The 57,671-nt window shown below is 45.9% G+C and carries 55 protein-coding genes, 2 pseudogenes and 3 other annotated features (1 of these 60 running past the window's edge); of the genes and pseudogenes, 36 read left to right on the top strand and 21 right to left on the bottom strand.

From position 1 onward, the window contains the following. On the bottom strand, positions 1-564 hold the 5' portion of the coding sequence (bacG, locus tag bslm_RS18535) for an NADPH-dependent reductase BacG (RefSeq protein ID WP_042975433.1). The gene continues 216 nt to the left of window position 1, outside the view; only the first 564 of its 780 coding nucleotides appear in the window; it begins with the start codon at positions 562-564; the stop codon falls past the left edge of the window. Positions 565-696: 132 nt separating this feature from the next. Beyond that, positions 697-1,461 (bottom strand): hydrogen peroxide-dependent heme synthase, encoded by a 765-nt coding sequence (gene hemQ, locus bslm_RS18530; protein ID WP_003242896.1) that lies wholly within the window; start codon positions 1,459-1,461, stop codon positions 697-699. 269 nt (positions 1,462-1,730) lie between these two features. Here hemQ and pta point away from each other — a divergent pair, with 269 nt between their 5' ends. From pta to bslm_RS18510, 4 genes are all read left to right on the top strand, one after another. Then, the gene (gene pta, locus bslm_RS18525; RefSeq protein WP_003235941.1) at positions 1,731-2,702 is read left to right on the top strand and encodes a phosphate acetyltransferase; all 972 of its coding nucleotides are present in this window, start codon (positions 1,731-1,733) and stop codon (positions 2,700-2,702) included. Between the two features lie 145 nt (positions 2,703-2,847). Beyond that, entirely contained in the window at positions 2,848-3,747 is a 900-nt protein-coding gene (gene cysL / locus bslm_RS18520; protein WP_014481233.1) for a cysJI operon transcriptional regulator CysL, read from the top strand. A gap of 48 nt (positions 3,748-3,795) precedes the next feature. Further along, a complete protein-coding gene (ywfL, locus tag bslm_RS18515) occupies positions 3,796-4,641 on the top strand; it encodes an octanoyl-[GcvH]:protein N-octanoyltransferase (RefSeq protein WP_024571618.1) in 846 nt (281 codons plus the stop codon). A 167-nt stretch (positions 4,642-4,808) separates the two neighbouring features. After that, entirely contained in the window at positions 4,809-5,699 is an 891-nt protein-coding gene (locus bslm_RS18510) for a carboxylate/amino acid/amine transporter (RefSeq protein WP_042975435.1), read from the top strand. A 143-nt stretch (positions 5,700-5,842) separates the two neighbouring features. Here bslm_RS18510 and rsfA read toward each other — a convergent pair whose 3' ends face one another. Further along, complete coding sequence (rsfA, locus tag bslm_RS18505; RefSeq protein ID WP_003243464.1) at positions 5,843-6,619, bottom strand: prespore-specific transcription regulator RsfA; 777 nt, start codon at positions 6,617-6,619, stop codon at positions 5,843-5,845. Between the two features lie 214 nt (positions 6,620-6,833). Between rsfA and bslm_RS18500 the strand changes: the two genes are divergently transcribed. The 7 genes from bslm_RS18500 (at position 6,834) to bslm_RS18470 (ending at position 14,337) form a co-directional block, all read left to right on the top strand. Further along, positions 6,834-7,058 (top strand): YuzB family protein, encoded by a 225-nt coding sequence (locus tag bslm_RS18500; RefSeq protein WP_003222050.1) that lies wholly within the window; start codon positions 6,834-6,836, stop codon positions 7,056-7,058. Positions 7,059-7,219: 161 nt separating this feature from the next. Then, the gene (locus bslm_RS18495; protein ID WP_024571616.1) at positions 7,220-8,521 is read left to right on the top strand and encodes an HD domain-containing protein; all 1,302 of its coding nucleotides are present in this window, start codon (positions 7,220-7,222) and stop codon (positions 8,519-8,521) included. A gap of 35 nt (positions 8,522-8,556) precedes the next feature. Continuing rightward, complete coding sequence (locus bslm_RS18490) at positions 8,557-9,057, top strand: YwgA family protein (RefSeq protein ID WP_003227524.1); 501 nt, start codon at positions 8,557-8,559, stop codon at positions 9,055-9,057. Positions 9,058-9,168: 111 nt separating this feature from the next. Further along, entirely contained in the window at positions 9,169-9,639 is a 471-nt protein-coding gene (locus bslm_RS18485) for an Rrf2 family transcriptional regulator (protein ID WP_017696247.1), read from the top strand. After that, positions 9,639-11,048 (top strand): MFS transporter, encoded by a 1,410-nt coding sequence (locus bslm_RS18480; protein WP_046381405.1) that lies wholly within the window; start codon positions 9,639-9,641, stop codon positions 11,046-11,048. The genes bslm_RS18485 and bslm_RS18480 overlap by 1 nt, the downstream gene beginning before the upstream one ends. Before the next feature lie 46 nt (positions 11,049-11,094). Then, positions 11,095-11,323: a binding site (T-box leader), on the top strand. A 30-nt stretch (positions 11,324-11,353) separates the two neighbouring features. Next, positions 11,354-11,575 (top strand) — a binding site (T-box leader). 31 nt (positions 11,576-11,606) lie between these two features. Beyond that, positions 11,607-11,828 (top strand) — a binding site (T-box leader). Positions 11,829-11,881: 53 nt separating this feature from the next. After that, complete coding sequence (gene thrS / locus bslm_RS18475) at positions 11,882-13,798, top strand: threonine--tRNA ligase (protein ID WP_046381404.1); 1,917 nt, start codon at positions 11,882-11,884, stop codon at positions 13,796-13,798. 119 nt (positions 13,799-13,917) lie between these two features. Further along, complete coding sequence (locus tag bslm_RS18470; RefSeq protein ID WP_003227535.1) at positions 13,918-14,337, top strand: MarR family transcriptional regulator; 420 nt, start codon at positions 13,918-13,920, stop codon at positions 14,335-14,337. 42 nt (positions 14,338-14,379) lie between these two features. On the opposite strand, the gene bslm_RS18465 is transcribed toward bslm_RS18470, so the two are convergent. After that, on the bottom strand, positions 14,380-14,568 hold the full coding sequence (locus bslm_RS18465; RefSeq protein ID WP_003222038.1) for a 2-hydroxymuconate tautomerase: 189 nt from the start codon (positions 14,566-14,568) through the stop codon (positions 14,380-14,382). A 108-nt stretch (positions 14,569-14,676) separates the two neighbouring features. Here bslm_RS18465 and bslm_RS18460 point away from each other — a divergent pair, with 108 nt between their 5' ends. The 3 genes from bslm_RS18460 (at position 14,677) to bslm_RS18450 (ending at position 16,441) form a co-directional block, all read left to right on the top strand. After that, positions 14,677-15,336: a site-2 protease family protein gene (locus tag bslm_RS18460; protein ID WP_003243167.1), complete on the top strand. Its 660-nt coding sequence runs from the start codon at positions 14,677-14,679 to the stop codon at positions 15,334-15,336. 13 nt (positions 15,337-15,349) lie between these two features. Beyond that, entirely contained in the window at positions 15,350-15,868 is a 519-nt protein-coding gene (locus bslm_RS18455) for a YwhD family protein (protein ID WP_003244446.1), read from the top strand. A 138-nt stretch (positions 15,869-16,006) separates the two neighbouring features. Then, positions 16,007-16,441 (top strand): hypothetical protein, encoded by a 435-nt coding sequence (locus bslm_RS18450; protein ID WP_014478299.1) that lies wholly within the window; start codon positions 16,007-16,009, stop codon positions 16,439-16,441. Between the two features lie 27 nt (positions 16,442-16,468). Here bslm_RS18450 and bslm_RS18445 read toward each other — a convergent pair whose 3' ends face one another. Beyond that, a complete protein-coding gene (locus bslm_RS18445) occupies positions 16,469-18,544 on the bottom strand; it encodes a transglycosylase domain-containing protein (protein WP_029726084.1) in 2,076 nt (691 codons plus the stop codon). A gap of 202 nt (positions 18,545-18,746) precedes the next feature. On the opposite strand from bslm_RS18445, the gene speE reads away from it, so the two are divergent. Together speE and speB are read left to right on the top strand one after the other, a co-directional pair. Next, positions 18,747-19,577, top strand: a complete 831-nt coding sequence (gene speE / locus bslm_RS18440; RefSeq protein WP_003227543.1) for a spermidine synthase — start codon at positions 18,747-18,749, stop codon at positions 19,575-19,577. Between the two features lie 60 nt (positions 19,578-19,637). Beyond that, positions 19,638-20,510, top strand: coding sequence for an agmatinase (gene speB, locus bslm_RS18435; RefSeq protein ID WP_003227545.1), 873 nt, complete (start codon positions 19,638-19,640; stop codon positions 20,508-20,510). A 31-nt stretch (positions 20,511-20,541) separates the two neighbouring features. On the opposite strand, the pseudogene bslm_RS18430 reads toward speB, so the two are convergent. From bslm_RS18430 to rapF, 3 genes and pseudogenes are all read right to left on the bottom strand, one after another. Next, positions 20,542-21,004: pseudogene (locus bslm_RS18430) on the bottom strand (YbaK/EbsC family protein). A 97-nt stretch (positions 21,005-21,101) separates the two neighbouring features. After that, positions 21,102-21,221, bottom strand: a complete 120-nt coding sequence (gene phrF / locus bslm_RS18425) for a phosphatase RapF inhibitor PhrF (protein ID WP_041334633.1) — start codon at positions 21,219-21,221, stop codon at positions 21,102-21,104. After that, positions 21,205-22,350, bottom strand: coding sequence for a response regulator aspartate phosphatase RapF (gene rapF / locus bslm_RS18420; protein WP_046381403.1), 1,146 nt, complete (start codon positions 22,348-22,350; stop codon positions 21,205-21,207). Before rapF ends, phrF begins: the two co-directional genes overlap by 17 nt. Before the next feature lie 2 nt (positions 22,351-22,352). Here rapF and bslm_RS21820 point away from each other — a divergent pair, with 2 nt between their 5' ends. From bslm_RS21820 to bslm_RS18405, 3 genes are read left to right on the top strand one after another with little or no spacing between them, the layout of a single operon-like run. Then, positions 22,353-22,583, top strand: coding sequence for a hypothetical protein (locus bslm_RS21820; protein ID WP_024572000.1), 231 nt, complete (start codon positions 22,353-22,355; stop codon positions 22,581-22,583). Continuing rightward, a complete protein-coding gene (locus bslm_RS18410; RefSeq protein ID WP_046381402.1) occupies positions 22,580-23,935 on the top strand; it encodes a YncE family protein in 1,356 nt (451 codons plus the stop codon). The genes bslm_RS21820 and bslm_RS18410 overlap by 4 nt, the downstream gene beginning before the upstream one ends. A gap of 39 nt (positions 23,936-23,974) precedes the next feature. After that, positions 23,975-25,351 carry a YncE family protein gene (locus bslm_RS18405; RefSeq protein ID WP_046381401.1) on the top strand — a complete coding sequence of 459 codons (1,377 nt, stop codon included), beginning with the start codon at positions 23,975-23,977 and terminating at the stop codon, positions 25,349-25,351. 5 nt (positions 25,352-25,356) lie between these two features. Here the strand turns inward: bslm_RS18405 and albG are convergent, their stop codons facing one another. From albG to sboA, 9 genes are read right to left on the bottom strand one after another with little or no spacing between them, the layout of a single operon-like run. Next, a complete protein-coding gene (gene albG, locus bslm_RS18400; RefSeq protein ID WP_029726080.1) occupies positions 25,357-26,058 on the bottom strand; it encodes an antilisterial bacteriocin subtilosin biosynthesis protein AlbG in 702 nt (233 codons plus the stop codon). Next, positions 26,055-27,335, bottom strand: a complete 1,281-nt coding sequence (locus bslm_RS18395; RefSeq protein WP_046381400.1) for a M16 family metallopeptidase — start codon at positions 27,333-27,335, stop codon at positions 26,055-26,057. The genes albG and bslm_RS18395 overlap by 4 nt, the downstream gene beginning before the upstream one ends. A gap of 4 nt (positions 27,336-27,339) precedes the next feature. Beyond that, positions 27,340-28,500 (bottom strand): antilisterial bacteriocin subtilosin biosynthesis protein AlbE, encoded by a 1,161-nt coding sequence (gene albE, locus bslm_RS18390; protein ID WP_080481011.1) that lies wholly within the window; start codon positions 28,498-28,500, stop codon positions 27,340-27,342. Continuing rightward, a complete protein-coding gene (gene albD / locus bslm_RS18385; RefSeq protein ID WP_046381398.1) occupies positions 28,490-29,800 on the bottom strand; it encodes an antilisterial bacteriocin subtilosin biosynthesis protein AlbD in 1,311 nt (436 codons plus the stop codon). The genes albE and albD overlap by 11 nt, the downstream gene beginning before the upstream one ends. Beyond that, positions 29,793-30,512 carry an ABC transporter ATP-binding protein gene (locus tag bslm_RS18380; RefSeq protein ID WP_003227564.1) on the bottom strand — a complete coding sequence of 240 codons (720 nt, stop codon included), beginning with the start codon at positions 30,510-30,512 and terminating at the stop codon, positions 29,793-29,795. Before bslm_RS18380 ends, albD begins: the two co-directional genes overlap by 8 nt. Further along, positions 30,509-30,670, bottom strand: a complete 162-nt coding sequence (gene albB, locus bslm_RS18375) for an antilisterial bacteriocin subtilosin biosynthesis protein AlbB (RefSeq protein ID WP_003222006.1) — start codon at positions 30,668-30,670, stop codon at positions 30,509-30,511. Before albB ends, bslm_RS18380 begins: the two co-directional genes overlap by 4 nt. Before the next feature lie 12 nt (positions 30,671-30,682). Next, positions 30,683-32,029: a subtilosin maturase AlbA gene (gene albA, locus bslm_RS18370; RefSeq protein ID WP_015714887.1), complete on the bottom strand. Its 1,347-nt coding sequence runs from the start codon at positions 32,027-32,029 to the stop codon at positions 30,683-30,685. Positions 32,030-32,053: 24 nt separating this feature from the next. After that, entirely contained in the window at positions 32,054-32,206 is a 153-nt protein-coding gene (gene sboX, locus bslm_RS21145; RefSeq protein ID WP_010886632.1) for a bacteriocin-like protein SboX, read from the bottom strand. Beyond that, a complete protein-coding gene (gene sboA / locus bslm_RS18365; RefSeq protein ID WP_003222002.1) occupies positions 32,163-32,294 on the bottom strand; it encodes a subtilosin A in 132 nt (43 codons plus the stop codon). The genes sboX and sboA overlap by 44 nt, the downstream gene beginning before the upstream one ends. 312 nt (positions 32,295-32,606) lie before the next feature. Between sboA and bslm_RS18360 the strand changes: the two genes are divergently transcribed. The 4 genes from bslm_RS18360 (at position 32,607) to fnr (ending at position 36,840) form a co-directional block, all read left to right on the top strand. After that, a complete protein-coding gene (locus bslm_RS18360) occupies positions 32,607-33,035 on the top strand; it encodes a YwiB family protein (RefSeq protein ID WP_003243604.1) in 429 nt (142 codons plus the stop codon). Next, positions 33,032-34,702 (top strand): arginine--tRNA ligase, encoded by a 1,671-nt coding sequence (gene argS / locus bslm_RS18355; protein WP_003227570.1) that lies wholly within the window; start codon positions 33,032-33,034, stop codon positions 34,700-34,702. Before bslm_RS18360 ends, argS begins: the two co-directional genes overlap by 4 nt. 135 nt (positions 34,703-34,837) lie before the next feature. Continuing rightward, positions 34,838-36,025 (top strand): nitrate transporter NarK, encoded by a 1,188-nt coding sequence (narK, locus tag bslm_RS18350; protein WP_046381397.1) that lies wholly within the window; start codon positions 34,838-34,840, stop codon positions 36,023-36,025. A 98-nt stretch (positions 36,026-36,123) separates the two neighbouring features. Then, positions 36,124-36,840: a fumarate/nitrate reduction transcriptional regulator Fnr gene (fnr, locus tag bslm_RS18345; protein ID WP_046381396.1), complete on the top strand. Its 717-nt coding sequence runs from the start codon at positions 36,124-36,126 to the stop codon at positions 36,838-36,840. 31 nt (positions 36,841-36,871) lie between these two features. Here the strand turns inward: fnr and bslm_RS18340 are convergent, their stop codons facing one another. Beyond that, positions 36,872-37,591, bottom strand: coding sequence for a YwiC-like family protein (locus tag bslm_RS18340; protein WP_014481214.1), 720 nt, complete (start codon positions 37,589-37,591; stop codon positions 36,872-36,874). Between the two features lie 143 nt (positions 37,592-37,734). Here bslm_RS18340 and arfM point away from each other — a divergent pair, with 143 nt between their 5' ends. The 9 genes and pseudogenes from arfM (at position 37,735) to bslm_RS18300 (ending at position 49,133) form a co-directional block, all read left to right on the top strand. Next, positions 37,735-38,211 carry a Crp/Fnr family transcriptional regulator ArfM gene (gene arfM, locus bslm_RS18335; RefSeq protein ID WP_003243032.1) on the top strand — a complete coding sequence of 159 codons (477 nt, stop codon included), beginning with the start codon at positions 37,735-37,737 and terminating at the stop codon, positions 38,209-38,211. Positions 38,212-38,401: 190 nt separating this feature from the next. Beyond that, positions 38,402-42,088 carry a nitrate reductase subunit alpha gene (locus tag bslm_RS18330; protein ID WP_046381395.1) on the top strand — a complete coding sequence of 1,229 codons (3,687 nt, stop codon included), beginning with the start codon at positions 38,402-38,404 and terminating at the stop codon, positions 42,086-42,088. Continuing rightward, a complete protein-coding gene (gene narH, locus bslm_RS18325) occupies positions 42,078-43,541 on the top strand; it encodes a nitrate reductase subunit beta (RefSeq protein ID WP_014481212.1) in 1,464 nt (487 codons plus the stop codon). Before bslm_RS18330 ends, narH begins: the two co-directional genes overlap by 11 nt. Positions 43,542-43,566: 25 nt before the next feature. Beyond that, positions 43,567-44,121, top strand: coding sequence for a nitrate reductase molybdenum cofactor assembly chaperone (gene narJ / locus bslm_RS18320; RefSeq protein WP_017696266.1), 555 nt, complete (start codon positions 43,567-43,569; stop codon positions 44,119-44,121). Further along, a complete protein-coding gene (gene narI / locus bslm_RS18315; RefSeq protein ID WP_003227587.1) occupies positions 44,118-44,789 on the top strand; it encodes a respiratory nitrate reductase subunit gamma in 672 nt (223 codons plus the stop codon). Before narJ ends, narI begins: the two co-directional genes overlap by 4 nt. A gap of 143 nt (positions 44,790-44,932) precedes the next feature. Beyond that, positions 44,933-45,150: pseudogene (locus bslm_RS21745) on the top strand (YitT family protein); the annotation flags it as partial. Positions 45,151-45,280: 130 nt separating this feature from the next. After that, complete coding sequence (cls, locus tag bslm_RS18310; RefSeq protein WP_041351299.1) at positions 45,281-46,783, top strand: cardiolipin synthase; 1,503 nt, start codon at positions 45,281-45,283, stop codon at positions 46,781-46,783. 88 nt (positions 46,784-46,871) lie between these two features. Further along, positions 46,872-48,599 (top strand): ABC transporter ATP-binding protein, encoded by a 1,728-nt coding sequence (locus tag bslm_RS18305; protein ID WP_044052434.1) that lies wholly within the window; start codon positions 46,872-46,874, stop codon positions 48,597-48,599. A 9-nt stretch (positions 48,600-48,608) separates the two neighbouring features. Next, complete coding sequence (locus bslm_RS18300) at positions 48,609-49,133, top strand: dihydrofolate reductase family protein (protein WP_003227595.1); 525 nt, start codon at positions 48,609-48,611, stop codon at positions 49,131-49,133. A 41-nt stretch (positions 49,134-49,174) separates the two neighbouring features. Here bslm_RS18300 and bslm_RS18295 read toward each other — a convergent pair whose 3' ends face one another. The 3 genes from bslm_RS18295 to cls (bslm_RS18285) form a co-directional block, all read right to left on the bottom strand. After that, positions 49,175-49,447 carry a hypothetical protein gene (locus bslm_RS18295; protein WP_003227597.1) on the bottom strand — a complete coding sequence of 91 codons (273 nt, stop codon included), beginning with the start codon at positions 49,445-49,447 and terminating at the stop codon, positions 49,175-49,177. Between the two features lie 80 nt (positions 49,448-49,527). Then, the gene (gene uvsE, locus bslm_RS18290; protein WP_046381394.1) at positions 49,528-50,490 is read right to left on the bottom strand and encodes a UV DNA damage repair endonuclease UvsE; all 963 of its coding nucleotides are present in this window, start codon (positions 50,488-50,490) and stop codon (positions 49,528-49,530) included. A 12-nt stretch (positions 50,491-50,502) separates the two neighbouring features. After that, positions 50,503-51,699, bottom strand: coding sequence for a cardiolipin synthase (gene cls, locus bslm_RS18285; protein ID WP_041850420.1), 1,197 nt, complete (start codon positions 51,697-51,699; stop codon positions 50,503-50,505). A gap of 154 nt (positions 51,700-51,853) precedes the next feature. On the opposite strand from cls (bslm_RS18285), the gene bslm_RS18280 reads away from it, so the two are divergent. The 4 genes from bslm_RS18280 to pyrG all read left to right on the top strand — a co-directional run bounded on the left by bslm_RS18280 (position 51,854) and on the right by pyrG (position 57,660). Beyond that, positions 51,854-53,971: a heterodisulfide reductase-related iron-sulfur binding cluster gene (locus bslm_RS18280; protein WP_046381393.1), complete on the top strand. Its 2,118-nt coding sequence runs from the start codon at positions 51,854-51,856 to the stop codon at positions 53,969-53,971. Beyond that, positions 53,968-55,107, top strand: coding sequence for an acyl-CoA dehydrogenase AcdA (gene acdA, locus bslm_RS18275; RefSeq protein ID WP_046160953.1), 1,140 nt, complete (start codon positions 53,968-53,970; stop codon positions 55,105-55,107). Before bslm_RS18280 ends, acdA begins: the two co-directional genes overlap by 4 nt. A 182-nt stretch (positions 55,108-55,289) precedes the next feature. Then, entirely contained in the window at positions 55,290-55,811 is a 522-nt protein-coding gene (gene rpoE, locus bslm_RS18270; RefSeq protein WP_014665742.1) for a DNA-directed RNA polymerase subunit delta, read from the top strand. A 241-nt stretch (positions 55,812-56,052) separates the two neighbouring features. After that, the gene (pyrG, locus tag bslm_RS18265; protein ID WP_003227612.1) at positions 56,053-57,660 is read left to right on the top strand and encodes a glutamine hydrolyzing CTP synthase; all 1,608 of its coding nucleotides are present in this window, start codon (positions 56,053-56,055) and stop codon (positions 57,658-57,660) included. Positions 57,661-57,671 lie beyond the last annotated feature (11 nt).

The following is a 57,671-nucleotide window of genomic DNA, read 5'->3' as shown; positions in this document are numbered from 1 at the left end:
AGCGATAAAACCAGGATTCAGACAGTTGACAGTAATGTTGTGAGGAGCAAGCTGGATGGAAATATTTTTACTGGCGTTTATTAAAGCGGCATTCATCATACTGTTTGTGAACATGTTGGCGCCGGGTTCTTTCCACAGATTTCCGACAATGTTGATGATTCTGCCAAACTCGTTTTGTTTCATCAGTGAGGAAGCACGCTTGATAGCGTCAATATAGGCAACGGTCTTTTGAGTGAACGTGGCCGTCATATCGTCTATATTGCAGTTATCAAATGTATCAGGCGCGCCGCCCGGGATATTATTAATCAGAACATCAAGCCGTCCGCATTGAGATTCGATTTCCTGAAAAATGGCCGCTCTCGTATGCTGGTCAGACATATCGCCCGCAAGGACAATGACGCTCGCCTCAGGATGCTTGGCCAAAATGTCTTCTTTGACAGATTCAATATTATCCAAACTTCGCGAATTAATGACGAGGGAAAAGTGCTGGTCTGCTAATTTCAGAGCGATTGCTTTCCCAATCCCTTGACTGGCTCCCATAACAAATGCGGTTCGTTTTGACAAATAACTGCACCCCTTTGAAAAAATTGGATTATTATCTACATCGTAAGAAAAAACGAAGAAAATAGCAAATTTTATTTAAATTCTGATAAAGGAGGATTGAAAAACTCCCGCCGGATAGGGCGGGAGGGGATATTATACATATAGGAATTGAGGAAGTGTATCAAGCGAAAGGTGATTGCCGACAAAGAATGAACCAAATTCGCCATAGCGAGCGCTGACTTCGTCAAAACGCATTTCGTACACTAGCTTCTTGAATTGAAGGACATCATCGCTGAATAATGTAACGCCCCACTCGTAATCGTCAAAGCCGACAGAGCCGGTGATGATCTGTTTGACTTTGCCCGCATAGCTGCGGCCGATTAAACCGTGGCTTCTCATCAAGTTTCTGCGTTCCTCCATTGAAAGCATATACCAGTTGTCGTTGCCGGATCTTCTTTTATCCATTGGATAGAAGCATACATATTTTGATTCCGGCAGTTCAGGGTAAAGGCGCGCACGCACATGGGGATTTTCATAAGGATCGCCATCACCGCTTGCCAAGTAGTTGCTCAGCTCTACCACTGATACGTAGGAGTATGCCGGAATGGTGAACTCAGCAAGTCTTGATTTGTTGAATTCAAGCTCAATTTGATTTAATTCTTCCATTGTAGGACGAAGGATCATCAGCATAAAATCAGCTTTTTGGCCGACGATGCTGTAAAGAGTTTGCGATCCTTTTCCTTCTTTTTGGGCTACGCCCCATTTTTCAAGCAACCCAGTGAATTCATGTATGATAGATTGGCGCTCATCACTGGACAGAAGCTTCCAGGAAGCCCAATCCATTGTGCGGAAATCATGAAGCGCATACCAGCCGTCAAGCGTTTTTGCAGCTTCATTCGTCATTTGCTGTTCACTCATTTATCTTCACTCCCATTATCTTTTCATGATTGCCTTCACTATACCATAGTTTATCCGATTCTACTGTGGAGAAACCTTGAACATCCCTTCCGTATAACTCCATCAAAATAGAAGAAACTATAAGGGAAGATTGAGTCACTTAAATTAGTTAGAAAAATAAGATTTTTTTATGAAAGCGCTATAATGGAAGTTGGCTGTTTGAATTTGATTGGAAGAAGAGTATGCTAGTAAAAGAAAGCGTTTTTGTAACTTTTTGAGGAGGTTTTATTGTGGCAGATTTATTTTCAACAGTGCAAGAAAAAGTAGCTGGAAAAGACGTTAAAATTGTATTTCCTGAAGGCTTAGACGAGCGTATTTTAGAAGCGGTCAGCAAGCTTGCAGGAAACAAAGTGCTGAATCCGATTGTGATCGGCAATGAAAATGAGATCCAAGCAAAAGCAAAAGAATTGAACCTTACGCTGGACGGCGTTAAGATTTATGATCCTCATACATATGAAGGCATGGAAGACCTTGTACAAGCATTCGTAGAACGCCGCAAAGGCAAAGCGACAGAAGAACAGGCTCGCAAAGCGTTATTAGACGAGAACTACTTCGGTACAATGCTGGTGTACAAAGGCCTTGCAGACGGACTCGTAAGCGGAGCTGCTCACTCGACAGCTGACACTGTCCGCCCGGCTCTTCAAATCATCAAAACAAAAGAAGGCGTGAAAAAGACTTCAGGCGTGTTCATCATGGCTCGCGGAGAAGAGCAATACGTATTCGCAGATTGCGCGATCAACATTGCGCCTGACAGCCAAGATCTTGCCGAGATTGCGATCGAAAGTGCCAATACGGCAAAAATGTTCGACATTGAGCCTCGCGTGGCAATGCTCAGCTTCTCTACAAAAGGCTCAGCAAAATCTGATGAAACAGAAAAAGTAGCGGATGCAGTGAAAATCGCGAAAGAAAAAGCGCCTGAACTGACACTTGACGGCGAATTCCAATTTGATGCTGCATTTGTTCCATCTGTAGCTGAGAAAAAAGCGCCGGATTCCGAGATCAAAGGGGACGCTAACGTATTCGTATTCCCAAGCCTTGAAGCAGGAAACATCGGCTATAAAATCGCTCAGCGTTTGGGCAACTTTGAAGCGGTAGGACCAATCCTGCAAGGTTTAAATATGCCTGTAAACGACCTTTCAAGAGGATGTAACGCTGAAGATGTTTACAATCTCGCATTAATTACAGCGGCGCAAGCACTGTAATAAAAATGAAGACGATGGCAGCTCTCGACCGAGGGCTGCCTTTTTTGCGCTTCCGTATAGCCTTCTTTACCAAGACGGATGATATGAGTACAATAAAGAAAACTAATCATAACCATATATTTCATTAATGACAGGGGTGGGGTTTTTGTATTACGACGTGCTGAAAACGTTTATAGCGGTGGTAGAAGAAAAAAACTTCACAAAAGCGGCGGAAAAGCTGATGATCTCCCAGCCCAGCGTCAGTCTGCATATCAAAAATCTTGAGAAAGAATTTCAAACGGCTCTTCTGAACAGGTCGCCAAAACACTTTACGACAACGCCGACAGGAGACATTTTATATCAAAGAGCAAAGCAAATGGTGTTTCTCTACGAACAAGCCAAGGCTGAAATCTATGCGCATCATCACTATGTGAAGGGCGAATTGAAAATAGCTGCAAGCTTTACAATTGGTGAGTATATTCTTCCGCCGCTATTGGCCCAGCTGCAAAAGCTGTATCCAGAGCTGAACCTCGATGTCATGATTGGCAATACAGAGGAGGTCAGCGAGCGTGTGCGTATGCTTCAGGCTGATATCGGGCTGATTGAAGGACATACAAACGAGAATGAGCTGGAAATTGAACCGTTCATGGAGGATGAAATGTGCATTGCCGCTCCAAATCAGCATCCGCTCGCCGGGCGGAAAGAGATTTCGATCAGCGATTTGCAGAACGAAGCGTGGGTGACAAGAGAGAAAGGCTCCGGGACGAGAGAATATCTTGATCATGTACTCAGTTCAAATGGACTTCGGCCGAAATCAATGTTCACCATCAGCAGCAATCAAGGTGTAAAGGAAGCGGTGATCAACGGCATGGGACTTTCGGTTCTATCCAGAAGCGTACTGCATAAGGATTTGATCCACCGCGAAATCTCAATTCTGCATATTAAAGATTTCTCGTTAAAACGCAAGCTGTCTTACATTCATTCTCCTCTCATGGAGAATACAAAAAATAAAGAAATTTTTATTACGATGCTGAAAAGCAATTATCAATCACAGCTGCTGAAATGATATAATAGTTTTCGTTCAATAAGCCTAACATGAAAGGGTTTTACATAGATGGCAAACCAACCGATTGATTTACTGATGCAGCCGAAATGGAGAGTCATTGACCAATCCAGTCTCGGCCCTTTATTTGATGCGAAGCAATCCTTCGCAATGGATGATACGCTGTGCATGTCCGTCGGAAAAGGCGTGTCGCCGGCGACAGCGCGCTCATGGGTGCACCACGATACAATTGTCCTTGGAATACAGGATACACGCCTCCCGTTTTTGCAGGATGGTATCTCCTTGCTGGAGAGCGAAGGATACCGTGTGATCGTACGCAATTCCGGCGGTCTTGCCGTCGTATTGGATGACGGTGTTTTAAATATCTCTCTCATATTCGAGGACGAAAAGAAAGGCATCGATATAGACAAAGGATATGAAGCGATGGTCGAGCTGATGAGACGAATGCTGAGACCGTACAACGCAAAGATCGAAGCCTATGAAATTGAAGGGTCTTATTGTCCCGGCAGCTATGACCTCAGTATAAATGGCAAAAAGTTCGCCGGCATCTCTCAGAGACGCGTTCGCGGGGGAGTCGCTGTTCAAATTTATCTCTGTGCGGATAAAAGCGGCAGTGAAAGGGCCGACTTGATCAGACGATTCTATCAAGCGGCGCTGAAAGACAAACAAAACGATAAAAAAGGCGTCTATCCGGAAATACGTCCGGAAACGATGGCGTCCTTAAGTGAGCTTCTGCAAAAAGACATCTCCGTACAAGACTTAATGTTCGCTTTATTGACGGAATTAAAAGCGTTAAGCACCCATCTTTATTCAGCTGGACTGTCCATTGATGAGGAAATGGAATTTGAGAAAAACCTTATCCGGATGGCTGAGCGGAATGCAAAGGTATTTGGGTGAACGTTCTTCGCATGCCGGCTGTATATGCCGGCATGCATTTTTTATCACAAGCGGCATTTTACCCCAATAATCTTATTTTCTGATAAATCCTTCTTACATACAGATAACCACAGCAAAAAGAAAAACGATAAAATGACATCAGCATCCATATTAAAGGGGAGAGGCAGATGAAAGGGAATATTTACAGCCTTTTTGTATTGATTGCGGCTTTTTTCTGGGGGACCACGGGAACCGTTCAGGCATTGGCTCCAGAAAGCGCCACACCGCTGGCATTTGGGACGTTCAGGTTATTAATAGGAGGGAGCGCCATGCTGCTTGCGGTTTGGATCAGCCGAGAGCTTCACGTGAAAAATTGGTCATGGCCGCTCGTATTTTTAGCCGCTGTTTGTATGGCGTGTTACCAGCCGCTGTTTTTCACAGCGGTTAAAGAAACGGGAATTGCAGTGGGAACTGTGATTGCCATCGGCAGTGCGCCTATCATTGCCGGGACCCTCGAATGGGCTGTATTGAAGAAACGCCCGCGAAACTCCTGGTGGATTGCGACTGTGCTGGCTTTAGCGGGTTGCTGGCTTCTGTTTTCCGACAGTTCCAATGTTCGGATTGATGTGGCTGGTGTTCTTATGGCGCTTGGAGCGGGTGCTTCTTTTGCAGGCTATACGCTCATCAGTAAAGCGATGATGAAAACCCAGCCTCCGCGAGCGACCTCCGCCGTTGTATTTATGATCAGCGCCATCTTGCTGACGCCGCTATTATGGCAGTCAGATATCTCGTGGATATGGACCCCTAGAGGACTGGGAACAAGCCTTTACATCGGGTTAATTGCAACATGTGCCGCATACTTTTTGTTTGCGAAAGGGCTTACCGGGGTTCCGGCCTCGGCGGCGGTCACGCTGTCTTTAGCTGAACCGCTGACGGCTTCATTGCTTGGTGTGTTTTTCATAGGGGAAATGCTTTCGCCTTCCTCGTGGCTGGGCATTGCGCTTATGATGCTGGGGCTTTTGGTCATTTCTGCTGCGCCTCGGAAACAAAAAACGGCCGAGGCAGCTCACATGTCTTAATAGATTCACATAAGCTTGGCCTCATTTTACAAGAATAGCTGATCCGGCTGCAAAATGAGGAAATTCTCTTTTCTCAATAGAAAAGAGGATTTTGTACATGGCGAAAATCCCAAAACAGCTGCCCGTTTTGGGATTTTTCTATGTCATTCCGCTAATTTTTCTAAATTGCCGTTCCGGTCCATTTTGAAGGACGGAGAGGCATGTTCATCTTCTTCAAATAAAACTAGCTTTCTGGCTCTGTTCATAATTTTCACCAAGGTTTCATAATCTTCTTGGATTGTTTTTTGGTCTTTTTCAAGCTTTTGAACTTCTGCCTCTAGCTGCTCTGTTTTGTTTTGCAATTCCTGATTTTCTTTCTTTAAACGCTCGTTTTCCATTTTTAATGCTGATGATTGCTCGTGATTGCCTTCGTAATTCTGCAGGAAGCGGATCACATCATTCATCGTCATCTCAGGCGCAGCTGCAGGCGTTTGAGGAGACAATAAGTGTGATAGACTAGCTAACTCTTCCTTAAAGCTTTCATCAACAAAAGGCATATGTTCGCCAGACATTAAAGGTTGCTCATTTTCGACAGATGGTGTTTCCGTTTTAACCGGCTCTTCTGCAGCGGTTTCTTGAATGATTTCAGGATCAACGGCAGGAGGCTGATATAATAATCTTTTTTTCGCGGGCTGCCCGTTTCCGAGCGCTCTCATCCGCTGTTTTCGTTGTTTCTTCGCAAGCTGAAGCGCTTTTTCATATTGATGGCGGACCACTGCGTTCCATCTGAATCCGCAGGCTGCGGATGTCCGGTTTAATTTATCGCCGACTTCTTCAAAGGCGTTCAGCTGAGTGCTGCCCTCCCTCACATGCCGAAGCACTGTTTCGGCTAAAAGCAGATCGTTTTCCTCTGACCAAGCGTCTTGTCGCTGTTTTGTCATTTATCTCAACTCCCATTTTTCTTTTCATGGTATTAGAATGTCCAGGTTGGAAAATATTTATACAAATTGGCTGAAAGAATAGGAGATACGAAGGATGGAGCGGCTTGCAGGAACAGTCGAATCCTTGTAAAATGAAGAGTGATGTGATTTTTTTTGAAACGTGATTTTAGGTTATTCACATAGATGAACATAGAAATGAAGGGAAGCGTACGTCATGGCTAATGAATTTCGAGTGTGTGATGATTGCCAAGCCACTAATATCAAAACATTGCTGCCGCGTTTGAAAGAAGTGGACCCGGACGCAAAGGTTGAGGTAGGATGCCAATCTTATTGCGGGCCCGGACGGAAAAAATCATTTGCTTTTGTGAACAATCGCCCGCTGTCAGCTCCGACAGAGGATGAGCTGATTGACAAAGTAAAAAAGAAAATAAAAAAGTAAAAACATATTTTTTCTTAGCCTCGGCCCTCAGGTCAGGCTTTTTTGCTTCACAAGATGTGTTTTTCATGAAGATGGAACAAATCGCCGGGCAAATTCAAGGATGTTTTCAAAGAATAGAGTCGATATAATAGAAACACGGCTAAAAAAAAGAGGGAATGACGATGGCGTATCCAAATGGAAAATTATCAGAAGAAAAAGTGTTTAAAGATCCGGTGCACCGCTATGTTCATGTTCGGGACAAGCTGATATGGGATTTAATCGGAACCCGTGAATTTCAGCGTCTCCGCAGAATTAAGCAGCTCGGCACGACCTATTTGACGTTCCATGGGGCTGAGCACAGCCGGTTCAACCATTCTCTCGGTGTCTATGAAATTGTCAGAAGAATGGTTGATGACGTCTTTAAAGGCCGCCCTGAATGGGATGACAGTGAGCGTGAACTCTGTTTGGCCGCGGCGCTGCTTCATGACCTCGGGCACGGGCCGTTCTCGCATTCATTTGAAAAGGTCTTTCACCTTGACCACGAGGATTTTACAAGAGGTATCATTTTGGGAGACACGGAGGTTAATCAGGTGCTCAGAAAGGTGAGCCCGGGTTTCCCTCAGGATGTTGCTGAAGTCATTGCCAAAACATATAAAAACAAGCAAGTGGTCAGCCTGATTTCGAGTCAGATTGACGCAGACCGCATGGATTACCTCCAGCGCGACGCATATTATACGGGCGTCAGCTACGGCCATTTTGATATGGAGCGGATTCTTCGGGTGATGCGGCCGCGCGAGGATCAGATCGTCATTAAAGAAAGCGGAATGCACGCTGTCGAAGACTATATCATGAGCCGTTACCAAATGTACTGGCAGGTCTACTTCCATCCTGTGACCAGAAGTGCAGAGGTCATTTTAACGAAGATTCTTCACAGGGCGAAGCAGCTGCACGATGAAGGCTATGTCTTCACTCACGCTCCGGTTCATTTCTATTCTATTTTTGAAGGGAAATTGACACTGGAGGATTATGTAAAGCTGGATGAATCTATTATTTTGTATTATTTCCAGGCCTGGGAGGATGAAGAAGACGCGATTTTATCCGACTTGTGCCGCAGATTCATTAACCGCCAGCTTTTCCAATACGTTGAATTCAATCCGAATGAAGAAATGTCGGCTTATTTTGAGCTGACTTCATTGTTCAAAGAGGCGGGAATCGATCCGAGCTATTATTTGGTCGTTGATTCTTCATCAGATCTGCCATACGATTTTTACCGACCAGGAGAGGAAGAGGAGCGTCTGCCGATCCATCTCTTGACGCAAAACGGCCAAATTAAAGAGCTGTCCAGGCAGTCGGCTATTGTGGAATCCATCTCAGGTAAACGGCGGACGGACCACAAGCTGTACTATCCAAAGGACTTGATTTGTGACGGCTCTGAACATCCGGAAGCGAAAATGAAAATCCGGCAGCTGCTGGGACTGACATAGAAATTGGAAAGAAGGAAAAAGGAGATGTCGGGAATTTGTTGAAAGAACATGCAAAACTGATGAAGGTGTTCTCGGATTCTGGAGAAATCATCGGGCGAAAGAAGCTGCAGAAAATGATTTATATCGCCAAGAAAATGCAGTTTCCTTTCTATGAGAAATATGATTTTCACTTTTATGGACCGTATTCGGAGGAACTGACGCTCCAGATTGAAGAGCTGTGCAACCTTGGATTTCTGCATGAGGTGAAGGAAAAAAAGGGCGGCTACTTTCAATACCGGTATTCGCTGACTGAGACAGGCTCCGCATTTTTAGACCATGCTGATCTGGACATGCCGGATATGAAAGGCTATATCGATAGTGTAAACAGCCGTTCATCACGGTTTTTAGAGCTGGTTTCCACGATCCTTTACTTTGACGGGCTTGAGGATGAGGAAAAGAAAGAAAAAGTCTTTACCATCAAAAGCAAGCAAAAATATACAAATGAAGAATATGACGAAGCGCTTCAATACATAGAGGAACTGAAGCAGATTTGTTAACCATACCAAGCAAAAGAAATGAATCGTTTCTTTTGCTTTTTTTATTGACAAAAGCTGCTAAGAGATTCATTATGGATAATAGTTATCCATAATGAATCAGGAGTGAATAGGATGAAAATGAAATCAGGAATGGAGCAGGCGGTTTCTGTGCTGCTTTTACTGTCACGGCTGCCTGTACAGGCTTCTTTGACGTCAGAGGCAATAAGCCAGCGATTGCGCGTGTCTCCGTCTTATTTGAAGAAGCTGATGAGAACATTGGTTCAAGCAGGTTTGGCAGAATCCTTGCCAGGGACGAAGGGCGGTTTTACCCTGACGAAGCCTTTGGCTGACATTACGCTTTATGATGTTTATCAAGCGGTCGAAGGCAGAGGTTCGATGTATCAGGGGAAAGGCCTGCTGCAATCTGTATTTGAGGGTGAAAGTCACTGTGTGCTGGAGACAGTCATGGGGGAAATCGAGGATAAATGGTCCAATCTTATGAGAGAAGAATCCTTGCAGCATGTCATGGACAGAGTCGGGGAATTGTATGATCTTGAAAAAATAGATGATTGGGTAATCAAGCAAGTGAAAGGGCAATTGTAATGAAAAATAGCGGGTCTATACAAGAATCAACATCATCAACAGGCATATCCGTGCTGATCGTGCTCGCACTTGGTTTCCTCATGGCAACTCTTGATGTGACCGTTGTGAATGTGGCGATGGCTGATATGAAAAACACTCTTTCAATGTCACTTTCAGGTGTAACGTGGGTTGTGGACGGGTACATTCTTACTTTTGCGTCGCTTCTGCTGGCGGGCGGAGCCTTGGCTGACCGTTTCGGCTCGAAGACGATCTATATCTTGGGTCTAGCCGTTTTTGTTCTGGCCTCCTGTCTATGCGCTGCATCTATAAATGGGCAGATACTGATTGCCGGACGTCTCATACAGGGAATTGGGGCAGCATTGTTTATGCCAAGCTCACTCAGCCTTTTGGCTGCCTCTTACCCTGATGAGCGGGCGCGGGCGAGAATGTTTGGACTGTGGGCCGCGCTTGTTTCCGCCGCTTCAGGCCTTGGGCCCTTTATCGGGGGAGTGCTGGTACAGTTGGCGGGCTGGCAGAGTATTTTTCTGATCAATGTGCCAATAGGGGCTGCTGCGCTCATTTCAGCTTACCGAATCCTAAGCCGCGTCCCGGGAAAAAACGGCCGCGTGAACATCACCGGGCATCTGCTTGGCATGATGGCTCTCGGGTTTCTTTCCTATGCTTTGATACAGGGGCCTTCAGCGGGCTGGCGCTCGCCAGTGATTCTTGCAGCATTTACTGCAGCGATTTTGGCATTTGTGCTGTTTTTGCTGCGGGAAATTTCTGCAAAAGCACCCATCCTGCCGGCGTCCTTATACAAAAACGGCCGCTTCTCAGCTGCCCAATTTATCGGGTTTTTGCTGAATTTCGCCCTTTTTGGCGGCATGTTTATGCTCAGCCTTTTTTTGCAGGAAGCAGGAGGGGCAAGTTCCTTTATGGCTGGAGTGGAGCTGCTGCCGATGATGGCGGTCTTCGTGATCGGCAATCTGCTGTTTGCCCGTCTGGCGAATCGGTTTGAAGCCGGTCAGCTTATGTTTGTATCAATGGCGGTCAGCTGTATCATTGCATTGCTGTTGTTTGTGCTGATTTCTCCGGATTTTCCTTATTGGCAGCTGGCGGTGTTGATGTCTGTTATGAACCTCTGTACCGGTATTACAGTTCCTGCCATGACAACTGTGATCATGCAGGCTGCCGGGCAAAGACATGCGAATATCGCCGGTGCGGCGTTAAATGCAAACCGGCAAATCGGAGCCTTGGTCGGCGTAGCGATAACCGGGGTGATCATTCATCTGTCCGCCACTTGGTATGCCGGTGCCGGGTTTACATTTTTGATGATGGGGGCGGCATACAGCCTCGCTGCATTGCTTGTATGGCTGTTTCTGGCTGCCCATAACGGAACTGCTGCGTCAGAAAAAAATGTAAATCACTGATTGCGCTTTGTGGGAATATATAGTAAGATATAAAAAATTATTGAAACAACAGGCACTGATAAGGACACGAGATGCTTTTTACGGTTTCCAGAGAGGGAAGGACAGCTGAGATCTTCCTAACGCAGGGAAAGCAGCTTACCGCCTTTGAGCCGTATCGGGGAAAACAAGTATCTGATACCGTCATGCTGCGTTACAGCATCTTTAAGCCGATCACCATGTGTAATTGATCGGGAATTTGGGTGGAACCACGGATGATCAACACATTCGTCCCTTTTAGAGGGAGGGGTGTTTTTTTTATGAACTACATAAATGCGTTGAAAAGGACACGAATGATAGTTACGGTTTTCAGAGAGGGAAGGAAAGGTGAGAGCTTCCCAGCTTAGGAATATCATTTACCGCCTTGGAGCAGCATTGGGGAACTGAAGTAACCAATGCCGTCTATGCTGCGTTACAGCACCGAGCCGACAACATAGTATTTGTCGGGAACTTGGGTGGAACCACGGGTTAATCACACACTCGTCCCTATCTGTGGGACGGGTGTGTTTTTTTATGAATTGAATACATGCGATGAAAAGGACATGAATGATAGTTACGGTTTTCAGAGAGGGAAGGAAAGGTGAGAGCTTCCCAGCTTAGGAATATCATTTACCGCCTTGGAGCAGCATTGGGGAACTGAAGTAACCAATGCCGTCTATGCTGCGTTACAGCACCGAGCCGACAACATAGTATTTGTCGGGAACTTGGGTGGAACCACGGGTTAATCACACACTCGTCCCTATCTGCGGGACGGGTGTGTTTTTTTATATACAACAATGAATAAGGAGTGTTCTAAAATGAGCAAACATGTACACATTCAGCTTCCGGACGGACAGATCCAGGAATATCCGAAAGGCATCACAATCAAAGAAGCGGCTGGTTCTATCAGTTCCAGTCTGCAAAAGAAGGCGGCCGCAGGTCAGGTCAACGGCAAGCTTGTTGATCTCAGTTTCAAGCTGGAGGAGGATGCTGAGCTTTCGATTGTCACACTCGATTCACAAGAAGGCTTGCAGGTGCTTCGCCACACAACAGCGCACGTGCTGGCCCAAGCAGTAAAACGGCTGTACGGCGAAGTGTCATTGGGGGTAGGGCCTGTGATTTTAGACGGCTTCTACTATGACATGAAGCTGGGGAAAAGCTTGGCATCAGGAGACTTAGAGGCCATCGAAAAAGAAATGAAAAACATAATAAATGAGAACCTTGAAATCAAACGTATAGAGGTTTCTTACGAAGAAGCTGAAGAGCTGTTTGCACAAAAAGACGAGCGGCTCAAGCTTGAGATTTTAAAGGATATTCCGCGCGGGGAGGATATCACACTGTACCAGCAAGGGGAATTCGTTGACCTGTGCCGAGGGCCGCATCTTCCTTCTACAGGGATGATCAAGGCGTTCAAACTGACAAGAGTATCAGGCGCTTATTGGCGCGGAGACAGCAAAAATGAAGTCCTGCAGCGGGTGTACGGGGTTGCGTTTCAAAAGAAAAAAGATTTGGATGCGCACCTGCATATGCTGGAAGAAGCGGCAAAACGAGACCATCGCAAGCTCGGCAAACAGTTAGGGCTGTTTATGTTTTCTGAAGAAGCGCCGGGGATGCCGTTTTATTTGCCGAAAGGGCAGATTGTCCGCAATGAGCTGGAGCGCTTCTCGCGTGAGCTGCAAACAAATGCCGGCTACGATGAGGTGCGTACGCCGTTTATGATGAATCAGCGGTTATGGGAGCAGTCAGGCCATTGGGACCATTATCGCGACAATATGTACTTTTCAGAAGTGGATGATACAAGATTCGCAATGAAGCCGATGAATTGCCCCGGCCACATGCTCATCTTTAAAAACAGCCTGTATTCTTATCGGGATCTGCCGATTCGCATGGCGGAATTCGGACAGGTGCACCGCCATGAATACAGCGGCGCTTTAAACGGAATGCTTCGCGTTCGGACGTTCTGTCAGGATGACGCCCATATTTTCGTTCGGGAGGATCAGATTGAGAGTGAGATCAAAGAAGCGATTCGGCTGATTGATGAGGTATATCGGACATTTGGTTTCGAGTATTCTGTTGAGCTTTCGACTCGCCCGGAGGATTCATTAGGCGATGACAGCCTTTGGGAAGCGTCGGAACGTGCCTTAGCACGCGTCCTTGAGGAGCTTGGCCTCTCTTATGAGATCAATGAAGGCGATGGGGCGTTTTACGGGCCGAAAATTGATTTCCATATAAAAGATGCCCTGAAACGGAGCCACCAATGCGCGACAATTCAGCTTGATTTTCAAATGCCGGAAAAATTTGATTTAACATATATCAACGAACTCAATGAGAAGGTTCGTCCCGTTGTCATCCACAGAGCGGTTTTCGGCTCAATCGACCGTTTCTTCGGCATTTTGATCGAGCATTACGGCGGGGCTTTTCCAGTCTGGCTCGCACCGATCCAGGTTCAAATCATACCGGTTTCGCACGTTCACTTAGACTATTGCAGAAAAGTGCAGGCGGAGCTGAAGCAGGCGGGGATAAGAGCCGGCATTGATGAGCGCAATGAGAAGCTGGGCTATAAAATCAGAGAATCGCAGGTGCAAAAAATTCCGTACGTGCTGGTGCTTGGAGATCATGAGGAGCAGGAGAATGCGGTAAACGTCCGCCGATTCGGACATCAGCAGAATGAACACGTTTCTTTTCAGACATTCAAAGATAAGCTTGTGAAACAGGTGGAAAATCGAGGCATGTAGGATAAAAGCTGTGAATTCACATTTTGCTTTTTTGACTTTCCCTATTCGGAATCAGTAAAATAATAAGTAAATCATATCGTTCGTATGTTATGAATGCATCTCGAAATGGGGAAATTTACATGGACCATGACAAACTGGAAGCAAATTTGCTGGATCACGCACTTACAAAATATTTGAAAAGCACGAAGCAATTAGATGAAGCCACCGTTCCGAAACACGTGAATAATGTAAGAGGATTTATTCTGCGGATCATATACAGACATGGGAGCTGCACCATAAAGGATATTTTGAAGGAGGTCACACTGTCTCCCTCTGCCACGACCACAGCTCTGAATCATTTAGAGCAGGAAGGGTTTATTGAGAGATCCAGAAATAATAATGACCGCCGCACTGTATGGATTACGCTTTCTGAATCGGGCCGGGGAGCGGCTGAACAAATGATTGAAAACCGCCAGCAGCTGATTGACGGCATGTTTGAACGTTTAACAGCCGAAGAGAAAGAGACGTTCTTGGCGATTATTGCGAAGCTGGCTCAATAGGGATAATAAAAGCCGGTGCGCGAAGCGCCGGCTTTATAGAGATTATTCCATATCGCTCAGGCGTTTGCCTGCGACGGCATAATGGTCTTTTCTCATTTCTTCTATAAAGACAACAATTTTTTCTTCAGAAGCACCGGTTGTTTCCTTTACGGCTTCTGTTACTTTCTCGACAAGATTGCGTTTTTGCTCGTCTGTACGGCCTTCGAGCATTTTGACAGTTACGTATGGCATGGGTGCTGAATCCTCCTTTATCTCGTTTCCTCTCTTTAGAAAAAGAGGCTTCTTATAGTATACTGAATAAAGTAAATTCTTGCATTTTGAGAAAGAGGGATATCTCACTTGGACCGTTTTTTATATTATCCGTTATCTTTAATGCCATACCTCGTCATCACGCTAATTGTGTCGTTTACGATGCACGAGCTTGCCCACGCTTATGTCGCATACAAATTCGGTGACGATACGGCGAAAAAACAAGGAAGACTGACGCTGAATCCCATTAAACACCTTGATCCGTTCGGAACCATTTTGATTTTGGTGGCCGGCTTCGGGTGGGCGCGCCCCATTCCCGTGAATCGACGCTTCTTTAAGAAGCCTCGGCTTGCCGGTGTGCTCGTATCTATAGCCGGGCCCGTCAGTAACCTGATTCTTGCGTTTATTGGTTTCTTTTTGTTAGTGTTGATGCATGCGTACGGAATGGAAATGCTTGCGGCGTTCAGCACGGGGCTGGATCAGTTTTTTTCTATTTGGATACAGCTGAATCTTGTCTTGTTTTTATTTAATCTGCTGCCGCTTCCTCCGCTCGATGGCTATCGAATTATAGAAGATCTCGTTCCGCCGGGCGTGCGTGCCAAAATGACGCAGGCGGAGAGCTACGGCTTTATCGTATTTTTGGTGCTGTTTGTGACACCGCTAGGATCTTACGTGCTGTGGCCGATGCTCAATGCAGGAAGAGATTCGATTTTAAAGCTGTTTTCAGCGATATTTCAACCGCTTTTGTAGGAGGTAGAACTTCATGGAAGAAAAAAAGAAAAAATCAATCGGGTTTAATATTATCAAAAGTGATCCGACAGACGGACACGGCGGTTTTGGCGTAGGGGCACTCAGCCTTGATAACATTTCTCCCGTATTCGTTGATGTAGAAGAAAAAGAAGCGTTCGTAGACATCGGCGCCATGCATGCCCGCAGCACCGTTGAAAAAGGAATTAAATTTCTCCCGAATAAAGAAGAAGTGCCGAACGGAAAACCATACTGGCTTGTGTGGGTAACGATTGACAGAAAAGAAGAGGGGCCTTATTACGCTGGTGTGACAGCCTGTGAAATGACGGTCGACAGAAGCATCAGAAGAGGCTACAAGTCGCTGCCTGAGCATGTGAATTTGATGGATAAATCCATGAAACGGAAAATCATCGTTGATAAAATGGACGACAGCTCGAAGCGTGTACTAGGCGAATTTCTGAAAAAGCATGATCAGGGCCTATGGGACCGTTCCTCAGATGAGTTAAAAACGAGCCTGCTTCCGGAAAACAATTAATTTATGAATTTTCTGTGAACTTTTAAAGTATTTGAGATATTTTTCGTAAACATTGAGTAAACTGGTGATACAGAAATAGGACATGGAAAATCCCGAGCCGAAACAAGACTCGGGGTTTTTCATTTTTAGGGGGATATGATGTACGAAACCATTCGAGTCGGCGATTGGTTGATAAAAGCCGACGTGGAAGAAACGAGAAAGCAATATGAGAAAGATATAGAGGATATGTGTGAATGCGGTAACTGTCTTAACTATTACGAGGCAGTGAATGAACTGCCAGTCCAAAAAGCACAAGTATTAGAAAGTTTCGGCCTCATTCCGTCCAAATGCACAGATATAAATTATCATGGGGTAAAAGATCATCTGCACTTTTATATAGCGAGTTATTTTATAGTAGGCCGTATTGTTGAAGGAAAACAAGAATGGAATCCGAAAAAGATTGATTTCTCGTGGCATATTTCATTTTCAGTGCCGCAACACCAAATTTACATTCCTAAGGGTTTTCCAAAACCAATTATTCAGCTCGATTGTGTTACGCTTCTTCCATGGGTCATTGACCAACCATACGAATAACCCGGCCTCCGAGGAGCCGGGTTATTTTCAATGATGTCGCCCCAGCCATTTGTCCCACCATTTTTTCTCGGAAGCGGGCTTTTCTTTGGATGGAAGCCGGTCTTTTGTTTGTTTTGCGGGTTCTGCCCCGTAGCACACGTTTGCGGGTTCTGTGCCTTTCACAAAATATGTGTAATGCTTAGCGGCGCAGCCGGGACCTGATGAGTAGCCTGTTTCCGGATCAATGTACACACCGGTTACGCCTTTTGGCGGCTTGAACGCGGTTTCTGGTTCGCCTTTGAGCGCGTCCTCCATGAAGTCCGCCCAAATGGTTTTAGCATAGCCTTTTTCTTCGACCGAGTCGATGGTGCTGTTTTTGTCATAGCCAGTCCAAACACCTGCGGCCAGCTTCGGATTGAAGCCGATCATCCAGCTGTCTGCGCTGGTGGTTCCTGATTTTCCGGCATACGTTCTTGTCAGGCGGTTGGCTATCGTTCGCCCCGTAACCGACGTATATCCATTTAAATCGGTATCAAACATGCCTGTCATCATACTCGCTGTGACAAAAGCGGCTTTTTCATCAAGCACCTGTTTATGCTGATTCGGGTTTTCGTACAGCACGTGGCCGGCTGCGTCCGTTACCCTTGAAATAAAAGTCGGTTCGATTTTCTTTCCGCCATTTGCGAGCATGGCATAGGCGTTGACCATCTCAATCGGACGCACGGGTTCGGTGCCGAGTGCCAGAGACGGCAGTGCTTGAAGATGGGCGGTAATGCCGAATTCCTTTGCCGTCTTTACAAGTTTGTTCGTGCCGAGAAAAAGATGCGTTTTCACAGCGTAAATATTGTCTGAAAGCGCCAGCGCCTGCAGAAGCGTAATCGGCTTGTTGGCATAGTATCCGTTATAGTTGCTTGGAGAATAGGTTTCTCCCTTTGCATCAATTTGAAACTCGGTTTCTTCGCTTTTCATCAAAGTGACTGGCGTAAATCCGCTCTGAATCGCTTTATAGTACAGCAACGGCTTGATCGTCGAAGCAGGCTGGCGCTTCGCCTGTGTCGTCCGGTCAAACGGGCTTTTTTGATAATTCCTGCCGCCGACAAGGGCGAGAACGTTTCCGGTGCGGGGATCAATGGCTGAAAACCCGACTTGAATGTCAGAGCCCGCGTTAACCGTTTCGGTAATGGTCTCCTCGGCGATGCGCTGCATCCGTTTATCTACCGTTGTATAGACGTTTAACCCGCTCGTTTCAATTTGCTCCCGTGTCATGCCGAGCTTTTTCTCCAGCTCTCTCATCGCATTGTCATAGAAATAAGGGGCCTTTCTCTTGGAAACTTGTTTATTCAAAGGCTGATAGGAAAGAGGTTCCTTGATCAATTCATCCGCTTTCTTTTGGCTGATCATCTGCTGCTTTTCCATCATCCGCACAATCGTTTTCTGGCGTTCCTTGGCCTTCGTCTCATTGACATACGGTGAATAGCCGGAAGGGCCTTTCGGGATACCTGCCAAAAGCGCCGCCTCCGCATCCGTCAGGTTTTTGGCATGCTTGCCGAAATACAGGCGGGAAGCTGCTTCAATGCCGTAGGCGCCGTGTCCGTAGTAAATCGTATTTAAATAGCCTTCTAATATCTCGTCCTTAGAATAGTTTTGTTCCAGACGGATCGTGTAGAACGCCTCATTCCATTTCCGTTTCCACGTTTTGTCGTGTTCAAGGTATAAGTTTCTCGCATATTGCTGGGTGATGGTGCTTGCACCCTGAACTTTGGCAAATGCTTTCAGGTCAGCAAGCGCCGCGCCGGCCATGCGTTTATAATCAAAGCCGTGATGATCGTAGAAATTCTGGTCTTCAATCGCCACTGTCGCTTTTACGATCGTCGGATTCATGTCCTTTAAGGGAACCCAATAGCGCTTTTCGCCGTAGTTCGTTTCCCCGAGCTTTGAGCCGTCACTCGCATACAAAATCGTGGATTGCGGCACTTGCACCGAGGGAGCGCCCTGGTATTTGGCTATCAAAATGACAGTCATAAACACGGCAGCTGCCGCCAAGGCCGCAAAAGCCCCTAAAAAGATAAAGGCGCGAACGGTTTTCAGCGTCAGTCTCAGCCGTTTATTTGTCATTGCATCCACAACGGGTTTCCCCCTTTTTTTATGTTTCTACTATTATGAGAAAAAAAGATCGTTTTTAAACATCGCAGAACAGGACGCATCTTTACTTTTTCCCCGCCATCCTCTATACTTTTTCCTTAGGTGAAAATGAGATTTCAACCGAGAATAAAAGCTGATTAGACGCTTACAATAAATGAATACAGCCTCGAAAGGGAGATGACAATTGAGCGAACTTTGGTACACAGAGAAGCAGACGAAAAACTTTGGCATTACGATGAAGGTTAACAAAACGTTACATACAGAACAAACGGAGTTTCAGCATTTAGAAATGGTGGAAACAGAAGAGTTCGGCAACATGCTGTTTTTGGACGGCATGGTGATGACATCTGAAAAAGACGAATTCGTTTATCACGAAATGGTGGCGCATGTGCCATTATTTACGCACCCAAATCCGGAGCACGTTCTCGTAGTCGGCGGCGGTGACGGCGGCGTTATCAGAGAAATCCTGAAGCACCCAAGCGTGAAAAAAGCGACACTTGTAGATATTGACGGCAAGGTTATCGAATACTCTAAAAAGTTCCTTCCTTCTATCGCAGGCAAACTGGATGATCCGCGCGTTGACGTGCAGGTAGATGACGGATTTATGCACATTGCAAAATCTGAAAATCAATATGACGTCATCATGGTAGATTCGACTGAACCAGTCGGACCGGCTGTAAACCTGTTTACAAAAGGATTCTACGCAGGAATCGCTAAAGCGCTGAAAGAAGACGGCATTTTTGTCGCACAGACGGACAACCCATGGTTTACACCGGAATTAATCACAAATGTACAGCGCGACGTGAAGGAAATCTTCCCGATTACGAAGCTGTATACGGCGAACATTCCGACATATCCAAGCGGTTTGTGGACATTTACAATTGGCTCGAAAAAATATGATCCGCTTGCAGTGGAAGACAGCCGTTTCTTCGATATTGAGACGAAATATTACACAAAAGATATTCATAAAGCGGCGTTTGTTCTGCCGAAATTTGTGAGTGACCTGATTAAATAATGAAGGTATGGCGCAGGAGCGAATCTTGCGCTTTTTTACAGGAAAGCGAGGGTATTATAGATGAGATTTGATGAAGCTTATTCAGGAAAAGTATTTATCGCGAGCCGTCCCGAGTGGGAAGAGGCGGACGCCATTCTTTACGGCATGCCGATGGACTGGACAGTCAGCTATCGCCCGGGCTCACGCTTTGGTCCAAGCAGAATCCGTGAGGTGTCAATCGGCCTTGAGGAATACAGCCCATATTTAGACCGCGATCTGGCTGACTTGAACTTCTTTGACGCTGGCGACATTCCGCTGCCGTTCGGAAATCCGCAGCGAAGCCTGGATATGATTGAAGAGTACGTGGACAGCATTTTAGAAAAAGGGAAGTTCCCAATGGGTATGGGCGGGGAGCACCTCGTGTCATGGCCTGTCATTAAAGCGATGTACAAGAAATACCCAGACCTTGCGATTATCCATTTTGACGCACATACAGATCTTCGTGTTGATTATGAGGGAGAACCGCTTTCTCACTCCACGCCGATCCGTAAGGCGGCAGAATTGATCGGACCGCACAATGTGTATTCATTCGGAATCCGTTCCGGCATGAAAGAAGAGTTTGAATGGGCGAAGGAAAACGGCATGCACATCTCAAAATTTGAAGTGCTTGAACCGCTGAAAGAGGTGCTTCCGAAGCTGGCGGGCCGTCCGGTTTATGTCACAATTGACATTGACGTATTAGACCCTGCACACGCACCGGGTACAGGAACGGTTGACGCCGGCGGCATCACGTCTAAAGAACTGCTTGCATCCGTCCATGAAATCGCGCGTTCAGAGGTAAACGTAAAGGGCGCTGATTTAGTGGAAGTCGCACCGGTGTATGACCACTCAGAGCAAACGGCAAACACAGCCAGTAAAATCATCCGTGAAATGCTGCTTGGTTTTGTGAAATAAGTAAACATCCAGACGATGTCTGGATGTTTTTTTATTCCCAGTCTTTACAAACATCAATCCATGCTTTTAAGAAAGAAAATTCGGATAATTCTCCTCAATAGCGAAGTTTCTGCTGCCGCATGCGGGGAAAACAGTCTCAAACCGTTTCAGCGATACATCAAGATAAACCTCAGGATCATGAGCCGATCCAAATGGGCAAACTCCTCCAATTTCATGGCCTGTCTGCTCCAGTACCTCATTAGGAGAGAGCATTCTTGCTTTAAAGCCAAATGTTGCCTGAACGTTTTGTTGTCGATCTTGGCATCGCCGGCTGTCACAATCAGAATCACCTGATCTCCTTCCCCTCTGAAGGACAGGGTCTTGGCGATTCTAGCCGGGCTCACGCCGGTCGTCTCAGCTGCCTGTTCAACTGTCGCGCTCGACGTTTCGAACTCCGTCACATCATTTTCTCGATTCCACTGTTTAAAGTGGGTTCTCACACTTTCCAGAGACATGCTGCATTTCCACTATTTTTAAGATTATTGAAAAAATCATAGCATGGATTGGGAGACTGGGTAAAGAGGGGACAAAAAAACCGCCGATGGACGGCGGTTAAATCATTCCTCGTTGTGCAACTTCAATTTGGTGTGTAGGTGCATTTGCAATAGTTGTTGCCACGAACACAGTGCATAGAGCCAGACAAGAGAGTAATAGTTTAGACTTCAATTTCATACAAACTCACTCCTCCTTGAATAAGTTGCCTTACTTGTTCCACCTTCAAAAAATAAGCAGAAGCTTTTTGAAAATTTTTACGTTCATGATAATATTTTGCCACATCAATAGCGAAATCTTCAAGATCAGCATACAACATTTTACTTTCGAGAAAATCAAAAAATCCTTGAATTGCTTCTTCATCCGGGCCTGATAAGTATAAAGATTTCAAAAATTCAAACTCTGATAAATATATTACATCTCCGGCCTTTTGTGAATAAGCCATTCCCTTACTATGATATTCATGAGCTTTATCCATTTTTCCTAATTTATAATGGATCTGTGTAATTAAAAAATACGCTTGAGGTAAGGAAGGAAGAATATTTGATTCTTCAAAAACAGCTATTGCTCTTTTGAAATAAGTTATGGCATCCTCATATTGGCTTTGGCTGTTTTTACAAAGCCCGATATTGTACAAAGTTCTCCCCATTAATTGGGGCTGCTTTTCAGCTTCTGCCATAGAATAAGCTTTTTGAAAATGTGAGATGGCATCCTCATACTGTTTTAAATCTAAAAAATTGGTGGCAAATAAAGAATGACACTGCAGCAATCTTATATTATAAGCTTCCTGTTCTTTGTATATTTCATATGCTTGCCGTGCATAGTCCATTGAAAAATACGTTTGTTTCATATAGTAATAAGATTCAGACATCTTAAAGAAAAACTCAGCTTTCTCTATCCGATCCTTAACGAATATCAGCTTGCTTTCGGCTTTTTTGAAAAATTTAATAGCCGACAGATATTCCCGCTGGTCCAGCTCATACATGCCTCTGAAGAAATTAAAATAGTACTCAAGCAGACCAGTTAAACGAGCCTGTTTTTTATCAATCTCAAGCAGCAGATCAGACAGTCTCGGCTGTTCCTCAATCCTCATTTTTTCTAACGGTTCAAGGTACTCAAGCATCAGGTTGTGCCGAAACTCCATCAGTGAATAGTACAAATGAAGGTCTTGATCTTCTTCCATTTGATCCAGCTCTTGCTTGATTTCTCGTCGCAAATATTCTGCATCGGGTATGCTGAATCGGCGTATGTACATATACCATTCGTTAATCTTTTCTCCGATGGAAGAAGAAGATATGACACCTGTCACGTTTGCAAATCCCTCCCTTCATAATTCTATATATGTCATATTTTATCATCAACATTCTTGTGAGAAGCGCAAAAAAACCGCAATTTTTTCTTTCGTTACACCGCATGTTTGGAGATATATTTTCAAAAAGAAGCTTTTACCCTCAGCAATTTGTACAAGCAAACACGTTACCCTTCCATATTCTGTTATATCTGCGTGAGCAGTGTATGTCTGAAAAGGAAGTGAAGGAATGAGAAAAAATAAGCTTTCCTTTAAAGAAAAAGCAGGAGCAGAACAAGAAGAGTGCTTATGTTTTTGTGAGGGAGAAGCAAGCCGAGAAGCCATGTTTCAAGCGCCGATTGAATTACCTGAAGGATTTGTCGTTGATCCGGCTGAAGCTGTTGCAAACGTGACGTGGAATGCAGACAGCCTTTCTTGTGTCAGTGACCGTTGCTTAATTCAAACGGGGCCAGAGCCTGATGAGGTCGGTGTTCAATTTGCAGTGCGCCTGCAGGGAACCGTTACGCTACTCGTCAGTGTCTCACCTGTGCGAAATCAATATGGACAAGGGGACGGGGCTGTTTCCGTCATTCACAATGCAGAAATCGATCAAGTCGTCTATTATTCCGATGAACCGGATGATTGCCCGGATATCAGTGACATCACGATTGAGAACCTTGTTGTTGTTCCGCCGTTTTACGGCAGTCCTTTATCGGTGACGGGGACGATTGTGCTTGTACCGGAGCCGGAACCCGTCTACGCGTTTACAGCGAATCCAAATGATCAATCAGTTTCTGTGATTGATACAAACACCCATACTGTTGTGACAACGATTGCTCTTCCGTACAATCCGGCAGGTATTGAAATTACGCCAGATAAAAGCGCTGTGTTTGTCTTACATCCCAACAATAATGTGATTTCTGTCATCGATTATGACACATTAACAGTGACAGCAACTATATTGCTGGATCAGCCGCCTCGATTGATTAGATTTATCCCTAATCATGAGTTTGCTTATGTTTTCACCGGTACTGCGGTTTATGTGATTGGAATTGATACGTTAACTGTGGATAGGTCGATTCCTGTGGAAGGATATGATGTTGCAATCGATCCCAATGGGTTATTCGCCTATGTTCTGAATTTTGGAATAGTGCAAAAAGTGGACCTAACTACCGGTGAAGTCACAGGAACAATTGAACGAGAGCTTATCGTATCAACCATAGAAACAAATTGGCCGGAGCGGTATGCCTATGTATTAGAACAAGAATTCTTTTTTAATTATTTGACGGTTATTGATTTAAATACGTTTACCATCAGCAGCACCCAAGATCTGGAGTATGAAGGGGAATATCGAATGTTTACGAGTGGAGCAGAGGTGTATTTATATGACGGCTTCACTGGCAATTTATATTCTGTCAGTCCAAATGGAGCAGGCGTTATAGGAAATGTTCCGCAGTCGGCAAGAGACTTTGCGTTTACCCCGAATGGCGAGTTTCTGTATGCAACTCATGTTCTAGAACAGAGCATCACTGTTTACAACACGGATGATTACTCCGTGGAGACTGTCATATCTCTTGGGGTTTCACCGGGAGCTATTGCGATTTAATCAACTATATGTTGTGCATTTCTAAAAGGACGTGAAATCATGAAAAAGAATGATCTTTCTGCTTTACAGGAAAATTGTTTCTGTTTTTGTGATGAGGAAATTAGCCGGGAAGCGCCGTTTCAAGTGCCGATAGATTTCCCTGAGGGCTTCAAGGTTGATACGGCCGAAGCGTCAGCGGCTGTTACATGGAGTACAGACAATTTGTCCTGTATCAGTGAGCCTTGCTTAATCCAGACTGGGCCGGAACCAGAAGATATCGGTGTTCGATATGCTGTGAGAGTACAAGGGACCATTACGCTTCTTGTCAGTGTGTCGCCTGTGCGAAATCAATATGGACAAGGCAATGGGGCGGTTTCTGTGATTCATACTGAAGAGATTGATCAAGTTGTTTATTATGCAGCACAGTCTGACCGCTGTCCTGATTTTAGTCAAATGACAGTGGAAGATCTGCTCATTGTACCGCCTTTCTACGGCAGTCCGCTTACGGTGACCGGGACACTTGTTTTACCGCCATCACCAGACCCTCAATCGTATGTGTTTACTGCCAATACTGGAGACAGCACGGTTTCGGTTATTGATGCAGATTTAAACACTGTTGTAAAAACAATCCCTTTTTCTGACGTGCCAACTAATCTAGGCGTTACTTTCGATAAAGCATTCACGTATGTCCTCCATGGAAATACCAACCTTGTCTCAGTGATTGATAATAAAACATTAACCATCATAAATACCATTACTGTTGGAGGAGGGCCGAGAAAGATCGAATTTGATCCAACAGATGAGTTCGCATACGTGATGGCCGCCGGATCTATATATGTGATTAACACGGCCTCTCAATCGGTCATTGATGTCATTCCGATACCCGGCGCTTTAGACTTTGCTCTTGATCCGAATGGACAGTATGTCTATACCGCTAATGGAAGCAGTTGGTCGGTTGATAAATATGATGCAAATACTGGGCAGTTGGTAGAAAGTATCATAGATTCATTTGAATTTCCCAGTTTAATTGCAACTCCTTACGCTGGAAATTTTGCGTACGTGTTGAATGGTGAGCTGTGGCCGAAAGGTGTAACGGAGATTAGTTTGTCTCCATTAAGCAGGGGAGGGGACTTCAGCCGTTTATTTGAAACGCTGAGGACGATTGTATTTTCTCTCGATAGCACTAGAGCTTATTTTCTAGAGCCATATAGTGAACCGTTTCTTATTAATAACTTATATGTAGTTAATACGGCCAGACAGAGGATCATTGCAAACGTGTCTCTCCCCGGCGCTTTTGACCTCGCCGTAACGCCGGACAAACAGTATATTTATGCGGCACAGCCCAACGACAATGCTGTGACTGTGTACCGCACAAGTGATTATACAGCCGTGAAGGTGATTCCGGTTGGCGCGGATCCGTCTGCGATTGCAATGTAGCTATTTTATAGATCAAGAGAAGCGGTGCTGCGATAAGAGAATCGTTTATAAATAAATGATCCGATTTGTTGGATGGCAGCCAGGATAATCAGAAACAGAAGTTCACTTATAGAGAAACTGAGCATCCACCAAATCCCGGCTGCTGCCAGCGCTCCCGCAAACACTTTTCTGAACAGGCTGCCGTGCCGGAAAAGCTGCCGCAAATATGTTCGCATGCAAAACAATAAATACAGAATCAGTAGCATCGCAAGTCCCATTGAAAGGGCAGGGGGCGTGTGAAGGCGGAAAGGGACGGCTTTAACGATTTCGAACATGCAGCCGAATATGATGACTTGGCACAACACGGCAGCCATCACGTATGTTTGGCGGACGTTTTTATAGCTGTCACGCAGCGATTTGACGTCTTCTGCATATCGGCTGCACAAGTTGTGTTGCTGAAAGTCACAGCAGCTTTGATGAGACTGTGTGAGTTTCTGAAAAGCTGCTGTCATGTTTTTCACGGATTGGGTGACATAATGAAGATAGAGAAAAGCAGGCAGCATCAGGAGGGCAGCGGTACAAGCCAGCAGCCCGAGCCGCACAGCATCATTGTTGATCATCTGTACATATTGGGCGGCGGCTTCGGCAACGGCCTGAACCCAGCCGAAGGAATAAGCCGCCATACCTATAAGCAGCAATAAAAGGGTAAAGACAGTGTTTTTTTTCATTGTCTGATCGCCTCTTTCTGAGAAATGTGAATGATCGCTTTGTTAGAAGATGCCATTGCATCAATGAGAGACAAGAAAACCTGCGCATCCATATCTTGAATGATGTGGTACATGTCAAGAAACGAGCAATCGCACCTGTCACACTCGGCTGCCCACTCGAAGCATTTACGCACATAATCGCTGTCATAAATGATCGCGTCTGTCAAAGAGTCCTTGCCGTATTGAAGCCAGGCGGCAACCTGTTCTTTCTTCTGTGTGACATAGTATGAAGCCACATCGATATAAGCTGAAGAATGGGTCCCTTGACTGTGAAGGATCAAGAAACCGCCATCCTCATATATATAAGTCTCGGCTGACAAGCGATCGATTTCCAGGCGGTACGTTTGCTGAATCTCTTGAAAAAACGGTGAATCTAATTGAAATAGAATACGAGCCGCGATATCCCAATAAAGCTTTATCGACAACAGATCGTTTTGCCCGGGAAGTGCGCCGATCTGTAATCCGGTCCAGGTATCTTCCATCCGCTCCTCATCACCCAGCATCATTTTTTGTGAGAGGACTGGAGGGCAAGCCGGGATGATTTTTCTTTCAGCATGATAATCCGGACGCTTTTCCAGCTGGAGGTGAGGAGGCAAAAGCGTTTCTGTATTTTCTGAGCCCCCAATCAAAAACAGCGTCATCCGATGGGCTTGGTAGGCAGCCTTATAGGCTTTTTGTAAATCACTGATGTCCAGCGCCTCAATATCTTCGATTCTGCCTGCGGGGAAAACGGCAGCTGGTGAGGAGGGAGAAAGCATGCTGATCAGCTGATAATGATATGAGAGCTGATGGTTAAGGTGTGCTGTTTGAATTTCGCTTGTAATCACAGCTTTTTCCTGAGCGACAATCTTCTTGTCAAATGAGTGGTTCCATAAAGCATCAAGCAGGATGGGAATCGTTTGTCTGAGCCGATCCGGTAATGAGGTAAACATGAAATTGGTATCGGTGTAGGTAGTGAATGCGTTTAAAAGCGCGCCATGCGCAAAAAAATCACTGTACAGATTGCGGCCGTTATGCCAGAAGAGAAGATGCTCTAAAAAATGTGCTGTGCCATACGGAAGCAGTGTATCACCGGATTCTGCCCGTATACATACATCCCGGCTTCCAAAATCGATTTTTACATTGCACAGCCGCAGGTGGGCGCGGGGGAATTTCAATCTGAATATTTTTAGTCCGCTGTCTGTGTATCTGATATCGGTTCGTTCATCCAGCTGTTGAAAAAAGGCTTTCTTTTCCATCTCTTCATCCCCTTACTACATGAGCTCCGATATAATTGATGGTCGCTATGAATTGCAATACATCACGGCATGTAACCGCTGAGATGCCATCCAGCAAGGCTTCTTTCGTGCAGGAGAAGCGGCGCAGGACCCCCATATAGGCCAATAGACCTTCGGGAGAATCGAATTGCAGCAGCAATTCATTGCGTAAAAACTGCTTTGCCTGTTCTAGTTCCCGCTCATCTGTATGAAAAGCTGAGACAGCTTCCAAAACGCGCGGGGGAATGTCTTTCTCATGAAGCTGATCTGTACATATTGAAACAAGCAGCAAATTGTTCATGACATCGTAACGGGTGATAACGTGATAGACTGCCAGATCCTTCTCTCTGAAGTGCTTGAATAAAGCGGAATGGCCGTACTTTCCCAGTAATCCGTCTATTAGCTGTATTTTGATATAATCGCTGGCATCTTTCATCTCTCCGCAGTCAAATCCGAGTGTCAAGACGGAAGGACCTGCAGCGCTGCGTGTCTCTGTTTCAAAAACATGCCGGTTTACGGGTATTCTTCCGGACGTTACAGCGGACGTTTGCGGGGCATGTCCCCGAACATCACATGCTTGTACTTGTCCCAATATGTTCAGCTGTTTTTGCTGGGACACTAAATCAACGATAAAGTCCGTTGCGTCGAGAAACCGTTTAGGATGAATCGCCTTTATCCTGTCTCTCCGGCCAAACATGCCTGTGCCGTACATCGGGTTTCCGAAGACCTCCTCAGCCAAGCGCGCCGCCGAGTAGGAGAAAGGATCAGTGAATTTCTTTTCGATTCTCAGCAGCAGCTCATTCCTGGCCTTTTCAACTGCTTCGAATGAAAGAGAAGAAGGGAAAGACAAGTCTGCAAAAGTTTTCAGCAGGGCGTCAACATGAAGATTCCCGTTATATAATGGGTGAATCAAACGGGTCCCGCAGGTTTTCAGCTGCTGATCAAAAAAGAGATTCGCTGAGTACATGAAACGGCTGCCGGCAGCACAACCGAAAGCGTCAATGATTTGCTCCTTCAGGTACGCGGCGGCGCCGTAAAAATAAATTGTTTCTTCCTCAGGTTCCGCCGCGCTTTCGATCGGTTTCAGAAAGCTCGCGGCGATTGATATAGTTGAAAATTGATGAGTCTTCAGCAGGTTAACTTCCAAGCCGTTCTCTTTTGCTTGTATCAAAGAAACCACCATCCTGTTTTTGCAGGTAATAGACTATGACCAGACCGGCTATCGGAATGACCGCCAAGGATACAGCGGTGCCGGCTAATGTGGCTAAGAATAGGGGAAGACAAAACAGATAAGACCGATATTTTGAGAAACCGCTCCATAGCTGCTGCTCCGTCTGCCAGCTGAAGGAGGGCCTTTTTTCATCCGCAGTTAACCTGATAAAAGCTCCCGCCAGCAGCAACTCAATGCACTGCAAAAAAGTGAGAACTGAAATCGGACGGCCGCTGATGAAACCCACAATCATCACGACAAGGAGAAATCCGCCTGCCAATAGGCCTGAATAAAAGCGATATTTCGCCCAAAACATCGTTTTCCGCTTGATCGGAAGCGTGATGAGCAACATCCGGTCATTTTTTTCAATCGAGTACAAAAGGGCGATCGGCGAGCAGATGAGCAAAAGCGCGGAAATCACGATATAAATCACTTGCTGATTGAAGATGCCGGTGTTCATCATCTGGAACGAAAAGAAGCCGCTGAATACCGCCATTACCGCGTAATTTAACAGCATCGCTTTAGAAGAGATAAATCGGTTCCATTCTCTTTTGTAAAACGAAAATTCAGATCGCCGCATAAATGAATGCATCTTGCCCTGCTGCGGAGGCGCCTGCAGAAAGACAGGAAAGTCAATGATCACCGCCCACAGCATATGAACCGCGCAAAGCGGAAGCGTGGTGGCCGGCATCAAAGCGGCGCTGAGACATACACAGGCGAATATCGCCGCATGCAGCAGAAACATCAAGTTCTTCTTTTTGACGAAGTGGTTGCTTAGCACAACTCCGAAAATAATGGAGTAAACGGTAAAAAACGAAAACCTGCCGAGCCAAAACAATGTTTGCGCCCCTGACAGCGTTCCGTTTCCAAATAAGAACAGCGGTAAAATAAAAAAGAATAAAGTTCTTCTCAAACAGGTATCGACAAACAAAACGACACTCTGGGCGAGCCAAAAGCTCCGTGAAGAAATCGGCAGCAGGCAGCTCAGTTTCATATAAGATTCCTTCCATTGAGATGTCACAGAAAGAAACACCATATATGCGTTCATTAAGAGAAGCGCGAGTATGATATACGTTTTGCGCAACACCGATTCATCAATGCCGGCCTGGCGGATCAGCCCAATTTCAAACACGGCCAGAATGACAAGGCCTGCGGCAATGCGGATGGCATCCTTTTTCCCTTGCCGGCTGTAAAGCTGTTTGAACAGCAAAGACATGATAGGGATTATGTTATTCATGGCCGATCACCTCAAAAAATTCCCGCCGCAGATCGGTCTCCTCTCCAATCGGAATGACCTTTTGAATCTGTTTGTTGTGAAGAATAGCCGCATAATCACAAAATCTTTGCACGACATCGAGCAGATGAGAAGAAAACAAAATGGTCCCGCCTGCTTCACAGTACTCGCGCATTTTCTGATAAAAAACCTCTATCGATTCCACATCCAAACCGACGAGCGGCTCATCCAAAATAAACAGGGGAGCGCGCAGCAATAAGCCTGTCATCAATACAACCTTTTGCCTGTTCCCCAAGGACAGCTCCGAAATTCTCCTATTGATGTATTTCGAAAAATGAAAGGCCTCGGCCAAACTGGCAAACTGCTGCTCTGAAAAATCCTTTTGATAAAGCGAATGGACGAAAGACACATAGTCCTTCGCCGTAATTTCTGTAAATAGCAGCGGATAATCGGCGGCGAAGTAACGGTGAGTCTTCAGCTGATCTGATGTTTTCTGCGGCATGCCGGCCTCCGCTTCAATTCCGCACAGTGTAAAGCGCCCGCTGAAATTGCGGTTCACGCCTGTCAGCGTATTAATCAGTGTCGTTTTTCCGGCGCCGTTTACCCCAAGCAACCCGTAAACGGCGCCTTTTTCTAAATGTAAATCCACTTGTTCTAAGATGACGTTGTCCCGTTCATACCAAACGGATACATCGTGTATATCCAAAATGCTCATCGCGAGTCAGCCTTCCGCGCGCGCATCCCGAACAGAATGGCAATGGCAATGAAAATCAGCGTAAACAGATAATCGCTTTTGACAAAATAGACGACTGCGCCGATGACAAAGATAAATGAAAGGATATACAGTAAAATTCTTCTTTGTGCTGGTGACAAATCGTTTCCCTCCTAAATAAGCTGGACCACGTCTTCTAATTGTTCATTTTTCGCCCAAGAGCAAATGTTTTTTCGGTGATATTTGTTAGAGTTCAGCCCTTTTAAGTAACAGCCTCCGCAATAGCCGCTGAACGGGCATTTGTCTTTCATGCAATGTTCGCTGAACCGCGGTGCTTGCGCTTGCCACAGTTTATGGACGAGAGGGGAGTTAAAGATGCTTTCATAGGAATCATGAAAAATATTTCCCAATGAAAATTCCTTTGGAAAGAGGGCGCAAGGACGTACTTCGCCGAACGGGCTGATCACAATGGACTTCCAGCCAGCGCCGCAATTTGCCGCGCGTTTTCTCTCATAAGGAATAATCGGAATCAAATCTTTAAACTCATCAATTACATTTTGCTCGTATTCCATAAACTTGCGGTGCTGCTCGGCGTCTTTCGTTGGATGGACAATATCCCTGCCTCTTCCGAAATCGTCAACCCAATTGTAAGAGAACGCCTTCGCTCCGAGATCCCGAACCTTTTGGGCCATATCGTGGATTTCCCACATGTTTTTTTCGAAGACAGACATGGCGACTCTGACAAATATACCGTGGTCACTCAACAATTTTATCGTTTTACAAGTTTGGGCAAAAGAGCCTTTTCTCCCTCTAAAGGAGTCATGGACCTCGGAATTGACACTATCAAGAGAAATGCCGACGATGATTTTTTGCTTGTAAGCCTTCAAAAGCTCCAAACTCTCTTTTCGCATGAGTGTTCCGTTTGTTAAGACAGCGACTTTTTTGAACTTTTTACACACATAGTCAAGAATCTCATTGGCGTTTGGATGGACAAAAATTTCTCCGCCTGTGATTTCGCATGTCAATACACCGTTATCAAACAGCATATCAGCCGTTTTTTTGAATTGCTCAATCGACACGGTGCCGAGCGCTTCAGGTGAGCTTTCCAAATAACAGTGGGCGCATTTCAAATTACAGCGGTGCGTCAGTTCAAAGGTGGCGTGGAGCGGCATCGGAAATTCATTGCTTCCGCTCGTGGTGATTGTATGGCGGCTGGCCCGGTTTCCAAGCTGAATAACCTGCTTGTTCTGGAGCATGTTGAGCATGTCGTAATACCAATCTTTATGGTCTTCCGGTGATTCATCATACACTGCACATTGCTCAGCTAAAATCTGCTCAGCTGTTTTTTGGCCATCCATGCGCATGCAGAGCTCGTAAGCCGTTTTGTTGAGATCCAAATACTCGAAGTCAGAAATGGAGACATTATCGCGCAAGTAGTCGATTTCTAACACGCCGCCCTCAGGAAGCTGGTGAACTCTTACACTTTCATTAATAAATGGAAACATCTGCTCTATAAACAAAATACCATCCCCTATACATATGATTCAAATGAAAAACGGTTGTGTATGTATATCCAAGAGGTAGATTTTAGTTAAAAATTGTAATTTACTTAAAAAGGGCATAGTAGAATGACTATGCCCTTTTGGGAGATCCTTACCCCCATAGACCGAATAGACCTGTTGCACCGGCAATTTCAAAATCAGGGATAGGACCGTCCACTAGACAAGCGGCTCCGATCGAGCATGTTGCACAACCTTTGTTTTCTACAATGACAGCTTTTTTCATAATTGAATCCTCCCTTTTTTTGTTTTTCTAGCAGATCTATGTTGTACTTTTATCTTAAAACTATCAAATTACTAATTCAATACATATAATTTGAAAAAAATGTGAAAAGAAAATGATAGATTTCGGAAAAATGTAACATTTCCTAAAGGTAATTAGTGATATGATTTTCTCTTCTATATAAGGAAATGCTTTTTATGAGGTTTATCTTCAAATCTGATGAGCAATGATGGTAAGATAGAAGCAGTTGAAGTTTACAAACCGAATGATTATACTATTCAAGTCAAAGTGGAATGATGAAAAGGACGTGTCAGAATGAAGCAAGAGACACCGATAACACTCCATGTGAAGTCTGTGATCGAGGATGACGGAAACCAAGAAGTCATCGAATTCCGCACCACCGGATTTTACTATGTAAAACAAAATAAAGTGTATCTATCTTATTATGAAGAACACGACTTAGGCAAAGTCAAAACGATTGTGAAAGTAAGCGAAGGCGAAGTCCTGGTCATGAGGTCAGGCGCTGTCAAAATGAATCAGCGTTTCGTAACGGGAGCTTCCACAATTGCTAAATATAAAATGTCATTTGGTGAGCTTGAGCTGAAAACAAGCACAAAATCGATTCAATCTGATCTCGATGAAGAAAAAGGCCGTATCAGCATCGCATATGACATGCATGTCGGAGACGAGCAGGAGCATTTACATAATATGACGATCACGTATGAGGGAGGAACTCACGCATGAACATTGCGGAACAAATGAAGGACGTGCTGAAAGAAGAAATTAAAGCGGCCGTTCTGAAAGCGGGACTGGCTGAAGAAAGCCAGATTCCCAATGTTGTTTTAGAAACACCGAAAGATAAAACACACGGCGACTACTCAACGAATATGGCGATGCAGCTGGCAAGAGTGGCAAAAAAAGCGCCGCGTCAAATCGCTGAAGAGATTGTCGCCCATTTTGATAAAGGGAAGGCTTCGATTGAAAAACTGGATATCGCCGGCCCGGGTTTTATCAATTTCTATATGAACAATCAGTATTTAACAAAGCTGATTCCGTCTGTACTGGAAGCAGGGGAAGCATACGGGGAAACGAACATCGGAAACGGTGAACGAGTTCAGGTAGAATTCGTATCAGCGAATCCGACGGGAGACCTTCACCTCGGGCATGCGCGCGGGGCGGCTGTCGGCGATTCCTTGTGCAACGTGCTTTCAAAAGCGGGTTACGATGTAAGCCGCGAATACTACATTAACGATGCGGGAAACCAAATCAACAATCTGGCGCTTTCTGTTGAAGTCCGTTACTTTGAAGCACTCGGATTGGAAAAACCGATGCCGGAGGATGGCTACCGCGGTGAGGATATCATTGCGATCGGAAAGCGTCTCGCTGAGGAATACGGTGATCGTTTCGTTAACGAAGAGGAAAGTGAACGCCTCGCGTTTTTCCGTGAATACGGCCTGAAATACGAGCTGGAAAAGCTTCGCAAGGACTTGGAAAACTTCCGTGTGCCGTTTGATGTGTGGTATTCAGAAACTTCACTGTACCAAAATGGAAAAATTGACAAGGCGCTTGAAGCGCTCCGCGAAAAAGGCCATGTCTATGAAGAAGACGGCGCGACTTGGTTCCGTTCCACGACGTTCGGCGATGATAAAGACCGCGTATTGATCAAGAAGGACGGCACGTACACGTACCTGCTTCCTGATATCGCGTATCATAAGGACAAGCTTGACCGCGGCTTTGATAAGCTGATCAACGTTTGGGGCGCCGATCACCACGGCTACATCCCGCGTATGAAAGCGGCAATTGAAGCGCTGGGCTATGAAAAAGGAACGCTTGAAGTAGAAATCATTCAGCTCGTTCACCTTTACAAAAACGGCGAGAAAATGAAAATGAGCAAACGGACCGGTAAAGCCGTAACGATGCGTGACCTGATTGAAGAAGTCGGCTTGGATGCCGTTCGTTACTTCTTTGCGATGCGAAGTGCGGACACCCATATGGATTTTGACTTAGATCTTGCTGTATCAACATCTAACGAAAACCCCGTGTATTATGCACAATACGCGCATGCCCGTATTTGCAGCATGCTTCGCCAAGGGGAAGAGCAGGGACTTAAACCGGCTGCAGATCTTGATTTCAGCCATATTCAATCAGAAAAAGAATACGATCTGCTGAAAACGATCGGCGGCTTCCCAGAGGCAGTGGCGGAAGCAGCGGAAAAACGAATTCCGCACCGTGTCACTAACTATATTTATGATCTGGCTTCTGCTCTGCACAGCTTCTACAATGCAGAGAAAGTCATCGACCCTGAAAATGAAGAGAAAAGCCGCGCGCGCCTGGCTTTAATGAAGGCAACGCAAATTACGCTGAACAATGCGCTTCAGCTGATCGGCGTATCGGCTCCGGAAAAAATGTAATCACGATCAAAAGGACAAAGTCTTCGGGCTTTGTCCTTTTTTTATGAGAAAAACGTGTGATGTAATTCACAATCCTGTTTGCCGAGTTTTTGTATGATAAGACTGATTATTGAATCATTGAAAGGGGCAAGCCAAATGATCAACCGTCAACACATTCAATTATCGTTACAGTCATTAAGCTTGGTGGCAGGGTTTATGGTTTGGGTGCTGATTTCATCACTCATTTCCCAAATCACATTAGATATTCATTTAAGCAAGGGCGAGATTTCTTTGGTGACGGCGATTCCCGTTATCCTCGGGTCGCTTCTTCGCATTCCTCTAGGGTATTTAACGAACAGGTTTGGCGCGCGGCTGATGTTTATGATCAGTTTCATCCTGCTTTTATTTCCTGTATTTTGGATCAGTATCGCGGATTCTCTGTTTGATTTAATCGCCGGCGGCTTTTTCTTAGGGATCGGGGGAGCGGTGTTTTCCATTGGAGTGACCTCCCTCCCGAAATATTATCCGAAAGAAAAGCACGGTGTCGTCAATGGGATTTACGGTGCAGGAAATATCGGGACAGCCGTTACGACATTTGCAGCGCCGGTTATCGCTCAAGCCGTCGGGTGGAAATCAACCGTGCAGATGTATCTGGTTTTGCTGGCTGTCTTTGCCTTACTGCACGTTTTGTTCGGTGACAGGCATGAGAAGAAGGTCAAAGTTTCTGTTAAGACTCAAATCAAAGCCGTTTACCGAAATCATGTGCTATGGTTTCTGAGCCTGTTTTATTTTATTACGTTCGGTGCCTTTGTCGCCTTCACTATCTATCTGCCGAACTTTCTGGTGGAGCATTTTGGGCTGAATCCTGCAGATGCCGGCTTGCGGACGGCTGGCTTTATTGCGGTTTCTACGCTGCTCAGGCCTGCGGGCGGATTCCTGGCTGATAAAATGAGCCCGCTCCGCATCTTGATGTTTGTTTTTGCCGGGCTTACATTATCAGGCATTATCCTATCGTTCTCGCCGACAATCGGCCTTTATACGTTTGGATCATTAACCGTGGCCGTCTGCTCAGGCATAGGAAACGGGACTGTTTTTAAACTGGTGCCTTTCTATTTTTCGAAGCAAGCGGGGATTGCCAATGGGATTGTGTCTGCCATGGGCGGATTAGGCGGCTTTTTTCCTCCGCTCATATTGGCGAGTGTGTTTCAGGCAACAGGCCAGTACGCGATCGGGTTTATGGCGCTTTCAGAGGTGGCGTTAGCCAGCTTTGTCCTTGTCATATGGATGTATTGGCAGGAAAGAATGAAAACACACACGGAGAGAAACAGCCAGAGCATCAACTAACACTGGGGCATTCACAAGATTGTTAGTTTTTTCTCGATGGGTACAAATCAATTCACGTTACAATAAACACACAACGTGACTTTCTTCGAGGTGAGCTCATGAATTTTCTCTCTGTTCGACCATCTGATAGAGATCTTATATCCAGCGATCTGCATGAATTGCTGGAATCGATCAGCACGAAAAGAAAAATGGAAAAACACACGTATTTGTTTCGAGAAGGAATGGATGCAGAAGAGCTTTATCTGATTCAATCAGGACTCATTGAAATCGGCAAGCTGACATCTGACGGAAAAGACCTGACGCTTAGAATCTGCCAAAAGCATGATATCGTCGGAGAATTAACACTTTTCACTGAAGAACCGAGGTATATGCTCAGTGCAAAAGTGCTAGAGGATGGCGAGGTGCTCGTCATTAATAAAAATAAGCTGGAAAAAGAATTAATCCAAAACGGCGCTTTAACATTTGAGTTCATGAAATGGATGAGCACGCACCTCCGGAAGATTCAGTCCAAAATCAGGGATCTGCTTCTTCATGGCAAAAAGGGGGCGCTCTATTCTACCCTTATCCGTTTATCAAACAGCTACGGAGTGGAGCGAAGCGACGGCATTCTGATTAACATTGTCCTGACAAATCAGGATTTGGCAAAGTTTTGCGCGGCTGCACGGGAAAGCATCAACCGTATGCTGGGAGATCTCCGCAAAAAAGGGGTTATTTCGATAGACGAATCCGGAAAAATTATTTTGCACAAGCGGGACTATTTACGATGTGAGATTGAGTGTGAAAATTGCCCGCTGGAGATTTGCAATATTGACTGAAAAAAACAAGGACAGCGGTGTCCTTGTTTTTTTACCTTGTGATAAACAGGCACATGACGGCAAGAAAGAAGCAGGCATTCACGATTTCCAGAATGCCAATCGTTTTTACGGGCCAATCCCTTCCATGAAAAAACCATGCCCGCAAGCTGCTCGGGATAAAAGCGAGAAACGCCCATCCTGCTCCGAAAAGAGCGGATAAAAAGGGGAGCAGCAGGTGATATCCCCATGACCAGTATGCAAATGCCCTGTTTTTTCTCTCGCGGATCACCGATTTCACATAAAAGGAACTCCCGATAAAAAATAAAGCAGACTGCAAGAAAATAAACCAAGCCCAGCCGTCAAGGGTTCCCATCCCCAGCCAGCAGCTCGCAAACCCGCCCGAACAAAAGAACAAGACACCTGCAACATCATTCAATAAGGCTCGTTCGTTTTTTCTGCGGGCAAAATACATATGTATGAGAAACAGCGGCAGTAAAGAAACGCCCACCCAGATGAGAGGCGGCTTATGAAAGACCGAGATCATCAAAAAGCAGCAGGCGGGAAAACCGTAATAACACATCCACTTTTGATATGGTTTGCTTTGTTTCTTTTTTAAGGCAAGCGTAACGGGATAAACCGCTAAGTATAGGAAAAGCCAACCAAGGAAGAGCGGAATATGCCAAATAACGGGGCCTCCCTTGACCATGCCGAGTAAAAATGGGATCAGCAGCATCGCCCACGCCCCGTGCTGCTTCGGAATCAGCGCCTTCATCGAAATCCTCCTTTTTTCTTTCATTATAAATGCATTCACCCTCCTGATAAGTGACATTCATCATACAGGCTGTGAAATACATCACTGCTGTACAGGCTCAGTCGAGCTACACTAAAGCTATCCTTAGCACAGGAGGTTTTCCTATGAATCAGTGTGACTATTTATTATTTCTGAAACAACTTCCTATGTTTAATGAAGTGCCTCTATCCATTGTCGAAACCTTGCTGAAAAACGGCACGTTTATCCGCGGTTCATGTGATCAGTCTCCATCTTTTCTTCATTCTCAATCTGTTTATATTGTATTAAAAGGCAGTGTCCGTTTTATGGACACAAGGCTCCCTGAAGGGTCGAAAACCGTTGCGCTGTGGGAAAAAGGCGATGTGTTTCCGATTGATGAAAAAGGCGGGCTTTATTTATCGCCCTTTATCTCAGTCAATGCCACTTCAGACATTCTGATTCTCAACATCCCATATTACATATTTAAGAAAATGATGTCTTATCATCCGCAGCTGCAAATGAACTTTTTGGCTATGCTTCAGCAAAATGTTTTTTGTTCCTATCAATTATTTTTGCGGTATCTGCATACATCACAGGATGAAAACGCCGAGCCCGGTTCTTAAATAGAGCCGGTTTTTTTGATCTTTGAAAGGCGGCTAATGACCCAAGCGTTCTGCCTGAACGCAGCCTTCCTTCTCCTTTGTGTGAACATTTTGTGAAAAAAGCGGAGTGTGTGACATAGTTCACAAGGAAACACGCTGTCTCTGTTTATAGTGAACTTAGCATCACCTGACTCGGAAGGAGTGAACTCTCATGAAGAAAAAGAAAAGGAGTCCGTTGTTTAGGAGATTGAATTATTTCTCTCCTATCGAACACCATTCAAATAAACATAGCCAAACCACCCGCGACGATCGCGATTGGGAGAATGTATACAGAAACAGATGGCAGTACGACAAAGTCGTTCGCTCCACCCACGGCGTTAACTGTACAGGGTCTTGCAGCTGGAATATTTATGTGAAAAACGGAATTGTCACGTGGGAAGGGCAAAATTTGAATTATCCATCAACAGGCCCGGATATGCCTGATTTTGAACCGAGAGGCTGCCCGCGGGGGGCCAGTTTTTCATGGTATATCTACAGCCCGCTGCGTGTGAAATATCCATACGTGCGCGGTGTACTGATTAATTTATGGCGGGAGGCACTGCAAGAACATCAAAATCCATTGGAAGCCTGGAAATCGATCGTCGAAAACCCTGAAAAAGCGAAGTCCTATAAACAGGCGAGAGGGAAAGGCGGTTTTGTGCGCGCTGAATGGCCGGAGGTGCTGAAGCTGATTTCAGCCTCTCTGCTGTATACAGTGATGAAATACGGGCCTGACAGAAACGTCGGTTTTTCTCCGATTCCGGCCATGTCCATGATCAGCCATGCATCAGGCTCCCGGTTTATGTCGTTAATCGGAGGCCCTATGCTCAGTTTTTATGACTGGTATGCGGATCTTCCACCAGCATCCCCGCAAATTTGGGGTGACCAGACGGACGTTCCGGAAAGCAGTGATTGGTACAATTCCGGCTATATTATCACATGGGGCTCCAACGTTCCGTTAACGAGAACGCCTGACGCGCATTTTTTGGCGGAGGCCCGCTATAAAGGCGCTAAGGTCATTTCGATCAGTCCGGATTTTGCGGAATCCTCAAAGTTCGCGGATGACTGGCTGAGTATTCGCCAAGGGACTGACGGGGCGCTTGCGATGGCGATGGGTCACGTCATTCTGCAGGAATTTTACGTGAACCAAGAAACTGAACGTTTTATTGAGTACGCGAAGCAATACACTGATTTTCCATTTCTCGTCACCCTGTCAAAAGAAAATGGCGTATACACAGCGGGACGGTTTCTGCATGCGAAGGACATCGGGCGGAAGACAAAGCATGATCAGTGGAAGCCTGCGGTTTGGGATGAACAGACTAGTTCATTTGCCATACCCCAAGGGACAATGGGCTCGCGCTGGGACGGGCAGCAGAAATGGAACCTGCACATGATTGATGAAGAAACCGGGGAACCGATTGAACCCCGTCTCTCTGTGCTGGGAATAGAGGACGAAATCGGCACGGTGCGCATCCCGTATTTTTCAAATGACGGAAACAAAGTGCTCGAGCGGGATCTTCCTATTAAAAAAATGAACCTGAACGGTGAAGAAACGTACATCACGACCGTGTTTGACTTGATACTGGCTAACTACGGCGTGAACCGGGGTATCGGCGAACGATCGGCTGTCTCCTATGATGATCCTGAGCCGTTTACGCCTGCCTGGCAGGAACAAATGACAGGAATCAAAAAAGAAGCTGTCGTTAAGATTGCCAGAGAGTTTGCCCAAAATGCGATCGATACAGACGGCCGGTCCATGATTATCGTAGGGGCCGGCATTAACCACTGGTTCAACTCCGACACGATCTACCGAGCGGTGTTAAATCTTGTTTTACTTGTAGGTGCCCAAGGCGTAAACGGCGGAGGCTGGGCCCATTACGTGGGGCAGGAAAAGCTCCGACCTGCTGAAGGGTGGCAGACGATTGCAACTGCAAAGGACTGGGAAGGCGTGCCCAAGCTGCAAAATGGCACCTCATTTTTCTACTTTGCGACAGATCAGTGGCGTTATGAGGACCAGCCGATCAGTGATTTGGCATCACCGATTGCTGCTTCATCCCGCTACAAGCACCACGCTGATTACAATGTGCTGGCCGCGCGGCTGGGGTGGCTTCCGTCTTACCCGACTTTCAATCAAAATGGCATCGATCTGTATAAAGAAGCTGAAAAAGCAGGGGCAGAAACACCTGAAGACGTTGGTGCGTACGTGGCCTCACAGCTCCAAGAGAAAAAACTGAAATTCGCGATTGAAGATCCCGATAATGAAGTGAATTTCCCAAGAAATCTCTTCGTATGGCGGGCAAATCTGATCTCAAGCTCAGGAAAAGGGCATGAATATTTTCTCAAGCATTTGTTAGGGACGACGAACGGCTTGATGAATGACGACAGCGACAGCATCCGCCCTGAAGAAATCAAATGGCGGGAGCAGGCGCCGGAAGGAAAGCTCGACTTGTTAATCAATCTTGACTTCCGAATGGCCGGTACGGCGCTGTATTCCGATATCGTGCTGCCGGCGGCGACATGGTATGAAAAACACGATCTCAGCAGCACAGATATGCATCCGTTCATTCATCCATTTGCTCCTGCGATCTCGGCTCCGTGGGAATCGAAGTCAGACTGGGATATTTTCAAGGCGTTGTCAAAAGCCGTTTCCGATCTGGCAGAAGAAGTCGATATGGAGCCCGTGAAAGAAGTGGTTGCGACGCCGCTCCTCCACGACACCATGCGGGAATTGGCCCAGCCATTCGGCAAAATCAATGACTGGAGCAAAGGCGAATGTGAAGCCATTCCGGGAAAAACGATGCCGAATATCCAAGTCGTTGAACGGGATTACAAACACATTTTTCTTAAAATGACTGCACTTGGTCCGAACGTTGCTTTAAAGCCGAGCGGAACAAAAGGGATGAGCTGGTCAATAGCCGATGAATATGAATCACTCAAACAGAGATTGGGAGAAATCACCTCGGACAGTGTCGCAAAGGGATGTCCGAATATAAGTGAAGCAAAGCAGGCAGCAGAAGCGATTTTAACCCTATCATCCACTTCGAATGGAAAGGTCGCCGTCAAAGCATGGGAATCACTTGAAAACATCACGAACCTGAAGCTGAAAGACCTGGCGGAAGAACGCGAGGAAGAATGCTTTACGTTCGAACAAATTACAGCCCAGCCGAAAACGGTGATCACGTCTCCGGCGTTTTCCGGCTCTGAAAAAGGAGGGCGCAGGTATTCGCCGTTTACAACAAATGTTGAAAAATTAATTCCGTGGCGGACGCTGACAGGCAGACAATCCTATTATGTCGATCATGAACTGATGATGGAATTCGGTGAAACGATGGCGACATTCAAACCGATCCTCCAGCATCGCCCGTTTCTGAGCAAGCGGCCTGATCAAGAGGGAAAAGAAATCGTCCTCAATTATTTGACGCCGCATAATAAATGGTCTGTCCACAGCATGTATTTTGATTCTCTGCCGATGCTGACGCTGTTCCGCGGCGGGCCGACCGTGTGGATGAATAAAGATGATGCAGAGGACACGGATATCAAAGACAACGATTGGATTGAATGCTTCAACCGAAACGGTGTTGTCGTCGCAAGAGCGGTTTTGTCTCATCGGATTCCTAAAGGAATGGCGTTTATGCACCATGCCCAAGACCGCCACATCAACGTGCCAGGCACAAAGCTAACGAATAACCGCGGAGGCACCCATAACAGCCCGACAAGGATTCACGTCAAGCCGACACAGATGATCGGTGGCTACGCCCAGCTCAGCTACGGCTTTAATTATTACGGTCCAACGGGGAATCAGCGCGACCTGAACGTCGTCATCCGCAAGCTGAAGGAGGTCGATTGGCTTGAAGATTAAAGCGCAAATCGGTATGGTCATGAACTTGGATAAATGCATCGGCTGCCACACGTGCAGCGTTACCTGTAAAAACACGTGGACAAACCGTTCCGGTGCGGAATATATGTACTTCAATAATGTAGAAACAAAGCCGGGCATCGGCTACCCGAAGCAATGGGAGGACCAGGACAAATATAAAGGCGGCTGGACATTGAAAAAAGGAAAGCTCGAGTTGAAATCGGGCTCGAAAACCAATCGGCTTGCAGGCCTTTTCTATAATCCGAATCAGCCGTCGATTGATGATTACTATGAGCCCTGGAACTATGATTATGAAACATTAACGAACAGCCCGCAGAAAAAACACCAGCCGGTAGCACGCCCGAAATCGTCCTTGACGGGGGATTTCATGAATATCGAATGGGGACCGAACTGGGAGGATGATCTCGCGGGCGGCCACATAACGGGACTTGAAGATCCCAACGTACAAAAGATGGAGGAATCGATCAAAACAGAATTCGATGAGGTTTTTATGATGTATTTGCCCCGTATTTGCGAGCACTGCATCAACCCGGCGTGCGTCTCATCCTGTCCATCCGGCGCCATGTACAAACGCGAGGAGGACGGCATTGTGCTTGTGGATCAAAACGCATGCCGTTCATGGAGATATTGCGTCTCATCCTGTCCTTATAAAAAAGTCTATTTTAACTGGCAAACGAACAAAGCGGAAAAATGCACACTCTGCTTTCCGCGTTTGGAGGCGGGACTGCCAACCATCTGCTCTGAGACGTGTGTTGGCAGAATCCGCTACCTCGGCGTCATGCTGTATGACGCGGACAAAGTGGAGGAAGCGGCATCTGTTGAAAATGAAAAGGATCTCTATCATTCCCAATTGGACGTTTTTCTTGATCCAAATGATCCTGAGGTTGCCAAACTGGCAAAAGAACAAGGCATTCCGGCTGAATGGATAGAGGCTGCGCAGCAATCGCCGATCTATAAAATGATCATTGACTGGAAGATTGCGCTGCCGCTTCACCCAGAGTACCGCACGCTGCCAATGGTGTGGTACATTCCGCCGCTCAGTCCGATTATGAATCTCTTTGAAGGAAAAGGCAGCCGGCAATCCGCAGAAGATATTTTTCCGGCTATCGACCAAATGAGAATCCCGATAGATTATTTGGCGCAGCTGTTAACAGCCGGTGATACGGATCATATTCGGTCAACGTTGAAGAAAATGTCTGTCATGCGCCAGTATATGAGAGCGATCCAGACGAATAAATCAATCGACCCGGAACTGATCTCCAGTGTCGGCTTAACAGAACAGCAAATTGAAGATATGTATCGGCTGCTTGCGATTGCCAAATATGATGACCGCTTTGTGATACCGAGCAGTCATCGAGAAGAAGTTTCAGATTTATATGCTGAACAAGGGAGCTGCGGCTTATCATTTTCAGGCGGCCCCGGCTCCTGTTTCTAACTTTTGATAAATGAGGTGTAACAAGATGAACACCACAGACCGGCAAATGACGTTCTCCGCTCTTTCCACTCTTCTCTCTTATCCGGATGAAGAGTGGAGAGCCGAGATTCCCGATTGGAAGGCTCTTATCCATGAAATCAGCAACCGGCAAATCCGGGAGAAGCTGCTGCACTTTTTCGAAGCGTCAGCCAGCTTTTCACCGGAAGCGCTGATTGAACACTATGTCTATACATTCGACTTTGGGAAAAAAACAAATATGTATGTCACCTACTTTAACTCGGGCGAGCAAAGGGAACGCGGCGTTGAATTGCTGCATTTAAAAAACACATACGAGCAATCCGGTTTCCTGCCGACAGAGAAAGAGCTGCCTGATTATCTGCCGCTGATGCTGGAATTTGCTGCGGCTGCAGAAATTGAAGCAGCGAGAAGCGTGTTTGAGAAATATCTGTCCAATGTGAGGGAGCTGGCATCCCGTCTCGAAAAAAATGACAGTATATACGCTGAACTGCTGCACGTGCTGCTGGCCGCGCTTGAAAACATTGGCGTACGTGAAAGCGTTGAAGGGGCTGTTCAGGCATGAGCGGGCAGATCCTCTGGGGTATTATGCCATACATTGTATTGACAATCTTTATCGGCGGCCATATTTACCGCTATCAGCATGACCAATTTGGCTGGACGGCGAAATCAAGCGAGATGTTAGAAAAGAAAAAACTCGCCGCGGGCAGCACACTTTTTCACTGGGGACTGCTGTGCGTTGTCGGCGGGCATGTCATGGGGATTCTGATCCCGGAAGGCGTGTATGCTTCCCTTGGCATTTCAGAGCATATGTATCACAAAATGGCGATTGGCGCTGGCTTGCCGGCGGGCATTGCGGCATGTACCGGACTTGTCATCCTGACGTACAGAAGGCTGTTTGACAAAAGGATCCGCAAAACGAGCTCGCCATCCGATATCCTTACGCTCCTCCTGCTGCTGTTTATGATGCTGTCAGGCGTTGCGGCCACGTTTCTCAACATTGATTCGAAAGGATTTGATTACCGGACCACAGTCGGGCCGTGGTTCAGGGAAATCGTTTTGTTCAGGCCTGACGCCTCTTTGATGGAGAGTGTCCCGCTATGGTTTAAGTTTCATATTGTGATAGGCTACGTCGTTTTTATCCTGTGGCCGTTTACAAGATTGGTTCATGTGTTCAGTCTGCCGCTCAAGTATCTGACCCGCAGCTACGTTGTATATCGGAAACGCTCGTGAAAATCCCCCTTGCAAGAGGGGGTTTTTTCTGCCAAGGTAATGGCTGGGCGGCCGGGAATCCTGGAAATAACATCAAGAATAAAACGGATTTTACTCATTTTAAACCGGCGGAACAGCAGATTATGACTCAGCCTGACTAACTCCTTATTTTCTTTCTGATCAATATCCCGTTTTATGTATTTTCTCTCATCAGAATGGGTATCAAATTTACTCTATCCACCGTATTTGCAGTCACAGCGCCGCCTCTTTTTCGGCGCGTGCCGGAGTGCTGAGCGGGTTCGGCCTGCCGTTCATGTTGTAGCATCAGGCTTCACTCGGCGTTGCCAATAGTCTTGCTTTATTTCTGCAGAAACGATGCGGATGAACCCCTTGACAATTAGTTTTCTCTAAACCTCTCCTCCTTTGGCGGAGAGGTTTTTTGCTTACAAGGTTTATCGATTAGAAAAAAGAGGTAATACAGAGGTAATTGAATCAGATTGGAGAGAATCAGGATGCTGAAAAGGAGACTGGAATTTTTCTTTTTATATATGATGCTCATCGGGGCATATGTCATTTGGTTTTTTCCGGTTTCCAGGCTTGAGTTTTACGGAGGATTGCTTTGCTATATAAGCATTATTTTGTTCAGCATCTATTCATTAATTCTTGAAAACCGCACCTCGCAGCACACGCTGCTATGGATCCATATTCTTGTCTTTTTTCCAATCGTCGGCTACGTGTTTTATCTGTTTTCGGGACAGCTTTATGTAAAGGGAAAGCTGTTTAAGACAAAACGAATGTACAACAGGGAAAAGCTCAGGAAGCTGTTTGACAAGGAGGAAACGCCCGAAGTGACAGGGCTGAAGGACAATCAAGAGAGGTTCTTTACATATTCCATCAGGGCTGCCCATATGAATATCAATACGAAAAGCAACATCAAAGTGCTGAAAAACGGCGAAGAAACCTTCCCGGACATTTTCAAAGCAATGAGAAAAGCGGAATCTTACATACATATTGAATACTACATGTTTAAATCAGACATGCTCGGACACGGCATGATGGATATTATGATGGAGAAAGCGCGCCAAGGTGTCGAGGTGAGGTTTTTATACGATGCGGCAGGAAGCATGAAGCTGGCAAGAAGAGATATTATGAGAATGAAACAAGCGGGGGTGGACATCGTCCCGTTTTCTCCGCTGAAATACGGGTTTTTCAACCAGAAGCTGAATTTCAGAAATCACCGGAAAATCGTGATCATCGATGGGAAAACCGGTTTTGTGGGTGGATTAAATGTTGGGAAGGAATATATCAGCAGAGATCCGTACATCGGATTTTGGAGAGATACACACCTGCGGCTTGAGGGGGAAATTGTGCAAACGCTCCACGCTATCTTTATGCTGGATTGGGAATACGTCTCCAATGAAGTGTTAATTGATCAAGAGGAGTACAATACCCCGGTTCCCGTGGAAGGAGGAGGCATTTATCAAATTGTCGCGACAGGCCCTGACATGAAGGAAAGCATGAGCGACCTTTATTATGAAATGATTTCTTCAGCGCAGAAATCAATATGGATCGCCACGCCCTATTTTGTCCCCAATGAATCCATTCGCACGGCGCTAAAAGCAGCGGCGACAAAGGGGGTAGAGGTAAGGGTTATGGTGCCGGAGAAGAACGACAGCTTTTTGACCCAATACGCGTCGAGGTCCTATTTCCCGGAGCTGCTCCTTGAGGGCATTGAAGTGTACTCCTACCAAAAAGGCTTCATGCATCAAAAAGTCATGATCATTGATGGCGATCTCGCCTCCGTCGGTACCGCGAATATGGACATGCGCAGCTTTCAGCTCAACTTTGAAGTGAATGTGTTCTTCACGGATGCCGAAGCGATCCGAACTCTTGAGGCCCATTTTGAAGAGGATATGCAGGAAAGTGAAAAGCTCAGCCCTGTCGGCTTTTATAAGAGAGGCGTGGCTGACCGGACAAAAGAGTCGTTTGCCCGCCTGTTTTCAGGTGTTCTGTAAGAAAAAAGAAATCTGATCTTTCAAAACAGCCCGTGTATAGTATAATTGAGAAATATTATCAGTTATTTATACATTGGGGGAAGATAGGGTGTTGCGGCAATTTTTTTCATATTATAAACCATATAAAACGTTGTTCTTTCTCGACTTTTTCTCAGCGATCGCGGGAGGTTTAATGGAGCTGAGTTTTCCTTTGATCGTCAATTATTTTATTGATACCTTGCTGCCGGGCAGGGACTGGGGGCTGATCATCGCGACCTCAATCGGGTTATTTGCGGTGTACGCGCTCAGCTCGGCTCTTCAGTATATCGTGACCTACTGGGGACACATGCTTGGTATCAATATTGAGACTGATATGAGAAAGTCGCTTTTTGACCATTTGCAAAAGCTCTCGTTCAAATTTTACGACAACAACAAGACGGGAACGCTGATGTCGAAGCTCACGAACGATTTAATGTATATCGGTGAAGTCGCCCATCACGGTCCGGAAGACTTATTCATTGCGGTCATGACCATTCTCGGGGCGTTCGGAGTGATGCTGTTTATTAACTGGCAGCTTGCTTTATTAACGTTTATCATTATGCCGATCGTCATTTGGCTAGCGCTTTATTTCAACAAAAAAATGACCAAAGCATTTACCACGCTGAACAAGGATATCGGAGACTTCAGCGCGCGTGTAGAAAATAACATCGGCGGCATCCGGCTTGTGCAGGCGTTCGGAAATGAAGCATTTGAAAAAGAACGCTTCGCCGTCAACAACCAGCGTTTCCGTTCCACAAAGCTTTCTTCCTACAAAATCATGGCGAAAAACGGGTCAATCAGCTATATGCTGACTCGGTTTGTCACGCTGTTTGTTCTTTTGTGCGGGACGTGGTTTGTCATTCGCGGCTCCTTATCGTACGGGGAATTTGTGGCGTTTGTGCTCCTGACGAATGTGCTGTTCAGGCCTATTGACAAAATTAATGCCATTATCGAAATGTATCCGAGGGGGATCGCGGGTTTCAAAAGCTATATGGAGCTCATGGAGACAGAGCCGGACATTCAGGATTCACCTGATGCGAGAGATGTTTCCGGCCTGAAGGGTAATATCCGCTATAAACATGTTTCGTTTGGCTATGATGACCATCACAATGTCCTCAATGACATCAACCTATCCATTCAAGCCGGGGAAACGGTGGCGTTCGTCGGTCCGTCAGGTGCGGGGAAATCAACGCTTTGCAGTCTGCTTCCGCGTTTTTATGAAGCATCGGAGGGCGACATTACGATTGACGGCATCAGTATAAAAGACATGACGCTTTCTTCGTTGCGCGGGCAGATTGGCGTCGTGCAGCAGGATGTTTTCTTATTCTCGGGCACGCTTAGAGAAAATATCGCCTACGGCCGATTAGGCGCATCTGAAGAAGACATTTGGCAAGCTGTGAAGCAGGCGCATCTGGAAGAGCTCGTCCATAACATGCCCGATGGATTGGATACTATGATTGGCGAACGCGGCGTGAAGCTTTCCGGCGGGCAAAAACAGCGTCTGTCAATTGCAAGGATGTTCTTGAAAAATCCATCGATCTTGATTCTCGACGAAGCCACCTCAGCCCTTGATACAGAGACGGAAGCGGCGATCCAAAAGGCGCTTCAAGAGTTGTCTGAGGGGCGCACGACGCTTGTCATCGCCCACAGGCTGGCAACAATCAAAGACGCGGACAGAATTGTAGTCGTCACAAACAACGGTATTGAAGAACAAGGCCGTCATCAAGACCTGATCGAAGCCGGAGGCCTATACAGCAGGCTGCATCAAGCGCAATTCGGGCAAATGGTGCATCGATAGGAGGAGAACATGGAAAGAAAAACTGTGCTGTACATTGCTGTTTCATTGGACGGGATGATCGCAAAAGAAGATGGAAGCATCGATTGGCTGGATGAATTTGAAGGTGAAGGTGACAACGGCTACAGTGATTTTTATCAGACTGTTGATACAGTCATTTTAGGGCGGAGCACATATGAGCACGTTAAAGTGCTAACACCGGTTTTCCCGTATCAGGATAAAACCTGCTATGTTTTTACAGGATCGCCCGACAGTTATCAAGATGAACATGTGACGTTTATCAATGAGGGAGCCAGAGCCTTCACTGCCCGTTTGAAACAGGAAAAAGGCTCAAACATCTGGATAGCTGGCGGGGCAGAGCTTGTGAATGACTTTATGAAAGAAGATGCCATCGACGAATTCATCATCACTGTTATTCCCGTCGTTTTAGGAAGCGGCATCCCGCTGTTTCACGAACTAACAAATGAAACAAAACTGCGGTTAAAAGGGACAAAACAATTTGGACAAGCGGTTCAGCTCCATTATGTAAGAGCATAAGAAAAAGGATAGACAGATGTCTATCCTTTTTTGTATGTAAGTTAGAGCGCTTCTCTCTCAGCAGGCTCGATGAGATTTTGGAATTTTTCAATGAGCTGTGATGCTTTTGTTCCTTCAACTACGATCAGATATTCCTTTTCATTATGAGCCATGCGGAACGTTTCAAGCTCAATTAAGCTTTTGATTTTGCACATCGTTTTCTTTGAATAAATATAAACCTCGTGGCTTCCGGAATGGCACATTTTATAAAGATGAATCAAATTTCTTAAAGTAAAGGCCTGTGCGGCTACTTTCAGAGACTTGATATTTTTCATGATCTTTCTCCTCCATCGATTGTTGTCTTATATAGCCTAAGTTCCCAAAGCTGACAAGTCGTAAACCTATTTTTGCACATTTATGACTTCCATTGCAGCGCACCGCCCCCGATGCGTTTGACACCGCGGATGGAGCTTAATTCATCCATCAAGCGGAGAAGCGCCTTGTCTTTCTGCTTTGCTTCAATCATGAAATCAATATTCGTTCCCCATTGCCTAAAGCGTTCCAACAGTGGCAGCAAAAAGTTGGCGTCAACATAATCGGCATGGCTGCGTATCGCTTGCTCCGATTTTGGGGAAGACAAGTGAACCTTTGGCTGAAGGCCGATCCGCTCCCACGTTCTGATCATGCGGGGCAGTGCTACATTCAGGTCGGCGTGATCGTCTGGATTGGCGTAAAAATGATGAAAGTCAAAGACAAACGGAACATCCTCCTGCTCACAGACCTGAAGCGTTTCTTCCGTTGTATATGTTTTATCATCATTTTCAAGTGTCATCCGCTCTTTGATCTCCTGCGGCAGCTGTTTTATATTTTGATGAAATTGTGCAGTGGCGGTGTCTTTATTTCCGTAAGCGCCGCCAATATGAATGTTGATAACGGAGCGATCAGCAATGCCCATGGCCTCAAGCATGCGGTAGTGATACGCCATATCGGTTACCGCATTTTTTGTGACGGATTCCTTCGGGTTCGTAAACAGAGTGAATTGATTTGGATGAAAGCTTGTTCGCAGTTGATGGGTTTTAACAAGCTCTCCAATCTCCCGAAACTCTTTTTGAAACGGTGTTACAAAATCCCACATCACGTCGGGATGCGTAGCCAGCGGCACAATCGAACTGGAAAAACGGTACAAAGGGATGCCGTGTCCGATGATATAGTGAAGGGTTCTCATCGTATTGCGCAAATTGGCTTTTGTCACAGTCAGAAGCGCTTCTTTTCTTTCAGTCTTTGAAAGCTTTGAATAACGCGCGAATGTCAATGTTTTAGCGGGAGACGCATCCCAAAGGCTCATCGCATTTGAAACGAACCCGAATCTGAAAATCATAGGAACTCTCCTTTATAAGAAATAAGATAATGCCCTGCCGAGCCATTCCGCCGGGCGCTGCCTGAATGTGCGCTTGCTGAAATCCTCCATGGTCAGCCGCTCCGACTTTTTCATATCCTCCTCAATCGTGGCATAGACTTCACTTGTAAACGCTTCATCATCAATTTCGACATTCACCTCTTCATTTAAAAACAGGCTTCGTTTATCGAAGTTGGCTGTTCCGATAATGCTGAGATGGTCGTCTATGATGAGGGCTTTTACATGATAAAACCCTTGATAATAACGATAAATAAGACAGCCGGCATCCAAGAGCTCCGAATAATACGTAAAAGCTGCTTCTCGTACCAGCGGATGGTCTGATTTCATCGGTACAATGATTCTCACGGATACGCCGTTTTTTCTTGCGTTAATAAGGGCCTCTTGAAGCGGTTTTGATGGAATGTAATAAGGCGTGCAAACCGTAAGGCGATTCTTCGCTTGGGCAATGTTGGCCAAGTATATGTTTTCAAGGGAATAACCGTCAGTCGCATATATCTTGTGAGAAATAGTCCCTTGCTGAAGCTTTGGCCAAACATCCGAACCCAGTTCGATTCCGGTATTACGTTTTAGATCAGAAGCAAAAAGCGTTTGAAGATCATGTACGCCTTCTCCGATCATGCGCAGATGATAATCCTCCCAATTGCCGAACTTCGCTTTCTTTCCAAGATATTCTTCGGCGATATTAAACCCGCCGATATAACCGATTTTTCCGTCTATCACCGTAATCTTCCGGTGATTCCGTTTTTGCATATGAAAAAAGAAAAAAGGAAAACGGGGACGATTCATCACATGGACATGGACGCCGGCATTTTTCATCGTCTGCAGCGCCGTTTTTTTAATTGCCCGGCAGCCCGCCCAATCCAGAAGCAAATAAACGGATACGCCAGCTTGGGCTTTTGTTTTCAGCAAGGTATACATATTGTGGCTGACCTCATCATTTTTCATAATAAAAAACATCATGTGAACAGAAGAGGCGGCCTGGCGAATATCATTCATCATCCGCTCAACGAGATCAGCGCCGCAGTGGATCAATTCGATGTCACTCTTCTTTTTTGAAAAAACAGGCTCGTACGCCTTTTTTCTGTATCCGGCACGGCCCATGAAGATATCAAGCAGAATCAAGGCAAAGAAAATAACGACAATGATCATAATCACGATAAATACCTTCATACCGGCACTCCTTTCCGTAGTAAAGGTAGTGTGCCCGAACAGCAGGAATTTAATTATTGACTGAACACTCATTCATTATTTATCATAAAGATAATCTTATACAGATTCGGGGGTAGGGGCTCGCGGTCTTTATCAGTAAAAAGGGGGAATTGGAATGAGCGGCTTTCTCATCGCAAATGCATTATTATTTCTGATTGTAACCGCTTACGCTGTCTATTTGTTTGTGTACTTGGTCAAAACGAGACTGGCCTACATCAAGCTCGGCCAGAAAGAACAATTTGATCAACGGTTCAAGGAACGGCTTCACGCCATATGGGTGAATGTATTCGGACAGAAAAAACTGCTCAAGGACAAGAAAAGCGGAATCATTCACGTCATGTTTTTCTACGGATTTATATTGGTTCAGTTCGGAGCAATTGACTTTATCATCAAAGGACTGGCTCCCGGCCGGAATCTGCCGCTTGGCCCGGTCTATCCCGCCTTCACCTTTTTTCAGGAAATTGTTACGTTTCTCATTTTAATTGCTGTTGGGTGGGCATTCTACAGACGTTATATCGAAAAGCTCGTGAGGCTGAAACGCGGTTTCAAAGCTGGACTCGTTCTTATTTTTATCGGAGGGTTAATGCTGACCGTTCTGCTTGGGAACGGGATGAATCTGATTTGGCATGAGCATGGGCTTTCTTGGAGCGAGCCAATTGCCTCAGGTATTGCGTTTATGCTTAGCGGTGTCGGGAAAACAGGCGCGGCGGTGATTTTCTATATCGCATGGTGGATCCATCTCCTATTCTTGCTTAGCTTTTTAGTGTACGTGCCTCAGTCAAAGCATGCCCATTTAATCGCCGGCCCGGCAAACGTCTTTTTCAATCGAATGGAATCTGCCGGAAAACTTGAAAAAATTGATTTTACCGACGAAACGAAAGAAAGCTACGGAGCGGGAAAAATTGAGGATTTCAGACAGTCTCAGCTGCTTGATCTGTACGCGTGTGTCGAGTGCGGCCGCTGTACAAATATGTGTCCTGCAACAGGCACCGGAAAAATGCTTTCTCCGATGGACTTGATTTTGCGTCTCAGAGACCATCTCACGGAAAAAGGCGCTGCCGTCACCTCGCGCTCCCCATGGGTGCCCGCAGCAGCGTTTCGGCATACGAGAGGCAATCAGCTGGCTGCGGCGTCAGCGGGCAACGGATCGCAGGAAGCCGCAGCGGCGCTTGATTACAATCCAAGCTTGATCGGCGACGTCATCACAGAGGAAGAAATTTGGGCATGCACCACTTGCCGGAACTGTGAGGATCAATGCCCGGTCATGAATGAGCACGTGGATAAAATCATCGACCTCCGCCGCTACCTCGTACTGACAGAAGGAAAAATGGACAGTGACGCCCAGCGCGCAATGACAAGTATTGAGCGGCAAGGGAATCCGTGGGGACTCAATCGCAAGGAACGTGAAAATTGGCGTGACGAGGCGCCGGATGCTGAGATTCCGACTGTAAAAGAAATGAAAAAAGAAGGAAAAGAATTTGAGTACCTTTTCTGGGTAGGCTCCATGGGGTCTTACGACAACAGAAGCCAGAAAATCGCAATTTCCTTTGCCAAGCTGCTCAATCACGCGGGCGTGTCCTTCGCGATCCTCGGCAATAAAGAAAAAAATTCAGGAGACACGCCGCGCCGCCTCGGAAATGAATTTTTGTTCCAAGAGCTGGCTGAGAAGAATATTTCTGAATTTGAAAAAAATGATGTCAAAAAAATCGTTACGATCGATCCCCATGCATACAATTTATTTAAAAACGAATATCCGGATTTCGGATTTGAAGGCGAGGTTTATCATCATACAGAAGTGCTGGCCGAGCTTGTGAAAAACGGAAAATTAAGACCGCAGCACCCGCTTCATGAGACGATTACCTTCCATGATTCGTGCTATTTGGGCCGGTACAATGAAGTCTATGATCCGCCGAGAGAGATTTTGAAAGCCATTCCGGGCGTGCAGCTTGTTGAAATGGAGAGAAGCCGGGAAACCGGCATGTGCTGCGGAGCCGGCGGGGGATTAATGTGGATGGAGGAAGAAACAGGCAACAGGATTAACGTCGCCAGGACAGAGCAAGCGCTCGCAGTCAACCCATCGGTGATCAGTTCTGGCTGTCCGTATTGTCTCACGATGCTTGGGGACGGCACAAAGGCGAAGGAAGCCGAAGACCAAGTCAAAACGTACGATGTCGTCGAGCTTCTGGCTCAATCCGTTTTAGGCGCTGATCTGAAAATGGGGGAGAAGCAATGAATTTTTCATTATCAGAAGAACATGAGATGATACGAAAATTGGTGCGCGATTTTGCGAAGCATGAGGTGGCCCCGACAGCGGCAGAACGGGACGAACAAGAACGCTTCGATCGCGAGTTGTTTCGGGAAATGGCAAATCTGGGGCTGACGGGAATTCCGTGGCCTGAAGATTACGGCGGAATCGGAAGTGACTATTTGGCCTACGTTATCGCGGTGGAGGAGCTGTCAAAAGTGTGCGCCTCCACCGGTGTGACGCTTTCCGCCCATATCTCTCTTTGCAGCTGGCCGCTGTTTGCCTTTGGGACAGAGGAACAGAAGACAGAGTACTTAACACAGCTGGCCCTCGGAGAGAAAATCGGCGCATTCGCTTTGACCGAAGCAGGGTCTGGCTCTGACGCCGGCAGCATGAAAACAACTGCTGAACGAATCGGCGATGACTATGTGTTAAATGGTTCCAAAGTGTTTATCACAAACGGCGGCGTTGCTGATATTTACATTGTTTTTGCCGTCACCGATCCCGAGAAAAAGAAAAAAGGCATTACCGCTTTTATAGTAGAAAAGGATTTTGAAGGATTTTTTACAGGCAAGAAAGAAAAGAAGCTGGGCATCCGTTCTTCACCGACAACGGAAATCATGTTCGAAGATTGTGTAGTGCCCGCATCAAAGCGTCTCGGAGAAGAAGGAGAAGGCTTCAAAATCGCGATGAAGACGCTTGACGGAGGCAGAAACGGCATAGCTGCACAAGCCGTAGGCATCGCCCAAGGAGCGCTTGATGCGGCGCTTCTATATGCAAAAGAGCGAAAGCAATTCGGAAAATCGATCGCCGAGCAGCAGGGCATCGCTTTTAAACTCGCGGATATGGCGACAATGATAGAAGCTTCAAGGCTATTGACCTATCAGGCTGCGTGGTTAGAATCATCGGGCCTCCCATATGGAAAAGCTTCCGCCATGTCCAAACTGATGGCTGGGGATACGGCGATGAAGGTAACGACCGAAGCTGTGCAGATTTTCGGCGGCTACGGCTATACAAAAGATTATCCGGTGGAACGCTATATGCGTGATGCAAAAATCACGCAAATCTATGAAGGCACTCAAGAAATTCAAAGACTGGTCATCTCCAGAATGCTCGCGGATTAACGGAAAACATCTCTCAGTCGGATCACTCTTGTAAAATTATTTAAATTAACGCTGTTAAGGGTAGCATATTCTGTTTTATTTTGTTTATAATGAGAGGTATGGTTTGTATAAGAACGATACAAAATCGCTTTCATTATTGATAAAACAGATACATATAAGTAATAGAAAGGGAGTGTCCGACCTTGGGTATCAAACAATATTCACAGGAAGAGCTAAAGGAAATGGCTTTAGTTGAAATCGCTCACGAATTATTTGAAGAACATAAAAAACCAGTTCCTTTTCAGGAGCTTTTAAATGAAATCGCATCTTTGCTCGGCGTGAAAAAAGAAGAGCTTGGAGACCGCATCGCTCAATTTTATACAGATTTAAACATTGACGGTCGCTTCCTGGCGCTTTCTGACCAGACGTGGGGGCTTCGCAGCTGGTATCCGTATGATCAGCTTGATGAAGAAACTCAGCCGACAGTCAAGGCGAAAAAGAAAAAAGCGAAGAAAGCAGTCGAAGAAGATCTTGATCTTGACGAGTTTGAAGAGATCGACGAAGACGACCTTGATTTGGATGAAGTTGAGGAAGAACTCGATCTTGAAGCCGACGATTTTGACGATGAAGATCTTGACGAAGACGACGACGATCTTGAGATCGAAGAAGATATTGTTGATGAAGATGATGAAGACTATGATGATGAAGAAGAGGAAATTAAATAGTATCAGATTTCATCTTCAAAACGATCTTGACTTTCATAGTCGAACTAGGTAGTATGTATTTTGGGCTCTTCAAAAACGAAGAGAGAACATAGTACGTTATGCTCCCTTTCAAGAAATTGAAAGGGAGCTTTCTTATTTTCACCCCTCATTTTTCTTATAAATCATTTAAAAGGCTAAATGATTTTTTATAAAATAGTACATTTTAAAAATGTAGCTAAGAGCGAAGAGAGGAGCAAACGAAATGACGAAATATATTTTTGTAACCGGGGGAGTTGTATCCTCACTTGGAAAGGGTATTGTAGCAGCTTCATTAGGGCGTTTGCTGAAAAACCGCGGACTGAACGTGACGATTCAAAAATTCGATCCATACATCAACGTTGACCCGGGAACAATGAGCCCGTACCAGCACGGTGAAGTATTCGTAACGGATGACGGCGCTGAAACAGACTTGGACCTTGGTCACTATGAGCGTTTTATAGACATTAACCTGAATAAATTCAGCAACGTGACAACAGGTAAAATCTATTCAACAGTTCTTAAAAAAGAACGCCGCGGAGATTACCTTGGCGGAACCGTACAGGTCATTCCGCACATCACAAACGAATTGAAAGACCGTGTTTACCGCGCAGGGAAAGAGACAAACGCAGATGTTGTCATTACAGAAATCGGCGGTACTGTCGGAGACATCGAATCACTGCCATTCCTTGAAGCGATCCGTCAAATGAAGAGCGATATCGGCCGTGAAAACGTAATGTACATCCACTGTACGCTCGTACCTTACATTAAAGCTGCTGGCGAATTAAAAACAAAACCGACACAGCACAGCGTAAAAGAATTGCGCAGCTTGGGCATTCAGCCAAACATCATCGTCGTTCGTACAGAAATGCCGATTTCTCAAGATATGAAAGATAAAATCGCGCTTTTCTGCGACATCGATACAAAAGCGGTTATCGAATGTGAAGATGCGGACAACCTTTACTCCATTCCGCTGGAGCTTCAAAAACAAGGGCTTGATAAGCTTGTTTGCGAGCACATGAAATTGGCATGCAAAGAAGCGGAAATGTCCGAGTGGAAAGAGCTTGTTAACAAAGTCAGCAACCTGTCTCAAACGATTACAATCGGCCTTGTCGGCAAATACGTTGAGCTTCCTGACGCATACATTTCTGTTGTCGAGTCTCTCCGCCATGCGGGCTATGCGTTTGACACAGATGTAAAAGTGAAGTGGATCAACGCGGAAGAAGTGACAGAAAACAATATCGCAGAACTCACAAGCGGAACAGACGGTATCATTGTGCCGGGCGGATTCGGAGACCGCGGTGTTGAAGGCAAAATCGTCGCGACAAAATACGCGCGCGAAAATAACATTCCGTTCTTGGGCATTTGCTTGGGCATGCAGGTGGCGTCTATTGAATACGCACGAAACGTATTGGGCTTAAAAGGCGCCCACTCAGCGGAAATTGATCCGTCAACTCAATACCCGATCATTGATCTTCTTCCTGAACAAAAGGATGTTGAGGATCTCGGAGGAACGCTTCGTCTCGGCCTTTACCCTTGTAAGCTTGAAGAAGGCACGAAAGCCTTTGAAGTGTATCAGGATGAAGTGGTGTACGAGCGCCACCGCCACCGCTATGAGTTTAACAATGAATTCAGACAGCAAATGGAAGAGCAAGGCTTCGTATTCTCAGGCACAAGCCCTGATGGACGCCTTGTTGAAATCATCGAGCTGAAAGACCACCCTTGGTTCGTGGCTTCTCAGTTCCACCCAGAGTTCAAGTCAAGACCGACAAGACCTCAGCCTCTATTCAAAGGCTTTATCGGAGCGTCTGTCGAAGCTGCAAATCAGAAGTAATAAAAAAGACT

The sequence above is a fragment of the Bacillus sp. LM 4-2 genome (genome assembly GCF_000978495.1).
Taxonomy (GTDB): Bacteria; Bacillota; Bacilli; order Bacillales; family Bacillaceae; genus Bacillus; species Bacillus subtilis.
This window is presented reverse-complemented; position numbering and strand designations above follow the sequence as displayed.

Bases quoted from the DNA above. Each gene is read 5' to 3' on its own strand.
- narI (WP_003227587.1), top strand. From the start codon at position 44,118: ATGAGCGGGCAGATCCTCTGGGGTATTATGCCATACATTGTATTGACA.
- bslm_RS18465 (WP_003222038.1), bottom strand. From the start codon at position 14,568: ATGCCATACGTAACTGTCAAAATGCTCGAAGGCCGTACAGACGAGCAA.
- rsfA (WP_003243464.1), bottom strand. From the start codon at position 6,619: ATGACAAAACAGCGACAAGACGCTTGGTCAGAGGAAAACGATCTGCTT.
- bslm_RS18300 (WP_003227595.1), top strand. From the start codon at position 48,609: ATGGAAAGAAAAACTGTGCTGTACATTGCTGTTTCATTGGACGGGATG.
- bslm_RS18340 (WP_014481214.1), bottom strand. From the start codon at position 37,591: ATGAAGGCGCTGATTCCGAAGCAGCACGGGGCGTGGGCGATGCTGCTG.
- narJ (WP_017696266.1), top strand. From the start codon at position 43,567: ATGAACACCACAGACCGGCAAATGACGTTCTCCGCTCTTTCCACTCTT.
- pyrG (WP_003227612.1), top strand. From the start codon at position 56,053: ATGACGAAATATATTTTTGTAACCGGGGGAGTTGTATCCTCACTTGGA.
- bslm_RS18295 (WP_003227597.1), bottom strand. From the start codon at position 49,447: ATGAAAAATATCAAGTCTCTGAAAGTAGCCGCACAGGCCTTTACTTTA.
- phrF (WP_041334633.1), bottom strand. From the start codon at position 21,221: ATGAAATTGAAGTCTAAACTATTACTCTCTTGTCTGGCTCTATGCACT.
- speB (WP_003227545.1), top strand. From the start codon at position 19,638: ATGAGATTTGATGAAGCTTATTCAGGAAAAGTATTTATCGCGAGCCGT.
- acdA (WP_046160953.1), top strand. From the start codon at position 53,968: ATGAATTTTTCATTATCAGAAGAACATGAGATGATACGAAAATTGGTG.
- bslm_RS18380 (WP_003227564.1), bottom strand. From the start codon at position 30,512: ATGAGCATTTTGGATATACACGATGTATCCGTTTGGTATGAACGGGAC.
- bslm_RS18495 (WP_024571616.1), top strand. From the start codon at position 7,220: ATGGCGTATCCAAATGGAAAATTATCAGAAGAAAAAGTGTTTAAAGAT.
- bslm_RS18485 (WP_017696247.1), top strand. From the start codon at position 9,169: ATGAAAATGAAATCAGGAATGGAGCAGGCGGTTTCTGTGCTGCTTTTA.
- arfM (WP_003243032.1), top strand. From the start codon at position 37,735: ATGAATCAGTGTGACTATTTATTATTTCTGAAACAACTTCCTATGTTT.
- cls (WP_041351299.1), top strand. From the start codon at position 45,281: ATGCTGAAAAGGAGACTGGAATTTTTCTTTTTATATATGATGCTCATC.
- bslm_RS18500 (WP_003222050.1), top strand. From the start codon at position 6,834: ATGGCTAATGAATTTCGAGTGTGTGATGATTGCCAAGCCACTAATATC.
- bslm_RS18330 (WP_046381395.1), top strand. From the start codon at position 38,402: ATGAAGAAAAAGAAAAGGAGTCCGTTGTTTAGGAGATTGAATTATTTC.
- bslm_RS18450 (WP_014478299.1), top strand. From the start codon at position 16,007: ATGTACGAAACCATTCGAGTCGGCGATTGGTTGATAAAAGCCGACGTG.
- bslm_RS18455 (WP_003244446.1), top strand. From the start codon at position 15,350: ATGGAAGAAAAAAAGAAAAAATCAATCGGGTTTAATATTATCAAAAGT.
- thrS (WP_046381404.1), top strand. From the start codon at position 11,882: ATGAGCAAACATGTACACATTCAGCTTCCGGACGGACAGATCCAGGAA.
- albD (WP_046381398.1), bottom strand. From the start codon at position 29,800: ATGAATAACATAATCCCTATCATGTCTTTGCTGTTCAAACAGCTTTAC.
- sboA (WP_003222002.1), bottom strand. From the start codon at position 32,294: ATGAAAAAAGCTGTCATTGTAGAAAACAAAGGTTGTGCAACATGCTCG.
- narK (WP_046381397.1), top strand. From the start codon at position 34,838: ATGATCAACCGTCAACACATTCAATTATCGTTACAGTCATTAAGCTTG.
- bslm_RS18395 (WP_046381400.1), bottom strand. From the start codon at position 27,335: ATGGAAAAGAAAGCCTTTTTTCAACAGCTGGATGAACGAACCGATATC.
- cls (WP_041850420.1), bottom strand. From the start codon at position 51,699: ATGAAGGTATTTATCGTGATTATGATCATTGTCGTTATTTTCTTTGCC.
- bslm_RS18405 (WP_046381401.1), top strand. From the start codon at position 23,975: ATGAAAAAGAATGATCTTTCTGCTTTACAGGAAAATTGTTTCTGTTTT.
- bslm_RS18410 (WP_046381402.1), top strand. From the start codon at position 22,580: ATGAGAAAAAATAAGCTTTCCTTTAAAGAAAAAGCAGGAGCAGAACAA.
- argS (WP_003227570.1), top strand. From the start codon at position 33,032: ATGAACATTGCGGAACAAATGAAGGACGTGCTGAAAGAAGAAATTAAA.
- hemQ (WP_003242896.1), bottom strand. From the start codon at position 1,461: ATGAGTGAACAGCAAATGACGAATGAAGCTGCAAAAACGCTTGACGGC.
- bslm_RS18480 (WP_046381405.1), top strand. From the start codon at position 9,639: ATGAAAAATAGCGGGTCTATACAAGAATCAACATCATCAACAGGCATA.
- fnr (WP_046381396.1), top strand. From the start codon at position 36,124: ATGAATTTTCTCTCTGTTCGACCATCTGATAGAGATCTTATATCCAGC.
- ywfL (WP_024571618.1), top strand. From the start codon at position 3,796: ATGGCAAACCAACCGATTGATTTACTGATGCAGCCGAAATGGAGAGTC.
- albG (WP_029726080.1), bottom strand. From the start codon at position 26,058: ATGAAAAAAAACACTGTCTTTACCCTTTTATTGCTGCTTATAGGTATG.
- bslm_RS18470 (WP_003227535.1), top strand. From the start codon at position 13,918: ATGGACCATGACAAACTGGAAGCAAATTTGCTGGATCACGCACTTACA.
- bslm_RS18510 (WP_042975435.1), top strand. From the start codon at position 4,809: ATGAAAGGGAATATTTACAGCCTTTTTGTATTGATTGCGGCTTTTTTC.
- bslm_RS18280 (WP_046381393.1), top strand. From the start codon at position 51,854: ATGAGCGGCTTTCTCATCGCAAATGCATTATTATTTCTGATTGTAACC.
- uvsE (WP_046381394.1), bottom strand. From the start codon at position 50,490: ATGATTTTCAGATTCGGGTTCGTTTCAAATGCGATGAGCCTTTGGGAT.
- bslm_RS18360 (WP_003243604.1), top strand. From the start codon at position 32,607: ATGAAGCAAGAGACACCGATAACACTCCATGTGAAGTCTGTGATCGAG.